Annotated in this window: 46 protein-coding genes, 2 tRNA genes and 1 pseudogene (1 of these 49 running past the window's edge); 13 read left to right on the top strand and 36 right to left on the bottom strand. The window is 71.5% G+C overall.

Annotation, left to right across the window (positions count from 1 at the left end; translation table 11 throughout):
• Positions 1-72: the beginning of a polysaccharide pyruvyl transferase family protein gene (locus tag EAD96_RS15175; RefSeq protein WP_121684731.1), read on the bottom strand. It extends 1254 nt beyond the left edge of the window; only the first 72 of its 1326 coding nucleotides appear in the window; it begins with the start codon at positions 70-72; its stop codon lies beyond the left edge, outside the window.
• A 324-nt stretch (positions 73-396) separates the two neighbouring features.
• Complete coding sequence (locus EAD96_RS15170; protein ID WP_147457884.1) at positions 397-693, bottom strand: hypothetical protein; 297 nt, start codon at positions 691-693, stop codon at positions 397-399.
• A 1404-nt stretch (positions 694-2097) separates the two neighbouring features.
• Here EAD96_RS15170 and EAD96_RS31790 point away from each other — a divergent pair.
• Entirely contained in the window at positions 2098-2226 is a 129-nt protein-coding gene (locus EAD96_RS31790) for a hypothetical protein (protein WP_255498986.1), read from the top strand.
• A 124-nt stretch (positions 2227-2350) separates the two neighbouring features.
• Here EAD96_RS31790 and EAD96_RS15165 read toward each other — a convergent pair whose 3' ends face one another.
• Together EAD96_RS15165 and EAD96_RS15160 are read right to left on the bottom strand one after the other, a co-directional pair.
• Positions 2351-2917 carry a hypothetical protein gene (locus tag EAD96_RS15165; protein WP_147457883.1) on the bottom strand — a complete coding sequence of 189 codons (567 nt, stop codon included), beginning with the start codon at positions 2915-2917 and terminating at the stop codon, positions 2351-2353.
• Positions 2918-3028: 111 nt separating this feature from the next.
• Positions 3029-3487 (bottom strand): hypothetical protein, encoded by a 459-nt coding sequence (locus tag EAD96_RS15160; protein ID WP_121684728.1) that lies wholly within the window; start codon positions 3485-3487, stop codon positions 3029-3031.
• 149 nt (positions 3488-3636) lie between these two features.
• Between EAD96_RS15160 and EAD96_RS15155 the strand changes: the two genes are divergently transcribed.
• The 4 genes from EAD96_RS15155 to EAD96_RS15140 all read left to right on the top strand — a co-directional run bounded on the left by EAD96_RS15155 (position 3637) and on the right by EAD96_RS15140 (position 7293).
• Positions 3637-4752 (top strand): acyltransferase, encoded by a 1116-nt coding sequence (locus tag EAD96_RS15155; protein ID WP_121684773.1) that lies wholly within the window; start codon positions 3637-3639, stop codon positions 4750-4752.
• 35 nt (positions 4753-4787) lie between these two features.
• Positions 4788-5357, top strand: a complete 570-nt coding sequence (locus tag EAD96_RS15150) for an RNA polymerase sigma factor (protein WP_233585788.1) — start codon at positions 4788-4790, stop codon at positions 5355-5357.
• On the top strand, positions 5354-6136 hold the full coding sequence (locus tag EAD96_RS30860) for a hypothetical protein (RefSeq protein ID WP_147457882.1): 783 nt from the start codon (positions 5354-5356) through the stop codon (positions 6134-6136). Before EAD96_RS15150 ends, EAD96_RS30860 begins: the two co-directional genes overlap by 4 nt.
• Before the next feature lie 347 nt (positions 6137-6483).
• Positions 6484-7293 (top strand): DUF5984 family protein, encoded by an 810-nt coding sequence (locus tag EAD96_RS15140; protein WP_121684725.1) that lies wholly within the window; start codon positions 6484-6486, stop codon positions 7291-7293.
• A 288-nt stretch (positions 7294-7581) separates the two neighbouring features.
• Here the strand turns inward: EAD96_RS15140 and EAD96_RS15135 are convergent, their stop codons facing one another.
• Complete coding sequence (locus EAD96_RS15135; protein ID WP_121684772.1) at positions 7582-8292, bottom strand: siderophore-interacting protein; 711 nt, start codon at positions 8290-8292, stop codon at positions 7582-7584.
• A 242-nt stretch (positions 8293-8534) separates the two neighbouring features.
• Here EAD96_RS15135 and EAD96_RS15130 point away from each other — a divergent pair, with 242 nt between their 5' ends.
• Positions 8535-9092, top strand: a complete 558-nt coding sequence (locus EAD96_RS15130; RefSeq protein ID WP_121684724.1) for a GNAT family N-acetyltransferase — start codon at positions 8535-8537, stop codon at positions 9090-9092.
• Between the two features lie 169 nt (positions 9093-9261).
• Here EAD96_RS15130 and EAD96_RS15125 read toward each other — a convergent pair whose 3' ends face one another.
• The 6 genes and pseudogenes from EAD96_RS15125 to EAD96_RS15100 all read right to left on the bottom strand — a co-directional run bounded on the left by EAD96_RS15125 (position 9262) and on the right by EAD96_RS15100 (position 16305).
• Positions 9262-10491 carry a serine protease gene (locus EAD96_RS15125; RefSeq protein ID WP_121684723.1) on the bottom strand — a complete coding sequence of 410 codons (1230 nt, stop codon included), beginning with the start codon at positions 10489-10491 and terminating at the stop codon, positions 9262-9264.
• Between the two features lie 441 nt (positions 10492-10932).
• The gene (locus EAD96_RS31550; protein ID WP_233585798.1) at positions 10933-11430 is read right to left on the bottom strand and encodes an HAD domain-containing protein; all 498 of its coding nucleotides are present in this window, start codon (positions 11428-11430) and stop codon (positions 10933-10935) included.
• Between the two features lie 359 nt (positions 11431-11789).
• A complete protein-coding gene (locus EAD96_RS15115) occupies positions 11790-13163 on the bottom strand; it encodes a DUF4303 domain-containing protein (protein WP_121684721.1) in 1374 nt (457 codons plus the stop codon).
• A 296-nt stretch (positions 13164-13459) separates the two neighbouring features.
• Complete coding sequence (locus tag EAD96_RS15110) at positions 13460-14497, bottom strand: DUF808 domain-containing protein (RefSeq protein ID WP_121684720.1); 1038 nt, start codon at positions 14495-14497, stop codon at positions 13460-13462.
• 207 nt (positions 14498-14704) lie between these two features.
• A pseudogene (locus tag EAD96_RS31545) lies at positions 14705-14915 on the bottom strand (transposase); the annotation flags it as partial.
• Between the two features lie 331 nt (positions 14916-15246).
• Positions 15247-16305 carry a Glu/Leu/Phe/Val dehydrogenase dimerization domain-containing protein gene (locus EAD96_RS15100; protein ID WP_121684718.1) on the bottom strand — a complete coding sequence of 353 codons (1059 nt, stop codon included), beginning with the start codon at positions 16303-16305 and terminating at the stop codon, positions 15247-15249.
• Between the two features lie 108 nt (positions 16306-16413).
• On the opposite strand from EAD96_RS15100, the gene EAD96_RS15095 reads away from it, so the two are divergent.
• Positions 16414-16872 carry an Lrp/AsnC family transcriptional regulator gene (locus EAD96_RS15095; RefSeq protein WP_121684717.1) on the top strand — a complete coding sequence of 153 codons (459 nt, stop codon included), beginning with the start codon at positions 16414-16416 and terminating at the stop codon, positions 16870-16872.
• A gap of 322 nt (positions 16873-17194) precedes the next feature.
• On the opposite strand, the gene EAD96_RS31005 is transcribed toward EAD96_RS15095, so the two are convergent.
• Positions 17195-17285: transfer RNA gene (locus EAD96_RS31005), tRNA-Pro, on the bottom strand.
• Between the two features lie 295 nt (positions 17286-17580).
• On the opposite strand from EAD96_RS31005, the gene EAD96_RS15090 reads away from it, so the two are divergent.
• Positions 17581-18423: an aldo/keto reductase gene (locus EAD96_RS15090; RefSeq protein WP_121684716.1), complete on the top strand. Its 843-nt coding sequence runs from the start codon at positions 17581-17583 to the stop codon at positions 18421-18423.
• Positions 18424-18639: 216 nt separating this feature from the next.
• On the opposite strand, the gene EAD96_RS15085 is transcribed toward EAD96_RS15090, so the two are convergent.
• The gene (locus tag EAD96_RS15085) at positions 18640-19650 is read right to left on the bottom strand and encodes a mechanosensitive ion channel family protein (protein ID WP_233585786.1); all 1011 of its coding nucleotides are present in this window, start codon (positions 19648-19650) and stop codon (positions 18640-18642) included.
• A gap of 241 nt (positions 19651-19891) precedes the next feature.
• On the bottom strand, positions 19892-20551 hold the full coding sequence (locus EAD96_RS15080; protein WP_233585783.1) for a DUF1345 domain-containing protein: 660 nt from the start codon (positions 20549-20551) through the stop codon (positions 19892-19894).
• 796 nt (positions 20552-21347) lie between these two features.
• Between EAD96_RS15080 and EAD96_RS15075 the strand changes: the two genes are divergently transcribed.
• On the top strand, positions 21348-22136 hold the full coding sequence (locus EAD96_RS15075) for an SAM-dependent methyltransferase (RefSeq protein WP_121684715.1): 789 nt from the start codon (positions 21348-21350) through the stop codon (positions 22134-22136).
• A gap of 277 nt (positions 22137-22413) precedes the next feature.
• Here the strand turns inward: EAD96_RS15075 and EAD96_RS15070 are convergent, their stop codons facing one another.
• On the bottom strand, positions 22414-25362 hold the full coding sequence (locus EAD96_RS15070) for a hypothetical protein (RefSeq protein WP_121684714.1): 2949 nt from the start codon (positions 25360-25362) through the stop codon (positions 22414-22416).
• 329 nt (positions 25363-25691) lie between these two features.
• Between EAD96_RS15070 and EAD96_RS15065 the strand changes: the two genes are divergently transcribed.
• Both EAD96_RS15065 and EAD96_RS15060 read left to right on the top strand, forming a co-directional pair.
• Entirely contained in the window at positions 25692-28691 is a 3000-nt protein-coding gene (locus tag EAD96_RS15065) for a BTAD domain-containing putative transcriptional regulator (RefSeq protein ID WP_121684769.1), read from the top strand.
• Between the two features lie 6 nt (positions 28692-28697).
• Positions 28698-28898 (top strand): hypothetical protein, encoded by a 201-nt coding sequence (locus EAD96_RS15060; RefSeq protein ID WP_121684713.1) that lies wholly within the window; start codon positions 28698-28700, stop codon positions 28896-28898.
• A gap of 155 nt (positions 28899-29053) precedes the next feature.
• Here the strand turns inward: EAD96_RS15060 and EAD96_RS15055 are convergent, their stop codons facing one another.
• From EAD96_RS15055 to ald, 11 genes are all read right to left on the bottom strand, one after another.
• Positions 29054-29584, bottom strand: a complete 531-nt coding sequence (locus tag EAD96_RS15055; protein ID WP_121684712.1) for a pyridoxamine 5'-phosphate oxidase family protein — start codon at positions 29582-29584, stop codon at positions 29054-29056.
• Positions 29585-30126: 542 nt separating this feature from the next.
• Positions 30127-30636: a hypothetical protein gene (locus tag EAD96_RS15050; RefSeq protein ID WP_121684711.1), complete on the bottom strand. Its 510-nt coding sequence runs from the start codon at positions 30634-30636 to the stop codon at positions 30127-30129.
• A 232-nt stretch (positions 30637-30868) separates the two neighbouring features.
• Positions 30869-30942: transfer RNA gene (locus EAD96_RS15045), tRNA-Pro, on the bottom strand.
• 139 nt (positions 30943-31081) lie between these two features.
• Positions 31082-32491, bottom strand: a complete 1410-nt coding sequence (gene der, locus EAD96_RS15040) for a ribosome biogenesis GTPase Der (RefSeq protein ID WP_120570441.1) — start codon at positions 32489-32491, stop codon at positions 31082-31084.
• Positions 32492-32549: 58 nt separating this feature from the next.
• Positions 32550-33230, bottom strand: a complete 681-nt coding sequence (cmk, locus tag EAD96_RS15035) for a (d)CMP kinase (protein WP_121684710.1) — start codon at positions 33228-33230, stop codon at positions 32550-32552.
• Positions 33231-33401: 171 nt separating this feature from the next.
• A complete protein-coding gene (locus EAD96_RS15030) occupies positions 33402-34172 on the bottom strand; it encodes a pseudouridine synthase (RefSeq protein ID WP_030274358.1) in 771 nt (256 codons plus the stop codon).
• Entirely contained in the window at positions 34159-35130 is a 972-nt protein-coding gene (gene scpB, locus EAD96_RS15025) for an SMC-Scp complex subunit ScpB (protein WP_121684709.1), read from the bottom strand. Before scpB ends, EAD96_RS15030 begins: the two co-directional genes overlap by 14 nt.
• A gap of 4 nt (positions 35131-35134) precedes the next feature.
• Positions 35135-36214: a ScpA family protein gene (locus tag EAD96_RS15020; protein WP_121684708.1), complete on the bottom strand. Its 1080-nt coding sequence runs from the start codon at positions 36212-36214 to the stop codon at positions 35135-35137.
• A 41-nt stretch (positions 36215-36255) separates the two neighbouring features.
• Positions 36256-37179, bottom strand: a complete 924-nt coding sequence (locus EAD96_RS15015; RefSeq protein WP_013285595.1) for a ParA family protein — start codon at positions 37177-37179, stop codon at positions 36256-36258.
• A gap of 194 nt (positions 37180-37373) precedes the next feature.
• Positions 37374-38345: a site-specific tyrosine recombinase XerD gene (locus EAD96_RS15010; protein WP_121684707.1), complete on the bottom strand. Its 972-nt coding sequence runs from the start codon at positions 38343-38345 to the stop codon at positions 37374-37376.
• Between the two features lie 11 nt (positions 38346-38356).
• A complete protein-coding gene (gene ald / locus EAD96_RS15005; protein WP_018788824.1) occupies positions 38357-39472 on the bottom strand; it encodes an alanine dehydrogenase in 1116 nt (371 codons plus the stop codon).
• Between the two features lie 288 nt (positions 39473-39760).
• On the opposite strand from ald, the gene EAD96_RS15000 reads away from it, so the two are divergent.
• Positions 39761-40012, top strand: a complete 252-nt coding sequence (locus tag EAD96_RS15000) for a TM2 domain-containing protein (protein ID WP_030274369.1) — start codon at positions 39761-39763, stop codon at positions 40010-40012.
• A 65-nt stretch (positions 40013-40077) separates the two neighbouring features.
• Here EAD96_RS15000 and EAD96_RS14995 read toward each other — a convergent pair whose 3' ends face one another.
• The 9 genes from EAD96_RS14995 to recN form a co-directional block, all read right to left on the bottom strand.
• Complete coding sequence (locus EAD96_RS14995; RefSeq protein WP_121684706.1) at positions 40078-40683, bottom strand: NUDIX hydrolase; 606 nt, start codon at positions 40681-40683, stop codon at positions 40078-40080.
• Positions 40684-40717: 34 nt separating this feature from the next.
• Positions 40718-42448 (bottom strand): CTP synthase, encoded by a 1731-nt coding sequence (locus tag EAD96_RS14990; protein WP_120570446.1) that lies wholly within the window; start codon positions 42446-42448, stop codon positions 40718-40720.
• 283 nt (positions 42449-42731) lie between these two features.
• A complete protein-coding gene (locus tag EAD96_RS14985) occupies positions 42732-45179 on the bottom strand; it encodes a hypothetical protein (protein WP_121684705.1) in 2448 nt (815 codons plus the stop codon).
• Positions 45179-46312, bottom strand: coding sequence for a glycosyltransferase family 4 protein (locus EAD96_RS14980; protein ID WP_121684704.1), 1134 nt, complete (start codon positions 46310-46312; stop codon positions 45179-45181). Before EAD96_RS14980 ends, EAD96_RS14985 begins: the two co-directional genes overlap by 1 nt.
• Positions 46309-48006, bottom strand: coding sequence for a murein biosynthesis integral membrane protein MurJ (gene murJ, locus EAD96_RS14975; protein WP_121684703.1), 1698 nt, complete (start codon positions 48004-48006; stop codon positions 46309-46311). Before murJ ends, EAD96_RS14980 begins: the two co-directional genes overlap by 4 nt.
• 1 nt (position 48007) lies before the next feature.
• Entirely contained in the window at positions 48008-48871 is an 864-nt protein-coding gene (locus EAD96_RS14970) for a hypothetical protein (protein ID WP_121684702.1), read from the bottom strand.
• A gap of 60 nt (positions 48872-48931) precedes the next feature.
• Entirely contained in the window at positions 48932-49873 is a 942-nt protein-coding gene (locus tag EAD96_RS14965) for a copper transporter (protein ID WP_013285585.1), read from the bottom strand.
• A gap of 27 nt (positions 49874-49900) precedes the next feature.
• Positions 49901-51079 carry a putative cytokinetic ring protein SteA gene (gene steA / locus EAD96_RS14960; protein ID WP_120573844.1) on the bottom strand — a complete coding sequence of 393 codons (1179 nt, stop codon included), beginning with the start codon at positions 51077-51079 and terminating at the stop codon, positions 49901-49903.
• A gap of 118 nt (positions 51080-51197) precedes the next feature.
• Positions 51198-52955 carry a DNA repair protein RecN gene (gene recN, locus EAD96_RS14955; protein WP_121684701.1) on the bottom strand — a complete coding sequence of 586 codons (1758 nt, stop codon included), beginning with the start codon at positions 52953-52955 and terminating at the stop codon, positions 51198-51200.
• A gap of 79 nt (positions 52956-53034) precedes the next feature.
• On the opposite strand from recN, the gene EAD96_RS14950 reads away from it, so the two are divergent.
• On the top strand, positions 53035-54009 hold the full coding sequence (locus tag EAD96_RS14950) for a helix-turn-helix domain-containing protein (RefSeq protein ID WP_120570452.1): 975 nt from the start codon (positions 53035-53037) through the stop codon (positions 54007-54009).
• A gap of 46 nt (positions 54010-54055) precedes the next feature.
• On the opposite strand, the gene EAD96_RS14945 is transcribed toward EAD96_RS14950, so the two are convergent.
• Positions 54056-57671, bottom strand: a 3616-nt coding sequence (locus EAD96_RS14945) for a S8 family serine peptidase (RefSeq protein ID WP_121684700.1), incomplete at its 5' end; no start/stop codon positions are given.

The following is a 57671-nucleotide window of genomic DNA, read 5'->3' as shown; positions in this document are numbered from 1 at the left end:
CTCGTAGGTCTCCTCGGCGGTGACGACGTCGAACGGGCCCTTGCGGGCTCGCAGCAGGATCCGCTGGTGCATCCGGGGTGTCCACCCTTCATCCCGGACGCCACGGCGCCCGGCGAGGCCGAATCGGCGCGACCGGCCGAACACGGCCCCGTTCCGTGCAGAAGCCGAAATCCTACCGTCTCCCCGTCGGTCCGGATCTCACTGCCGTGCTGAGCGCGTCCCAGCGGTCGGCGGAGCGTCTGGGCGAGCGAGCCGTGGCGTTCGATCTTGACGTCGACCGTCACCGACACCGACAACATCACCGAGCCGGTGCAAGCCCCAGACGTGTCCGGCGTCCCCGAACGGCTCGGCAGCGACCCGAGGCGATGCCATCCCTGAGCCTCGCTTCGACCCTCGCTACGGGCCCGTCTGACTTGTCGCCGTTGCGACCCAGAGCACGAACACGATCGTCACGACCACCCCGGCGACTGCGACCAGCCCGGTCGCCAGGGCGGCACGAGGCGAGTTGCGCCGGCGCAGTTCGAAGGCCGTGGTGAGGGTGAACAGCAACGCGAGCATCTCGAACGCGGCGAGCCAGAGGAGTCCGACGAAGCTCAGCAGGCCCTCGACCATGTCGCGGCCGAGAAAGACAATCCGGCCGCCGTACGCCGCGCCGCACCAACACAACGTCGCCAGGCCCGCCAACACGTACACCACTCGATAGGAAACGGGGGCAGCGCGGCCGCCACCCGGCATCGGATGGGGTGTCCCGGCGGAATCGCGGGGCGGGATCCATGGCCGAGGCGTACGAGAGGGGGGCATGAACGGACGCTAGCTACGTAGGTGCGCCACGGGAATCGGTCGATAGGACCCGCTGCGACCGCGTGCGGGACTCGAACTTGCGACCGAGGGATCATGAGATCAGGACGGGCGACTCGGCGAGCTGCCTGGACGGGCTTCCGACAGCGGAAACGCCTCTCGGCATCTCACCGCTCCCCCGTCGTCCGTCGGCCTCTTGCGGACCAGATGCGAATTGCTCGCCTGGGCCCGGGTGGGCCCTACGCATACCCTCGACAGTGTGGAACCAGATCCTCAGGACACGCAGCCATCTGCGTCTCGCTGGAGCGTTCGTCGCCGGTGCCCGGAATGCCGTGGGGCTGCGCGGCTTCCAGGCATGGTGAAGACCAGCGGCATGGGTAAGGGAATGGGAAGCGTTTTCGGGCCCTGCCCCACCTGCGATGGTGTTGGCTACCTGGTCGAGGACGACCTGGCGGACTGACAGCTTGGGGCTCGTCGTGCCATCGAAACCCCGCCTGGTCACCTTCGACTCCAAGCACGAACTCGGGGACCTGGCGGCCGTCGGGACAGGTGATCGTGACTGCGGCGCGGATCGCCTCGTACGCCTAGTCGATCGGCTCCGGATCGCCGGAGTCAACCGCACGGTTCCGTTCATCAAAGAGCGGTCGCAACTGCTCGAACGCTGGCTGAGGCCTGAACCTGCCCCGGCGCCAGGGCATTCGTGCTCCTCGACCTCGCCGAGTGGTTCACCGCCGGCACCGTAGACCCGCCAGACTTCGTCGGAGTCGCCACCTGCTGCCACAGGGAGGACCCTGACCGGGGCAGGGTGCCTTGGGATTAGAAGAAGGTCGCGGATGACTGGTCAAGCCGTCACGCGCCTGTTCAGCCCGTCCGTGGTTGTCGGGCATCGTCGGCCACTGCCGCTGTCCTCGGCGCAACGAAGACTGTAGCGGCACCAGCAGGCCGCCCCTGTGGTTCAAGCCTCCATCGCGGCCGTTCTCTTCTATCCGCTGTGCCTGCTCGTTTTTGTACGGGGTGATCAGTCTCGCTGTGCAATCGACTTCTGTGCGACGCTTGATCGGGCAGCATCCCCGGCGCCTACAGCTCGCTCTGCTCGTCGCGTTAGGGCTCGCGACCGGCTTCGCAGCGACGGGGGTCCAGGTGGAAAGCGCCCTACCGGACGAACGACCTGGTCCCCGTCCGGGGAGGGCGGTAGCCCTTGTGGCGCGCGGCGCGGTGATCTTCGGCGGCATCTCTGAGGGTCGGGGTTCGGGGCCCAGGCCGAGGTCTTAGGTCAACTCGCTCCGGCATACTCCGGGCATGAACCAGGACGACCCGCTGAGCGATCGGCTGCAAGTGGGTGCGCATATCGCCGTGCTCATGGCAGTGCTCCTGGTGCCGCTAATGTGCTGTGGCGGGTTGTTCGCGAACTGGTTGTGGAACAACTGACCGCCCTTGGCCGACTGGCGCGGCCCGCTCTACGGGCCGCGTTGATCTGATAGACACGGGATCGAGCCGTGCCCCCTGTGCGGCGTTGGGATGCGACCATGCTGCGCCCCCTCAGCGTCCACGGTCAGTCCTCCTCGCCGCTTGGGCCGAAAGCCTCCGCGATCATCTCCCCGTACTCGATGTCGGTTGCGCCGCGCCACTCGCCGGTCGTCGGGTCCTGTACCAGCCATGGCTGGTACAGCGTGCCCTCGACCCACTTCGAGAACCAGTCAACGATCGTCATGTGCTGCGGGAATGCGCAAGACACGCCGTCCGGGGCCGGGTTCGGGTCGTAGCCCCAAATCTGGCCGTCAGCGAGGTTGAGTTCACTGCTGATGCCGCAGCCCCAGTCGCACAAAATGAGGACGCCGCCCTTGAGTCCGGTCAGCGCGTCCAGGCCGCCAGTTCGATGTCCGTCCCTGAGGCCGAGAAGACCGTAACCGGGGCCGAAGCCGCCGTTACCGACCTCCAGATAGAGCCGGCGCAGCAGCGACGGCAGTGATCGTCCGGCCAGTTGCTCGGCCTGCGCGACTGCGGCAGGCGGCGCGGGTCGGAGCGGCCCTACCCGGCCGGCTGGCACCTCGTCGATGTACCCGCCGGCGGCGATACGTCGGACCACCGCATCGAACACGCGGTCCTCTCTTGTCGACATGGCCCGCAGCGTAGCCGCACGGTGTGCCATTCATCCGTCGGCTCGTCGGCAGGGCTCAAGCACCACACCGAAGGCGGCAGATCCCGCAGATCCGGACGCCCCAGACGATCGTCACCCGAATTGGAAGCCGAACGGCATGAGGAACGGAAAGTAGGCAGTCCAGATCGCTGTCGGCTGGCCGTTGCGCATCGGCAGATCGAGTAGATTCTGAGTAGTGAAAATGACTGTCGCAGCCGTCGACAGCGCGAGTACACCCGCAACGGCAGCCAGCCCGATCACGGCGCGGCGGTGTGCCAGACGCAGGACAGTTCGGGCAAGCAACCACCCTGAGGCCGCCCCGAGTAACCAGCCAGCAACGGTAAGGATCTTCACGGGTACGGGCGTGAAGCGCCACACCCATACCTCGATCGAGTCGCCGCGTGGCTCGGTGCAGGGGCCGCTCGGGCTGAACTCCCATTCCATGACCAGGTCACCGGTCCGTCCGCGTTGCCGGCGGTAGAACGCCTCGAACGCGCTCCGGTCGCCGCCTGCGGTCAGGGCCAGGAGTTCGGCGTCGTCCTGGGCGCTCATGCCTCTCTGTCGCAGCGGGACCGCGTTCTGGTTCGCGACACTGGTCAGGCTTCGTCAGAGGATGGTGACGGTGATCACCTGTAGCACTCGGCGCGGTGCTGCACATGTCTGTCCTGGATGCAGTCGTGTATCCAGGACAGGAGCAGAGCATGACGACCGCGTTGCTCGACCGCGCGCCGACGCCGCCGCCCGTCAGCAGCCCTCCCGGGCGGGCGCCACGGTTGTACGCGCTGGACGGGTTGCGGCTGATCTGTGCTCTTGCGGTGGCCGGATACCACTTCGGCGACTCGTGGAGGTTGGACGGGGTGCGCCCGCCGGCATACTTCCTGCCGGACGCGGCACCGGTGCTGATCTATGGCTTCCTCGGAGTCGAGACGTTCTTTCTGATCAGCGGATTCGTGATCCTCATGAGCGGCTGGGGGCGCACCGTTCGCGAGTTCGCTGTCTCCCGCGCCGCACGACTCTATCCGGCGTTCTGGGCATGCGTGCTGACGACGACAGCCGTAACGGCAGTGTTGCCGATCAGCGGCGGGCTGCCCTTCCCACCTCCGCCGGACGGGTGGGACGTGCTGGTCAACCTGACCATGTTGGCGGAGCCCCTCAACACGCCGCTTGTCGACACCGTGTACTGGACGCTCTGGATCGAGCTCCGGTTCTATCTGATCGCGGCGTGCATTCTTGCGGCCAAGCTGACCGACCGGGGAGCAAAAATATTCGCTGCCGTGTGGCTGGCCGTCGCCGTGGTCATGCCCGTTTTCCGGGGTGCCGCCCTGGACGAGGCCGTGATGTCCGATTTCGCGCCGTACTTCATCGCCGGGATTACCCTGTTCCTGCTTCGCCGCAACCGATCCGATCGATGGCTGTGGGTGCTGTTGCTCGCCACGTGGCTGGTCAGCCTGCAGCGCGTGCACGAGCGGACCCTGGAGTTGAAGCCCGGCTTCGAGGTGCCCGTCTGGCCGGCACCGGTACTGCTCACCGGGGTGTACCTTCTGATGCTCATCATCGCGCTCGGCTACACCGACCGGGTAAAGATGCTCTGGCTGGCCACCGCGGGTGCACTCAGTTACCCCTTCTACCTTTTGCACCCGCGCATCGGATACAGCGTGATCCGCAACGTGTACGAGGAAACCATGCTCCCCGCGTCGATACTGATCGGCGGCACCGTGCTCGGGCTGCTGGCGGCAGCCTGGCTTGTCCATCGCTTCGTCGAGCGCCCACTCGCACCCTTGGTTCGCGGCTTGGTATTGGACCGGCGACGACAATGACCACCAGACGAAACGCGCCGAACACGAGGAAGAGTGTGGATCCGACGACCGCGGATGCCGAATCCGCCTTCCGCGAGCTGTTCGAGGCCGCGTATGACGATCTGCTGCTCTTCGTCGAACGCCGTGCACACCTTGCCGTCGCCGAAGACGTGGTCGCCGAGACGTTCTTGATAGCGTGGCGCCGCTTGGACGAAGTACCGAAACCACCCGGCGAGGCCCGCGCCTGGCTGTTCACCGTCGCCCGCAATGTTCTGCACAATCGGCAGCGCAGCGACCAGCGGCAGCGGAGCCTCGCGCTTCGCGTCCTACGGGAACCCGATGCTCCGAGCAGCGCCGAGGCCGACCTCGCGGCTACCCGCATCGACCTGATGAATGCTTGGCAGCGCCTGTCATCCGCCGATCAGGAAGTACTGACGCTGACCGCGATCGAAGACCTCACCGGGCCCCAGGCAGCACAAGTCCTGGGCATCTCCCGGCCCGCGTTCAGTCTGCGCCTGCTGCGTGCCCGCCGCCGCCTACGTCAGCATCTTGGTCAGCGGCCGAACAGCGAACCCACAAGCATCCCCGCACCGGCCGGCCCTTCACGACGCGGAGGCTCCGCATGACCCACGACGATGTCCTGGACCAGACAATCCGCGCTGCCGCGGTCCCGGTGCCCGCACGCGTCGGGCAGGAACCCGCGCGAGAATTGCTCGAGCGGATCGTCGCCACTGATCGGCGACCACGCCCGGCACCAGCGCGCACACCGCACCGTCGGCCTCGCCTGGCGATCGCCGGCGCGGCCGGAGCGCTCGCCGCCGCTGTCGCCTTCACCCTGACACTTGTCAACGCTGGTCCCGCGTTTGCGTCGTGGACGCCCGAGCCGAGTCCGATCTCGGATGCCGAGGCACGCGACCTCGCCGCCAAATGCCTGCCTGCCCAGGACGCGAGCGTCGCAAGGGTGGTCATCGGTGAAAAACGCGGCGAGTACGCATACGTGAACGCCGTGTCGCCGGCTGGAAGCCAGACGTGCTTCCGCGACCGCAACGGAGACGTGACGAACACCAGCATCCTTACCGTGTTGACCAGCACCGAGCGGCTCGGCGCCGGGGGTGTCGAGCTGTACTCGTGGGGTCAACTCCGCACCGACGAAGGCTACGTCCGGATCATGGCGGGACACGTCGGCTCACAGGTGACGAGTGTGGAGATCAACTTGCGGACCAAGGATGGCCATTCGTCACGGACGGCGCGGGCAACCGTTCGCGACGGTTACTTCGGCGCCTGGTACCCCGAGGGCCTCGACGAGTCGAGCAGCAACACCACCACACTGACCGTCCGCCTCGCAGACGGCAGCGCGGTGAACCTGTCCGCCCGCGAACTGTACGAACAACCGAAGCTGGACTGAGAGGGTGGTTCGGCGGGCCCCGCCCGCCGGGAGGCCGGCTGGCGGCATGCCCTCGCACCGTCGCCGGTCAGCGGCCCTGCAGGCGCTGGACGTTGTCGCCGAAGGTCCCAGCCAAGGAGGTGCGGTGACCTCGACGATGCCGATCCGCCTGCCCGGCCGACGTACCGCTCCTCTGCCTCGAAACCCAGCTCTGTCGAAATCCCCGCCGGAGGTATCGGTTCCGGCCCGCGGCGAGTCTGCAACTATCGGCTGGCGCGCCGGCCGATGCCGACGCTTGCGCCGCCAGCAGGCCGAGCCGCCTTGGTAAAGAGAGCAAGCGATTCGGCAGTCAACGGGATACTGCCTCAATGATCAGGTTCCGGTTCGAGCTGTACCCACTGGACGAGATATCGCCGTGGGGCAGTGACCAGCCGAAGCTCCACTGGTTCGGGCTCACCGAGGGCTGGTACTGGCTCGAAGCAGGCGGGCAGGAGCTGCTGCGCCGCAGCCGGGAAGCTCACCCGCATCCCTACATCGACTACTACCTGGCCCGGCTCTGGGAAGACGTCATTGTCCTTACACCCGAGGTGCTGGAGCCGGTGCCCGACGACCTGCAGCCATTCATTGCCTCCCACCCCGGGCAGTGGGCGTGTGACCCGCTCGAGTTCGTGGCCGAACCGGGTGAGGAACGGACCGACGACGGGAACGCGGACGCGCCCGACCATCCAGTCGTCACGGCCGCGATCTGGCACGGCGAGCACCATCTGGACTTCGGTTACCTGCGCAATCCTCCCAAGCTCCGGTTCTGGCGTACCATCCGCGGCGATCACGACGAGGTCACCGTTGATTGGCGGCATGAGGACGACGGCGAGATCGGTTTCACCGCCGACCCCTCAGTCCGGATCAGCGTCCCGACCACCGCATACGTTGAGGCCGTGCACACCCTCAACCGCGAGCTGCTGAACACCATGGGGCAGCGGGTCGAGGAGCTGGAGCGCCGCGGCGGGATACCTGGCGTGGACCTTGACCTCGTCCATCTGAGGCGGGAACACGAGAACCGACGGCAGTGGCTTGCCAAGAACCTCGACCGCTCCCCGAGGACCGACTGGTACGTCGTCCGCGAAGGTGCCCGCCTGCTGCTCGGTGACTTTCAACGGGGCGATGCCCCGACGGGCTAGCCGTCCTGCGAGCACCTGACCGGGACAGCATCCGCTTATCGGCCATGACAGGACGTTGCGTGGGCGGCCATCCTGTCGCCCCTAGCTTGCTGGATTCGGTCGCACATCAGCTCCACTGCGGCACGGACCGCCATCTCGGCGGTACGGAGGCGTTCCGGCTCCGCATCTCTGATCTCCGCGGTCATCCGAACCTCGCCGGCGATCACGTTCGGCACATCCCGACCGTGATGAAGCCGATGCCGAGATACTGCGTGACGTAGAGCGCGGTGAGCGTCCCGAGGCGGCCCATCAGGCGGCACGCCAGTACGCGAGCGCAGTGAGCTGGTGCTTGCCGACACCGAGCGTGCGCCGTAGGTGCCGGGTGATGCCGCGAGTGCTGGCCGCCTCACAGGCCACCCAGTAGTGCGCGGTCCCGACGGCGGGCAGCGCTGTGCAGACGGTGTCGACCAGGTGCCGGCCGTCGTCGCGGCGGCGCACCCACGTCACGTCGTGGTGGGCGCGGGCGCGCAGGGTCAGCGCCTTCTCGCCCTCGTGGGCGTACTCGAGCCAGACCGTCGCCGGGATGTCCGCGCCGGCGTCGAGGAGGCTGTTGACCGCCGGCAGCGAGGCCGCGTCGCCGACCAGGTAGAGGTGTTCGGGCACCGGGTCGGGCAGCGCGAACGCACTGCCCTGCACGGTCGCGTCGATGGTGTCGCCCACCCGCGCGGTGGTCGCCCAGCGGGCGGCGCAGCCCTCATGCACGGCGAACTCGAGTGTGAATCGCCCGGTGGCCGGGTCAGGATCGACGAGCGTGTAGGCCCGTTGGTGGGCCCGTCCGTCGTTGTCGAACCAGAGCCGGATCCACATCGTCGGGTGCGTGCCGCAGGCCGCCAGCAGCCCGCCGTCATCAAGGAGCAGGCGCTGGTAGTGCCCATCGACCGACTCGGTGCCCAGCACGGTGAGCCGGAAGTCCCGGCCCCCCATGGCCTTGAGCACCAGGCCCTCCCAGTTCCGTTTCACGAGCCCCTCCATGTAAGGTCCACCTTAGTTAGGTGAGGGTACCCTAAGTTGACCATTTGAGGGAACTGCCACTCCAGGGTGGCGGGTGATCCTCGCCGATACGGCTGCGAGGGCTGAACACCAGCAGCGTCCAGGGCGTCTCCGGCGCCTGCTGGCGCCCAGCAGTGTCTGGCCGACTGGGCCGTCGGCGACCTGATCCCGCTCTGCCCACCCTCGCCCGAACCCCGAAGGAGGACACGATCGTGATCTACCAGGAACAGATTCCCGACCTCGGCGACCTGACGCTGGAGCCGGTGCGCCCCGACCAGCACGCCGTACTGCTGCACGGCTGGGTCACCCTGCCCCGCAACGCGTTCTGGGGAATGGGTGGACACAACCTCGACGACGTGCGCGAGATCTACACCTTCCTCGACGGGCTGGACACCCATCACGCGTACCTGGTCCTGCTCGACGGCGAACCGGTCGGGCTGTTCCAGACCTACCAGCCCGAGGCGGACCCGGTCGGTGAACGCTACCCGGTCCAGCCCGGCGACGTCGGGATGCACCTGCTCCTCAACCCGCCGCGGCGCTACGCCCGCGGCCTCACCACCGCCGTAGGCCCGGCCCTGGCCCGCTTCCTCCTGCGAGATCCCGCCGCGCAGCGCATCGTGGTCGAGCCGGACGTGCGCAACGAGGCCGCGCTGCGACGGCTACGAACCGAGGGCTTCACATTCGCCTCCGAGATCGACATGCCGGACAAGCGGGCACAGCTGGCGTTCCTGACCCGCCAGCGGTTCGAGGCGAACCACCAGCGGGCCTGATCCAGGCGCCCCGAGCGGCTCACCTGCACCACGGCGGGATGTCTGGCAGCCGGGGAGCCCACACCGCCGCGCCCGACGACCGGTCGGGCCCGGACAGCCAGCCGCCCTCGCGCGACGCGCCGGTGGCCCGCCCGCAGGGTACGGTCGGCGAGCCACCGGTAAGCGCCCGTCAGCCGTTGTCGATCAGGCCGGCGATCTCGTTGTAGATCAGGTGTGCCTTCGCCCCCTGGTTGGACGGGCACCCACCGAGGTGGTGCAGGGCGATGACGCGGTGGTTGGCGTCGAGTACCGGGGAGCCCGAGTTGCCGCCCGAGGTATCGCAGCTGTAACTGATGTTCCAGGCGTTGTAGTTCGCGTTGCGCACCGTGCAGACGCCGCCGTTCTGCGTGTCCTCGTAGATCGACAGCCGCTTCGGGCTGCCATCACCGTGCCCGGGCACGTACATCCGCGTACCGGTGCTGGTCGCGGTCGTCCTCAGGTAGAGCGTGCCGAACCCCTGGATCGCGGCGAAATTGTTCACCGAGTAGAGCGCGTAGTCCAATTCACCCGAGCCACCGCTGCTCACCCGGTAGAGGGTCGCACCGCTCACCTTCGTGCCCGGGCCGGGGTTGCTGCCACCACAGGTGGCGCACTGGTAGTCGAACTGCGCCTCGCTGGCGCTGACCGCGGACTGGGTCGAGAAGCAGTGCTTGTTGGTCAGCATCCGGTTGGTGTTCCCGACTCGCCAGGTGGTGCACAGTCCGCCGCCACCGATGAGCAACCGTGCCACCGCCCGCCCACGGGCGTACTCGGTGGGGTGGGTGCTCTGGTAGCAGACCACGTCCCGGCGGGCGTCGGTGCTACAGACCGACGTGGTCGAGAAGTTGTGCTGGGCGATCTCGGCCTGGTCGTACCCTCGCCAGAACCGGTCGATGTCGACGACCGCGCGAGCGGGCCGCGCGCTGTGCAGCGTCACCACGGCGGTGTCCCCTGTCACGGACATCGCCCAGAAGCCCGGCCCGCCGTCGGTGGTGTAGTCCGAGCCGGTCGCCCGGTCGAGGCTCCGGTCGTACCGGTAGGTCTCCCGGCCATCCGGGCTGGACACCGTGACATAGTCCCCATCGTTCAGCCGCAGGGCGCTGAAGTGGACCTTGACGTACGTGGCGCCGGGATGCCGGATGAGCTGACGCGCACCCGCCCGGTCGGCGGTGCGGGTGGTGTCGAGTGTGCGCAGTTCACCCACAGTGGTGACGCCTTCGGCGGAGAACTGTGCCGCCTCCGGCGCCCGGACCGACGCCGGAGCCACCGGCCGGGTCGGATCCGCCCCGGAGGCGGACGCCGGCAGCATGCTCACCCCGAGCGCCCACACGCCGAGCACCACCGCCGCGTATCGCGGACCGCGCCGCAACATGTCTCTCATCCGCACTCCTTTCCGAGGAACGGCGAACGCCGTCCCGATGGGCTCCCTCGCACGAACCTTTATAGAAGGATATCGATTGAGGGCGAGATGCGGTACCGACGGCCGGCCCGGCATCGACCCCGGAGCGCCGCACGGGTCCGTCCGGATGCCGACCGGAACCCGCGGACAACACGCCCGGCAGCGCACCCGCAACCCGTACGTGCTCCGCGGCCTCATCTACTCCGCGGCCCGCAACCGCCGCATGCAGGGCCAGCACAACCACGGCGACGCCTACTACCGCTGCCGCTTCCGCAGGAGTACGCCCTCACCAACAGGTTCCCGACCTGTCAAGCCAGCGCCGAGCAACGCGCCTCAACTGATTCCGGTCGCACGCATCTGCCGCCGATCGTTACTCAGCGACCGACTGGAGCCTGGGGTTGCTGGCACACCCCCTAGAGCGTCCTAGGACGTGGTCTCCTCGTACATGCATGCGGGGCCGTCTTTCATCAGCCATCCTGCGATGGTGTTGTAGTCCGCATCGGTGAGGCCATGGCGTGGGTTGACACGATGCAGGAGCGCGGGAGAGCTGTGGTTCGCGGCCACCCAGGACCGGTCGGCGTCGGTGATCTCGTCGTCGACCCAGACGAACCGGCGTCCCGCGGCCCATTCGACGAGGTGGCGAGTCTTCCAGTGCAGCCGACCGTCGTCGTCATCTTCGTCCGGCCAGTCGACGATGGGCAGCTGAGGCAGGCCGAGCCGCGGCGCGAGTACCTCGTTCGCTTCGGCCATCCAGGTCGTGGCCCAGACCAGGTCGCACGGCAACGCGGCCAGGCGACGGCCGTGTTCAGGGCTGAGTCCGGCCAGCAACGGGTTGGGTTCGTCGTCCATCTGCCACGCGCCGCCGGCGAACGGCAGGAGTGTTCCGTCCACGTCCAGGAACAACAGCGGACGCGTACCGATCCCGTGTGCGGCGAGGCGGCGTACGCTCGCCTCACCGAAGTCCTCATCCGGCCAGATCTGGTCCGCGGCCCAGTCCAGCCACTGGTGCGGCGGCTCGTCGGCCTGGAAGTACGCGATTCGCGCCGCCTGGTCCATGGGGGCGGACTCCCACCAGTGCCACCAGAGCATCAGGTGCCATTCGCCGTCGCCCATGCGCCAGCCGATGCTGTACCTCTCGATCTCCGGGTGCGCTCGCCATGGCGGTAGGACCCGGCTGTGAGTGTCAAGCTGTTCGCGCACCGCGGCGTCGAGAAGCCTGCGGGTCCGTTCGTCCACCAATTAACGCTCCTTCGAGGTCCGGCAGCTCAACCCCTACGCGGTCACGCGGGTCGCCCGTTCTGTTCCCGTAGCCAGTAGGCGGCGGTTTCGCGGACGTCTTCGTTTGGGTCGTTGAGCGCCTCGCTGATCACGTTCGCGTGCCGGTAGGACTCCTTGCGCCAGCCACGCAGGGAGAGGATCGCCAGCCGTCGCACGGTGGCGTCCGGGTCCTGGCTGACCGTCTGTCCGAGTAGCGGAAGGACCCGCCTCGCGACGGCGGCACCGAGACGCCGTTCGCCGAGCACGCACACCGCGTGCCGGCGGATGACGACGTGCGGCGAGGCCAGTCCGCGGATCGCTTCGTCGGCCTCGTCGACGGTGATGTCGCAGTACCCCCGCCTTGGCTTGAGCTCCTCGGCCAGCGCCGGCACATACGCCGGCCGGCGCTCGATGACGTCCTGCAAGGGCCGGTAGTCCAACCGCCGTGCGATGACCGCCTGGTTGCGGAAGCTGGTGTACGGGGCGGCGACGGCGGTGATCACAACCTCCTGCGGAAGACGGTGGATCTGGTCGAGCACGAGATCGAGGCGGCCCAGCCGCGCCAGCGCACGGCCCGCCCACGACTGGTCCGGTCCTTCCCGCTCGGTCAGCGCCTCGTGCAGTGCCCGCAGGACGCCGTCGTCGGGTTGGCCGATGTCGGCCAGCAGCTTGGCGGCCCGCCACGCCCGGTCCTTGGCAGAGAGCAGGGGGATCAAGGCGGGAAACGCGGCCGGCCCGAAATCACGCAGCGCCACTTGGGCGTCCTCGCCGCTGATCGGGCCGTCAAACGCGTCCAGCCGGGCGACGTAGTACGCGGCGCGTTCGGCCTCCGGTAGTGCGGCGACCCGGGCCATCACGACCGCCCGCTGGTCGTACTCAGGGATGTGCCGGCTCACCTCACGTTCGGTGAGGACGCGTTTGATCAGCGTCTCGTGGTACTCGTCGTCGAGCAGCAGCACCACGAAGTCCCGGTCGGTGAAGCCGCTGGTGCGAAGTGCGACCCTGGCTCGCTTACACACGCGCACGAGCATCGACAGGTACCGGCGGAACGTCGCCTCCCACTGCCGGGGCGTCCCTCGGCAGGCCTCCGCGGTCAGCTGCCGTGCCCAATCCCGGGTCAGGTCCTCGGCGAGCCACTCGTCGTCGTAGTGGTCCCAGTCGGCGGCGTTCCACCGCACATCCGTCTGCTCCTCGGCGGGAAGCCGCGCCAACGCTTCGACACTGTTCATCGCGAGGCTGGGCAGGCTGATCTGGCCATCGGTCTCGCGGTGGATCCGGTCCAACGCCGCGGCGTAGAACCGCTCGTCAGGATGTTCGGCGATGGTCGACCGGACGGCTTGCACCAGGCCGTCTACCAGCACGCGCTCGAAGCTCGCCCAGTCCAAGCCCACCGCCACCCCGCTATCCTGCCCGACACGGCCGCTCCCCTCCCCGATGGCTGCCCCGCCAATCCCGTCCGGCCCGAGAACCGCCCGGGCCGAACCCGATATTGCTGGTCTTGGTGGCTGCGGGGACGCGGACGAGGGCGCGGCCTTTGTGTCGGTAGGTCGCGATGGCGACGGCGACACCAATACCGCGCCAAAACGGCCCACTACCAGCGAAGACTCCGACTCCGCCAGGTGCGGCTGGAGTACTGAGCGCGGTTCAGCACCAGAACGCCTGACCCCGTGGTCGAGTGGCGATGATTTTGCGGTCAACCGCGCGGCGCTCGGTCCGCAGGAGCGTCGCGACGCTGAGCTGCACGGCTCGGCGGAGCGGGGATGATGCCGTCAGTACGAGTCGTGGCCGCCGCAGTCGCAGCCGCAGGCTTGGACTTGCGGCGGTGGAGCGTGAGAGTCATGACCAGCACGACCAGCGCTCCGACGATCAGCCCGAGGATCGCGCTGGCCACCGTGTTGACGAGCCAGCCGACGAGCCCGCCGAGAACACCCGTGGCGTCGTGGGCGGCGACCTCCACGTGGTGCACGGCCTCGTACAGGAAGTGCAGGTTCAGCTCGTTCGTGCCCAGCAGCAGGATGTGCCCGCCCACCCACAGCATCGCCGCGGTGCCGACTACCGTCAGCACGGTGAGGACTACCGGCATCGCCCTCACCAGACCGCGGCCGAACGTGGCGACGGCGCCGGAACGTTGCGACAGGCGCAGCCCGGCGTCGTCCATCTTCACGATCAGGGCCACCACGCCGTACACCAGGACGGTTATGACGACGGCGACGACAGCCAGGATCGCCAGGCGGGACCAGAACGCCTCATCGATCACCTCGTTGAGGGTGATGACCATGATCTCCGCCGAGAGGATCAGGTCGGTTCGTACCGCCCCGGAGACCAGTGTCGTCTCGTCCTGCAACTTCTCCTCGCCCGCGCCGTGGGCATCGTGATGGGCGATCTTGGCCCACACCTTTTCCGCGCCTTCGTAACAGAGGTAGGCGCCGCCGAGCATGAGGATCGGAGTGAGCAGCCAGGGCACGAACTGACTGAGCAGCAGCACCGCCGGCAGGATGATGAAGAACTTGTTGCGCAGCGACCCCAGGGCAATGCGCTTGATGATCGGCAACTCACGCTCGGCCGCCAGGCCCCGCACGTACTGCGGCGTGACGGCAGCATCGTCGACGACGACGCCCGCAGCCTTGGCGCCGGCCTTCGCGGCGGCCGCCCCGATGTCATCGATCGACGCGGCAGCGGCTCGGGCCAGCACCGCCACGTCATCCAGCAGGGCTACGAGTCCACCGGCCAAGGGAGGGGTCCTTCCAGGGTTGCGCGGAGTTCGAACCGGCCCATTCTCGCTCAGGTCCCCGTGCGCGGCACGCCACCGCCCGGTCGTATATCGGGTGAGAGCTCGCGGTGAGCGGCTATCGCGCTCAGCCGACGCCCCGCCACCACCGCGCCCGGGTCATCACCTGGTGCCAGCTCAGGCCGAACCCGTCCGCCGCAGTCACCGTCAGCCAAGGTCGGCGTAGATGCGTTTCGGTCGCTGTCTGGGTCGGCCGCGGATGCCTCTGATCGGCGGGATCTTGTCGACCAGGGGCAGTAGTGGGCAACGTCGTGGAGGTTGCCGCCGGGCAGGGACGCGGCGGGTGGGATGCCGCCCCGTCGGTGATGACGTGGTGTTTCGAGCCTGGCTTGCGGCGGGCGACCGGGCTCGGGCCTGTTTTGGCCGCCCTCGGCAGACAGCGACCGAAGCGACAATCCAACTGCTGAGCAGCCTCGCGGCCTGGCGACACGGCTCCTTGAACGTGATGCGCGCGCTAGCTCGGCAAGAACGAGCTCCCAGCTCCATCTCCGCCTCTAGCTGGTGGAGCGCTCGCTCTGCACTGCCCTCATCTGCCGCCGTCGCGTGTTGGTAGCGCCTGGCATTGTGCGCTGTCATGCCGAGAACGGTGCACCTGATCATGACGGGAAGGGCCTTCGGCCGGGTATCGGTGGTGCGGCTGCGTCGAGAACGGTGGCGGTTGGCCGTTGTCTTGCGGTCGGGTGGCGGCAGTGTCAGCGGCGGCCGTGTTCGATGCGGTGGCGGGCGCGGGAGCGGGCGGCGGCGGCCGGGGTCGAGCCGGTGGCGCGGGCTGTGCGCAGGATGTCGGCGAGGGTGTCGGCGATGCCGTGGACCCGGGCGGTGGCCTGGGCGGAGGTTTCCTGGTGCAGTTCGACGGCAGTGGCGTGGATGATGCCGCCTGCGCTGACGATGATGTCCGGTGCCCAGAGGATGTCGTGCTGGTGCAGCAAGTCGGCGGTGGCCGGGATGTCGAGTTGGTTGTTGGCCGGGCCGGCGATCGCGGCGCAGCGCAGTGTCGGCACTGTGTACGGGGTGAGCAGACCGCCGAGGGCGGCGGGGACGAGGACGTCCACCTCGGCGGTCAGGCAGTCCTGCGGGCTGGTCCAGGCGGCACCCGCCGTGTCGGCGAGCATTCGTCTACCCTCGTCGATGTCGGCGGCCACCAGGGTCGCGCCGGCGTCGGCGAGCATGCGCAGTACGTGGCCGCCGACGCGGCCGAGGCCGAGCACGGCGAAGCTGCGCGCGGACAGGTCGGCTGACCCGAATCGCTCGGCGCACAGGGCATGCAGCGCGGCGAGGACGCCGACGGCGGTGTGTCCGGAGGAGTCGCCGCTGCCACCGGCGTGCACCGGTTGGCAGAACGCATGCGGGGTCCGCTCGGCGATCGTGACCATGTCGTCCGGTCCGGTTCCCACGTCGGGTCCGGTGGCATAGGCGCCGTCCAGCCCGGCGATCGCGTCGCCCGCGTCATGCAGCACCGCCCGACGGGCGGCCGCGTCGAGTGTCCTGCCCGGGGGCAGGGCGACGACGGTCTTGCCGCCGCCGTTGGGCAGCCCGGCCAGCGCGCATTTGTCCGACATCGCGGCCGACAGCCGCAGCGCGTCGGTGAGCCCGTCACGCCAGTGCGGGTAGTGCACGATCCGGCAGCCGCCGATGGCCTGACCGAGCGCGGTGGAGTGCACCGCGACAACGATCGGCAGGCCGGATCGTACGCCCTGCCTGATGACGACGTGTTCGTGCACGGACTCGGTGTCGAGGTGGGTCGCGACCATGATGGCTCCTGTCGTGCGCTCGCCGGAACGGGATCGACAGTAGGCAGGTGGCCGGCGCCGACCAGCTCAAAGCGAACATCGTTCGGAGAAGATGACAAGATCCCGGTCGTGGACGAACTTGATACGGCGATCATCGAGCACCTGCAGACACATGCGCGGCAGACCAACCGCGAACTGGCCCGCGCGGTCGGCATCGCGCCGTCCACCTGCCTGGAACGCGTGCGCGCACTGCGGGACCGCGGCGTGATCACCGGCTATCACGCCGAGATCAGCCTGGCCGCCCTCAACCGCGGCGTACAAGCATTGCTGCACGTGCAGGTCCGGCCCCTGAGCCGCACCGTCATCGACGGCTTCAAGAAATATGCGATGGAGCTGCCCGAGGTGCTGTCGGTGTACGTCGTGGCCGGCGGCGACGACTTCCTCGTCCACGTCGCCGTCCCCAGCGTCGACAGCCTGCACTCCTTCCTCATGGACAAGTTCAGCGGACGCCGCGAGATCGTCGGGTTCCGCAGCTCCGTCATCTACCAACACGCCCGAAAACAGGTCATCGAACCACTCGACCCATAACGCACGGCCACGGAGTCGGGGACAGTGCGCACATCTACCGCCGACCAGGCGCGGCGCGGTCGCCAGGACCGCTTGATCAGGTGCGCGTTCATGCCGCTGACACTGCGCGGCGATCGCGATGCGGCGGGCGGCTCCGGCCGAGGGGCAGGCCGCGGCGGCAACACCTACGTTCAGCCGGAAGCCGACCACTCGTGGACCGGTCGCGGTAGCCGCCGAGAATGTGGCCACCTGCACCACGCGGGCCCGGTATCCCCATGCGTCTACCGGCGGCAGCGGCATCCCGGGCAGCATCCCGCCCACAATCAGCAGTGGATGGCAGTCGAGGCCGTGGCCGGATCCGAACCGGCGTACGCGGTTTTGCAGACCGCTCCCTGACCTCCCCGGCGGCCCTCGACTGCGTGTACTCCACGTCCTCTACCCCGCCGGCGGCGAGGCATGCGACTCGCTTGCCGGTCAGTCGCTGCCGGCTCTGCGCCATCTTGCGGGCCTCCCTTCGCGGTGCCGCCCGGTCGGCGGCGCATCGCTCGGTCGCGGCCGCCTTCCCGGTGTCGGCACCGTAGAACAGGGCGACGCACGCGTTCGAGGGCAGACAGTCCGGACATGCGCTCGCCGCCGCGCCGAGAATGGTCCTGCCTCGAGAGTGCTTGCTGTCCCAGCGGGAAGGCACTCGACAACCCACTGGTACCCAGGCTCGGGAAAGGTCACGACATGACCCTCGCCGCCGACGCGATCGAACTGCCGTCCGGCCAGACGATGCCCGTGCTCGGCCAGGGCACGTGGTACCTGGGTGAGCGCCCCGCGAGGCGACGGGATGAGCTGGCCGCCCCACGCGCCGGGCTCGACCTGGACATGACCATGATCGACACTGCCGAGATGTACGGTGACGGTGCTTCCGAGGAGCTCGTCGGCGAGGCGATCGTCGGACGACGCGCTGACGTGTTTCTGGTCGACAAGGTGCTGCCATCCAATGCGAGCCGACGAGAAACCGTGCGGGCCTGCCGGCGCAGCCTGCAACGGCTCGGCGTCGACCACATCGACCTCTATCTGCTGCATTGGCGCGGCGCGCATCCGCTCGCCGAGACCATCGAGGCTTTCGGCGAACTCGTCGAGGCCGGTGACATCGGGCAGTGGGGCGTGAGCAACTTCGACCTTTCTGACATGCAGGACCTCCTGGAGGCGGGCGGGGGCGCCTGCGCGACCAACCAGGTTCTGTACAACCTCACCCGCCGCGGTCCGGAATTCGATCTGCTGCCGTGGCTACGCGAGCACCAGATCCCGGTGATGGCGTACTCGCCGATCGAGCAGGGCAGGCTGCTCGGGCACCCCCAGGTCGCGGAGGTCGCCGCACGGCACGAGGCCACCGCTGCTCAGGTCGCGCTGGCCTGGCTGCTGCGGCAGGGGGCGATAGCGGCCATCCCCCGGTCGTCCAACCCCGAACACACACGGGAGAACGCGGAAGCGCGCGACCTGGATCTGGCTGAGGAGGATGTGGCGGCACTCGACGCGGCGTTCCCGCCGCCGGCCGGCCCGCAACCGCTGGAGATGTTGTAGCGTCCGGACGATTCGGCGGTGGAGCGGGGCCACGGCGCAGATCCAGCGCGAGCGCCCATCGTTCCATCGCCGTCGAGAGCTGACGGAACAGCACACATGGAGGGCCTGCTTCTGCTCAGGGACTGGCGGAGGTTCGAGCGCGCGGTGGGGCACCCAGGCGGCCGACCGGTACCCGGCCGGAGAACTGAGAAGCAGGCTCGGGACCTCGACGGCGGCTCAGGGGTGGAACTCGGCGCGGGTGCGGGGCAGCCACTCGGGGTGGTGGTCGCGCAGGTACCGAATGAGCCCCTCACGCACGTCGCAGCGAAGGTCCCACGCGCTCGGTCCGTCGGCCGCCGATGCCTGGACCTGCACGACGACGGTCTGGGGCGTCGCATCCACCATCTGCAGCACCCACTGGTGTCGATCCCACAGCGGTGACGATTCGATGATCCGCCTCGTCTCGGCGCGGAGGTCGTCCAGGTCGGCGGTGTGATCGACGTGGAGCCGAGTCTCGCCCACCACCCGCGTCTCGTGCCGGGTCCAGTTCTGGAAGGGGTGCTCGGTGAACCAGGTGGTGGGCAGGATGAGCATCCGGTCGTCCCAGAGCCGGATGACCACGTTCGTCAGCTTCACCTCCTCGACGCGGCCCCACTGCCCGTCGACCACGATCACGTCCCCCACGTGAAGTCCGTCGGCGAACGCGACCTGGATGCCGGCGAAGGCATTGCCGAGCGCGGTGCGTGCGGACAGCCCGAGCAGCGCGCCCACGACACCCGCCGAGGTGAGCACGGACAACCCGATTGTGCGCAGCGGAGGGAACGTGATCAGGACCAGGCCGATCGCCACGACCGTCACCACGACCGAGGTGAGGCGCCGTACCGGTCGGATCTGGGTGCGGGCGCGGCGGGCCCGGCGGTCGGCCCGTGTCTCGCCCGGCAGCCGGCTGAACGCGGCCCTCTCGGCGATGTGCAGGGCGCGAAGCACCAGCCACGTCACGGCCGCGACCAACAGCACCACGACGACGCGCTGGACGACACGAGGCCCCGAACCTGGGAACGCGCGGATCCCGGCATACAGCGCCGCGAGAAGCAGCACTGCGACGGCAGGGCGTCGGGACGCGCGATACAGCGGCGCAAGCAGCCAACGGTAACTATGAACAGCAGCGCGACGCCGGAACAGCACGCGGACCAGCAGGCCCGCCGCGACAACCACGGCCACCGCGACCACCGCGACCACCGGGACCATCCTCGTGGTCATCAACCAGCTTTCCTGCTACCGGCGACCCTCGCCGAAGCACTCCCATCCGTCACGCTCGCGGTCAGGCGGCGCGCCCAAGCGGTCGGAGCCTCGATCCGATCGCCGCCGTTCGCCCCTCCTGGTGCGGCCCGCGCGGATGTCCGCCGCGCGTCGCGGCATGGACGAAGCACGGGTCGATTTCGCCCACTCGGCTCCGTCGCCGCAGCGCGCGAAGGACATCCCCCGTGCGTCACGACTGGCCCAGGTTGGTTACCAGGTTGACGGCGACGGCCAGGATGCCGGTTCCGAAGGTGTACGAGAGCAGCGCGTGTCCGAGCGCCACCCGGCGCATGCGATTGCTGGTCGGTTCGTTCTCTCCCGGCGCGTAGGACATGCCAACGGTGAAGGCGGCGTATGCGAAGTCGGCGTACGCCGGAGGATCGTCCTGCTTGAAGTCCATGCCACGGCCGTCGTCGCAGTAGTACATCCGGGCGTACTTGAACGCGAAGACTGTGTTCACCAGCGTCCACGCCAGCACCACCGCAACGACGCTGAGGATCACCAGCGTGACAGCCACCACGTCCTGCCGGTCGGAGGCGCGGACGAGCGCCTCGGCCACGGCGGCGAGACTGACAACAGACGCGATCAGGATCGCCGTGTCGGTGGATCGGGAGCGCTGCTCCGCCTCGGCAAGCTGCTCGGTACGCTGCGGGCTCGCCGGCCAGCAGGACCGCCACACCCACACTAGGATTGTGCCCGCCGCGATTGTCCAGATCACCAGCGGCGTCAATTCCGGCGCCCCAGTCAGTGCGGTGACCGTCCCGGCGACAACACCGACGACCAGCGACCACAGGACACGCCTGACCGACAGCAGACGCCCCTGATCCCGCCCTCCCGATCCCTGCTCCATCCGTCGAGCGTTCCGGCTGGGCCGGATGGGGCACGGAAAATCTGGAGCTATCACCGGATTGGGCGTGAATCTCCGGAATCGCGGAGGCTCCGAGGACCGAGTTGTGTAGTGGTCGTCCCTGAGCCTCACAGGGCTGGTACCGGGCGTCGGCGGCAACTGCCCGTTCAGCCGCTGACCGTCATGCTCGAAGAGGGCGACATCCTTCACGAGCCGTCGCGCGAAAGCATGGGCTCCCAGGCACCGGGTATCCCCGGGTATGGGAAGCCAACAGCGCAACAAGCATGACAGCGGTGGCGAGTCGGCGAGGGGCCGCCGGCACCCGGGCAGCGGAGCACGGGGCCGGCAGGGGTCCACCGTGGAGCACTCCCCGAATCAGCGGCACGAGCGCACCGCGACCGGATCAGCCGGCACCGAGCGCGACCACAGCCGGTCGAAGGTGGCCCGGGAGGGGCGGGTCAACCGCCAAGGTACGGCCTGACGCTTCTCGACCAGGCCTACACCCCCACGCCCACCGCGGTCGCCGGGACGTGCCTGCGGAACCACAATCACCGAGTACGACGCCAATCTCGCCCGCTACCGGGCGGTACTCGACGCTGGCGTCGACCCGCCCGTCGTCGCCGGTCGGATCGCCGAAAGCCCGGGCAGAACGTCAGCGCGCCGATTGGCACCGGCACACGCCATTCCAAGAGAAGACCGACACCCGTGCCCGCTACAGCGAAGAGCAGATCGCGCCTACACCTCCCGCGCCGATCGCGCCGGGCAGCGCGGAACAGGCGTATCGGCTGACACTTGTGTCATGGACCTCACCCCGGATCTCGACACGCCCAGCCCTGCGCGGGTCTACGACTACTTCCTCGGCGGGTCGCACAACTTCGCCGCGGACCGTGCGCTGGCGGCCCGCATGGAGAAGGCCATGCCCGACATCGGGCACATCATGCGGGCCAACCGCGCGTTCCTGCGTCGCGCGGTCCGCGCGCTCGTCGACGCAGGCATCCGGCAGTTCCTCGACCTCGGCTCCGGCATCCCTACGGCGGGCAACGTGCACGAGGTCGCCGGCCAGCTCGCCCCGGACACCGTTGTCGCGTACGTCGACATCGACCCCGTGGCGTTCAACCACAGCCGACGCCTCCTCGTCGACGACCCGCGGACCGTGGTGCTGCACGCTGACCTGACCCAGCCGGACGCTGTGCTCGGCGACCCGACGCTACGCGACGTGCTCGACTTCGAACGGCCGGTCGCGGTGCTGCTGGTCGGCGTGCTGCACCAGCTCACGACCGACCCGGCGCCGATCATCGCCCACTACCGCGACCGGCTCGCCCCGGGCAGCTACCTCGCCCTGTCGCACGCCTCCTCCGACGAGCGTGCCGACGCGCTGGCCCTACGCGACACCTACAACCAGGGGTACGCCAACACCGCCCGGATGACCCTGCGCAGCAGGCCAGAGATCGAACGGCTCTTCACCGGCTACACGCTCGTTGCGCCGGGGCTGGTGCAGCTGCCCGAGTGGCGGCCCGACTGGCCGGTGGACCCGGACGAGGACCCGCGCCGCTTCGCCACATACTGCGGGGTGGGCCGGCTCGGCTGACCAGCTGCGTCGCCGGCCGCGGTCGGCCCGCCCCTCGACGGTGACCAGACCTGGTTCGAGACCGGCGGTGCCGGCGGGCGCCAGGTCGCCGGCGATGAGCAGGTACGGGTGGCCGGGGTCCGGCATCGGCGGCCCCAGGCACGCCGCGACGTGGGGGTCCCGCAGGTCGTCGAGGTCGCTGACCCCACGTCGCGGCCGCGCTCTTGCAGGCACACCGGTACCGGTGATGCCCGATGGTTCCGCCGGGCGTGTCCGACGCCCGGCGGAACCGCAGTAGCTATCCGAGGACGAATCGGAAGAAGCGGGGGCGGTAGATGCCCGGATCGCGGTAGTGGTCCGCGTCCGGAGAGACGCGGGTGTCCATGCTGTTGACGTTGTAGGAGGCGATGAAGGTGTCACCGGAGCTGAGCGCGGGGTGCACGTGGGCGTTGTAGGAGATGACGTCGGGGTTCCAGTAGCTGCCGTAGGGGCCGGGTTCCGGCATGCGGTAGACCGGGGTCTTCTGGGTGAAGGGGCCGAACGGTGAGCAGGACGTCCAGGCGTTGATCTGTCCGCTGAACGCCTCGGTGCTGTCCTGGCTGAGGAGGAGGAACTGTCCGCCCCAGGGGGTGACGCTGTACTCGTTGGCGATGCCGGTCAGCAGGTTGCGGGAGTTCTGCTCGCGGAGCGTCCAGCCCCACGGCGTGTGGTACTGCCAGGTGCCGTTGGCGAGGTCGCTGCCGTACACCCGCGCGATGCGCATCTGCTTGTTGATCGGGGAGTCGTCGACGCCGTAGACGTAGGTGTAGCCGTCGCCGCTGCGGCTGGCCGGCAGCAGCCCCGAGCCCCAGGCGACCCCGCTGGCTGAGGGCAACTCCCGGACGCTGACCGGGGTCCGCAGGTTGGACAGGGCGAAGTTGGCGACGACGTTGCGGTTGAACCGCCAGTCCCAGGCGCCGGAGCCGAAACGCTCGTACTCCTGGTACACCACCTGAAGTTGTCCGCCCGAGAGGTGGCCGTCACCGACCCAGTACCACTTTCCGGGCCCGGACGGCGGCATCAACGCCCGCGGCGCCCCGGCGGTGCCGCCCTGGTAGGTGGTGAGGCTGGCGCCGTTCTGCACGACGAAGGTGTTGTTGACCAGGGGGGCGCTCACCGGGCGGGTGCCGTCGCTGTTGAGCGGGCCCATCCAGGTGTCGGAGAACAGCCAGACGATCCGGCCGTCGGGCAGCTTCACCGAGTACGTGGAGTCGCCGCCGGTCCAGCCGTCCGGCGTGCTGGCGGCGTATCTGTTGAACGCGCCCTCCGGCTCGACCGTGGTCTCGACGCTGCGCACCGAGAGCGGGCGCAGCGCGCACGAGCGGGCGGTGAGTGGCAGCACGCTCTCCACGTTCGTGGTGAACGTCTTCGGGCTGCTGTCCGCGTCGGCGGAGTGGATGTCCAGTTCGGTCCAGGTGGTCACCAGGGTGGCAACCATGGGGTACGCGAAGTCCGGCACCGTGATCAGTCCACCCGCGTCGGGATGGCGCACGGTGTGGATGCTCGGGTACTTCGCCAGCGTGCCGGTGCTTCCCGTCGGCGACCAGACGACGACGGCTGATCTGCGGTTGGTGTCCCTGGTGGTGTCCACCATCAGTGTCGAGCAGTATCCGCAGCTCGCGTCGCCGGAGTTCTTGACCGCGCGGAAGTCGTGGTAGACAGCACCGCCCTTACGCAGGATGTCCTGGTACTCCGCCTGGGTGCCGGCGGGCGTCGAGTGACTCTTGCGGGCCGGTCTGGCGCCCCCGAGGGTGTCGCCGCTCGTCCCGCTCGCGCCGGTGAGGTTGCTGCGCCACAGGCTCGCGTCGGAGTCGGAGTAGCCGTAGATGCGCCAGGCGTCCACGGTCGGGGCGGGCGCGGCGTTCGCCTTGGCCAGTCGATAGTTGGCGATGTGGTAGTTGAGGAGCATGTCCGCGAAGTTCAGGCCGTAGCCCTCAGCGGTGTGCCGGATCGCCTCGATCGGCAGATGGTCGTGGTCCCGGATGCTCTCCCACGTGCGTCGCACGAAGGAGGCGTCGACCTGCTCGGTGAGGTAGGTCGGCAGCAGGAACGCGCCATACTGGGGACCGCCGCCCAGACCGCCCCAGGAGTTGAGTGCCGCCCCGGGCTTGCTGAGCACGTCGTAGACGTTGCGGGCGTACAGCTTCTCCTCGCCGGGGATGGGCACGTACGGCGCCCGGGCGTAGGTCTGGCGGGTCGCCCACTCCGCGGTGGCCTCCATCCACCAGTTCATCGAGCCGAACTCCTTGCCGCCCACGAAGAGGGCCAGGTAGTCCAGGCCGACGTCGGACCGATCCCAGTACTGGTACTGCATGACGTGGAACAGCTCATGCCGCGGCAGGTAGTCCCAGTCGTCCTGCCCGTTGGGCACCAGCATGGTCGCCTGCTGGTTCAAGCCGAACGGCAGGACGAACGGCGCGTCGATCGGCAGGCCGGCCCCGCCGACGAGCGGGATCTCATCGACGCCGTAGACCAGCACCCAGGGCTTGCCGTCCCGCACGGGCAGCGGGTAGCCCATCTCGCGATACTCGTCGACGGCGATCGAGAGCGCGTTCAGCAGATGCTGCACCGCCTTCGCCCGGCCGTTCGGGTTGGCGTCCGCCGGGATGCCCGGCCTGCCTCCGCCGGCGATGTTGTAGAGGACGAGGAATTCGCCGGCCGACGCCCGGCAGCGATAGGTGACCCCGAGGTAGTCGTACGGTTCGGCGGCGCAGTCGTCGTAGCCGGCGGCCGTGGCGGCGCCGGCGGGCACCGCGACATCTGGCGCGATCGTCCGCGCCGCCTCCGGATCGGCGCTCGCCGCCAACATCGACAGGTATGTCAGATATCGCTGCGGGTCGTGGATGGCCCCGGTCGGTCGAAGGTGCGCCGGCACCGACCGGGGCGAGCGCACCGCGCCCAGGCCGTACCGCACCGCGTCGTCGCGGGAGAGCTTCCCCCGGTGGTACGCCGAGAGCACGCGTTCCCCGGGGCCGAAGTCGGGCGGGGCGGCCGTCCTGCCGGTGGTGGTGCTGAGCGGCGCCTCCTTGAACGGCGTCGGTTGCGGGACCGGCGGGGTGGCGACTCGCGGCTCGGTCTGCGGCGGCGCGACGGCTCCCACGGCGGCTGGCGCCGCGACCGAATCGGGTGCCGCCTGCGCGGCGCCACTGGTCAACACGGCCGCCGCCAGCACAACTGTCGCGCTGAGCAGGGCCAGGGGGTCTCTCATCGCACTCCCTCTATTCGATGACCGGCCGGCGCCGGTGCCGGCCGGTGGACGGCGCGTCCGGCCGGTGGATCGTTGTGCTCGGCCAGCAGGCGTCGCACCCCGGCGATGCGTCGCTCATCGCCCCCCCCGGATGAGCGCACCGGACTCTGCGCACCCTTCGTCGTTCGCAGCCACCCCGTGCTGGCCGCGCCGCGAAGCGCACGCTCGTACCGCCCGCTCACCGTCAGCGGGCTCGACCATAATCAGGGCCGGCGCATGCAGCGATCTTGCAAAATGCTTGCAGAGGAGTCGCGCCGGCCCGCACACGCAGCGACGGCAGGGAAGTGCACATGGAGTTTCGGGTCCTCGGGCCGGTGGAGATCTGGTCCGAGGGTGTCCGCGTCGCCATCGGAGGACGACAGCCCCGGTTGCTCCTGGCGGCGCTCGTCCTGGAGGCCAATCGACCGGTACCTGCGGACCGGCTCATCGACCTGATCTGGGCGCAGGCGCCCCCACCCAGCGCACGAGCGACGGTGCAGGCCATGGTCTCGCGCCTACGGGCCACCTTCCGGCAGATCGATGCATCCGCGCAGCTGCTGAGCGAGCGCGGCGCCTACCGGCTGCACACCGATCCGGCGACAGTCGACGCGCACCGCTTCTCCGCCCTCGTCCAGCAGGCCGCAGGCGCTTCCGACGATCTCACCACCGTGGAGTTGCTGGACCAGGCGTTGGACCTGTGGCGAGGTGAGCCACTGCTCGACGTCGTCGACGATTCCGGACGCCAACTGCTCTGTTCGGGTCTCATCGAGGCCCGTTGGACGGCTGCGGAGGACCGGGCGGACGCGCTGCTGCGGCTGGGTCGCACCAGGAGAGTGGTGCGCGAGGTGTCCGACCAGGTGGCCGGACAGCCTTACCGGCATCGCCTCGTCGGTCAGCTCATGACAGCCCTGTACCTCGAGGGCCAGGCCGATCGAGCATCGGAGGTCTACCGCAATCTCCGCACCCGGCTGAACGACGATCTCGGCCTGGAACCGTCAGGCGAGCTCAGCCGCCTGCACCGGCTCATCCTCAGGGGTGATCCGGTGCTGCCGGCGGAACGCGACGACGCGCTGTCGAGCGTCCCGCACCGACCGGAAGAGCTGCCACAGGACGTACCGGGTTTCATCGGTAGAACTGACGAGATGACCCGTCTCGACCAGCTGTCGGGCGGATCCAGCGCCACGACGGTCTGGGTTCTCAGCGGAATCCCCGGAGTCGGAAAGACGGCGCTGGCGGTGCGCTGGGCGCATCGGGTACGTGACGCCTTCCCCGACGGTCAGATGTTCATCGACCTGCGCGGCTTCGACGTCGAGCGCCCACCCGTCACGCCGTCCGCCGCGCTCGGACAGCTACTTGGTGGGCTCGGTGTCGACCCCCGCGTCGTTCCGGACGATCAGGACGGCCGGGTCTCGCTGTTCCGCTCGACGACGACCGGCCGCAGGATTCTGCTGGTGCTGGACAACGCTCGTGACGCTGACCAGGTGATACCGCTGATCCCGCCCAGCGGCACCGTTCTCATCACCAGCCGTCGCCGGCTCGGTGAGCTGGTCGTCCGGGCCGGCGCCCGATCTCTGCTGCTGGGCGTGCTCAGCCCGACGGACTCCGTACGGCTGCTGGCGGCGATCCTCGGAGACGAGGCCGTCCGGGTCGAGGCCGACGCCGCGGCCCGCCTCGCCCACCTCTGCGGGCACCTGCCACTGGCACTGCGGATAGCGGCAGCGAACCTACAGACGAGCGGCCATCCCCACATCGCCGGACTGGCCGAGGAACTCGACGAGGGCGGTCCTCTCACCAGCCTGACCGTCGACGGTGCCGACGAGGGCGCGGTCACGAAGGCCTTCGCGATGTCGTATCGGGCCCTGCCCACCGCTCAGCAACGAATGTTCCGTCACATCGGGCTGGTCCCCGGTGGCAGCTTTACCGCCCACGTCGCCGCTGCGATCGAGGGGGTCGCGCCCCCCGTCGCGACGAGAACACTCCGCGCCCTCGCGTCCGCACACCTGATCGAGCATCAGGGAGGCGACAGATACCGGTTTCACGACCTGCTCCGCCAGTACGCCGTGGACCGGCTCGTCACGGAGGACGACGACACCACCCGTCACGACGCCCGGCAGCGTCTGCTTGAGCACTATCGCAGCAGGGCCGACGCCGCCGGACGTCAACTCATCCCCCACTTCCTCAGGCTCCCCGGGCCGGCCCCGCAACAATCGTTTCCCGATGCCGACGAGGCATCGGCGTGGCTGGACGCAGAAGCAGCCAATGTCATCGCGGCGATCAACCACGCCGCCGACCACGGGCATGCACGCTTTGTCTGGCAGCTCACCGACGCCCTACGCGCCTGGTTCCACCAGCGTGGACGCCGCGCCGAGTGGCTGTCCGCAGCCACCGGAGGGCTGGCCGCCGCGGAGGCCGCGAACGACCTGACAGCCCAGGCCAGCATGCACCTGAGCATCGCCCTCGCCCACGTCACCGCCGGCCGATACGAGGAAGCCCGCCAGCACCTCCTCGACGGCCTCCGCATCAACGCCCATGACCGGTGGCCGGAGGGACGCACGGCCCTGTTGAACAATCTCAGCGCGGTGCACCAGCGCCTCGGCAACCCCCGAGCCGCAATCGACTGCGCCCGACAATCCCTGGAGCTCAACCGGCAATACCGCAACGACGGCGGCGAGGCCATGTCCCTCGCCAACCTCGGCTTCGCACACTGGCAGCTCGGCGCGCTGTCACAGGCGGACCAGCACATCCGGGACGCACTGGCCTGCGCGGAACGGAGCGGCTCACGATACAACGAAGCGGTACTTCTGGTTGACCTCGCGGGCATCCGCCGCGACCGTGGAGACCGGGAAGCCGCCGAGGAGTTGTACGACCGGGCGCTGGTCGCCAACCGCGATCTGGGCTATCAGTACGGCGAGGCGACGGCGCTCAGCGGACGTGCGTTGTTGTGGTCGATGACGGACCGCGCACCAGGTGCCTGCGCCGACGCGCGACGTGCAGTGGCGCTGACGCAGGAGATCGGCGACGCCGGCACCGAGGCGTGGGCACGCGAGGCGTACGGCCGCGTGCTGCTGGCCGCTGAACGGCCGGCAGAGGCAGCCCAGGAACACCGCCTGGCGCTCGACCTGGCCCGGCAGACCCGGTTCGTGTGGTGCGAGGCGAGTGCGCTGGTGGGGCTGGCGGCGGTGTGCCTGGCCACCGAGCAGCCCGACGTCGCTCGCGAGCACGCCAAGGCCGCGCTACGCATCGCGAACGAAGCCGGTTACCGCCTGATCGAGTCGCGCACGCTTGGACTGTTGAAGACGCTCGACGACTGAATTGTCGTGACCGGGCCCGACGACTACCCGCGCAAAGACCTGACCGTCACGTACTTGCCGGACGCCGCCAACCAACGGCATCAGCACGGGCACCGGGACTGGGACTACTCGCACTACGTCGGTACGGCCGGTGGCGACATCCACTGTGTCACCAACGTCCAGCGCGACCTGGGCGGCACCACGCCCTGGTGGCGTCCCGCTCGATGAATCCACCTAGGTGGCCGGCAGTGTGGGACGTACCGTCGCCGCTGCCGGCCGTCTTGGTCGCCCGCAGGGATGTCCGACCACCACGAGTGGCGGAAACCGGATGTCGTGTCGCCGCTGTCATCCGGCTGCCGTGATCGGCAGGACAGGCCCTGGGCTCAGGGCTGGGACGCCAGGGTGAGCTTTGCGATGTCTGGGGCATAGACGGCCATCCAGTGCGGATGCAGCCGGTAGTAGACCACGTCGTTGTCCCAGTCGAAGAGGTCGTCGCCGTAGAAGTCCTTCAAGTACGCGAGCACGTCCGGCCAGTCCGTGGCCTGGTCGCCGTTGCGGGGGTTGAGGATCTCCACCTTGCCGTGCGTGAAGACGCCGAGATCCTCACCGCGCATATGTGCGGCGCTGACGGCGGGCCGCGCCGCGAGGTGACGCGCCTTGGCGGCGTCGGGTGCCGTGCCGAAGTACCACTTGCCTCGCAGGAAGTGCCCGTCGACACCGCTGATCCGCGGCTCACCCTTCGCCGTCACGCTGGACAGAGCGAGGGTGCACATGCCGGTGAGGACCTGGGTGAGCTGCTCCGCGTTCAGTGTGCGCGCGGTGTTGATGATCGAGCGGAGGTGGGCGGTGGAGCCGGCAAGGGAGGCGTCAAGGAGGGCTTGGAGCTTTTCGAGATCTTCTGGGGTTTCGCGCATGGAAGTTCTTGTCTCTCCGCATCTGTCTGCGCCGTGGTCCGCGCCTCTCACCGGTGCCGACCGACGAACCCATGCTCCACCTAAAACCTGACACCTTGCGTCATATTTCTTCAACGAGCTGCGGACGCCAGCGGGCCGCACGGCAGTCGGCGGGACGTGAATAACTCCCGGCTGGCGACCAGGGTTTTCACCCCGGCTGACGGCCTCTTTTCGTGCTGTCGGGAAGGCCGGATTCACACCGACGACCCCTTGACGCCCAGGACGATTTGCCACACGTCCACGCACGTCACACGCTATCCCCAAGATCAGGCGGTGCGGTCGACGTCGTGTCGCGCACCATTGCGCAGGCTGTGTGGTCCCCACTTGGTCCCCAGGACGCTGACACGCTCGACGATCACAACACACGGTTTAAAGGGCAGTGCAGACCGAAGGTTCCGACCGGGCCTGACCAGGCAAGACAGATGGGCTCACCGGGTCAGACGGGCAGACCATTGCACGTACTCTGCACCGGCAGGCGGTCGCGACCTTGACCGCTACACCTCCTAGAAAGTGCGCCACTCTTCTGAGGGAACGTAGTCCCACGTGACCTCTGCCCGTTCCTTGAGGAAGACGGGTCGGCTGAGAACGATGTCGCCAGCTCGCTGAGCTCGGATGATCAAGCCGAGGTCCGCCAACTCCGGGTCCGCAGCGTGCGTATAACGCAGCTCTCGTTCACACCTATCCGCTTGACCCCATGCCCACTGTTCTACTTCGGACGGCACGCGACCGACCAGCGCCACGCCATCGAGCGTGACCTGTGGTCCATTGAGTGCGTCAACGGCAATGCAGTACAGCATCCTGTCCGTGTAGTAGGCACTGACGCCTGCATCGGTGAACGTCTCATACGACTCTCCACGACACGAACCGCAGCCCCTGCCGGCTGGCTCACCACCGCCGAGCGCCGCAGCCACCTTGTCGGAACTCATCCCGAACCGGAGCGGTCCCACGCTGGCCATCGGGACGAAGCTCCAGTGATCGCGCTCCTCATCACCCTTGACATCCCAGACGCCCATAGCCCGTCTCCCTGTTGACCCGTGCCGCCTCTGCGGCAGGCTAACGGTTTGACGGCGACCGCTAGTAGACGGTAGGCCGGCTGCCTGGCGTCGTACGGCTTCCCGCACCCGGGTAGCCACCCGAAACTTCACCAGCGGTCAAGGAGCGCTGACGGGCGGCGCACTTGACCGGCGTGGTCCCCAGAACGCGGAAAGGGCCGACCCGATGTCCGGATCAGCCCTCTGACCTGCGTCGGGACGGCCGGATTCGAACCGACGACCCCTTGACCCCCAGTCAAGTGCGCTACCAAGCTGCGCCACGTCCCGATGCCCCCGCCAGGTCTCCCCCGCGGCAGCCGGTACAGCTTAGCGCAGGATCTTCGCACCGTGCGCAGAGGCCCCTACCGCGCCGCGCGCCACACCCCCTAGAGCGTCCTAGGGGGGTGGCGTGCAGCGAAGAGCCCTGTCAGCCGTGCGCCTTACCCCGGCCGCCGGGGCCCAGCTTCTTGCGCGGGCGTACCGAGATCTCGATCGGGCTGCCCTCGTAGCCGAACTCCTCGCGGAGCTTGCGCTCGACGAAGCGCTGGTAGCCGGCGTCCAGCGGACCGGTGGTGAACAGCACGAACCGCGGCGGCGCCGCCCCGGCCTGGGTGGCGAACAGGATGCGTGGCGCGCGTCCGCCGCGTACCGGGTGCGGGGTGGCCTGGACCAGCGCGGTGAGCCACTGGTTGAGCTGCGCGGTCGGGATGCGCGTCTCCCAGCTCGCCAGGGCCTTGCGCAGCGCGGGCGCGAGCTTGTCGACGGCGCGGCCGGTCTTCGCGGACAGGTTCAGCCGGATCGCCCAGGGGATGCGCCGCAGCTCCCGGTCGATCTCCTTGTCCAGGTAGTAGCGGCGGTCGCCGTCGACGAGGTCCCACTTGTTGAACGCGATGACCAGCGCCCGGCCGGACTCGACGACCATGGTGAGGATCCGCTGGTCCTGCTCGCTGATCACCTCGCTGGAGTCGATCAGCACCACGGCGACCTCGGCCGCCTCGATGGCCGAGGCGGTTCGCAGGCTGGCGTAGTACTCGGTGCCGCTGGCCTTGCCGACCCGCTTGCGCAGGCCGGCGGTGTCGACCAGCTGCCACGTCTCGCCGCCGATCTCGACCAGGCTGTCGACCGGGTCGACTGTGGTGCCGGCGACCGAGTCGACGACCGCCCGCTCCTCGCCGGAGAAGCGGTTGAGCAGGCTGGACTTGCCGACGTTGGGACGGCCGACCAGCGCTACCCGGCGGGGGCCGCGCGGCCGGTTCTCCACGATCTTCGGCGCCTCGGGCAGCGCGTCCAGGATGGCGTCGAGCAGGTCGCCGGAGCCGCGGCCGTGCAGTGCCGACACCGGGAACGGTTCACCGAGGCCGAGCGACCACAGCGCGGTCGCCTCCATCTCGATGTTGGTGTTGTCGGCCTTGTTGGCCACCAGGATCACCGGCTTGGCGCTGCGGCGCAGCATCTTCACCGCGGCCTCGTCCACGTCGGTCGACCCGACCATGGCGTCCACCACGAACAGGACCACGTCGGCGGTGCCCACCGCGATCTCGGCCTGGGCGGCGATGGCCGCGGCCCGGTCCTTGGCGTCGGGCTCCCAGCCGCCGGTGTCCACCACTGTGAACGACCGGCCGTTCCACTGCGCGTCGTAGGGCACGCGGTCCCGGGTCACGCCGGGGATGTCCTCCACGACCGCCTGGCGGCGGCCGATGATGCGGTTGACCAGCGTGGACTTGCCGACGTTGGGGCGGCCGACCACTGCCACGACGGGCTGCGGGCCGGTCGGCTCACCGGAGTCGGCCTCCGGCTCGCGCAACTCCACCCAGCCACCGAAGTCATTGTCACTCATGCCGAGCCGCCCTTCGTTCGCGACTGCGGGGCTCGCACAACCCGCTCACTCCTCGCGCTCACGCGACGCCCCGCTCCGTGAGCATCTCGCGCAAGCGAGCCACGACCTCGTCGATGCCCAGCTCGGTGGTGTCCAGCACCACCGCGTCGGGGGCCTGCTGGAGCGGGTTGACCTTGCGGGTCGAGTCGAGCCGGTCCCGGCGGGCCAGGTCCGCGGCGGTCGCCGCGACGTCGGCCGCGTCCTCGGCGCTGCGCCGCTTCGCGCGCGCCGCCTCGGAGGCGGTCAGGTACACCTTCAGGTCCGCGTCCGGCGCGACCACCGAGCCGATGTCCCGGCCTTCGACCACGATCCGGCCCGCGTCGGCGATCACCCGCCGCTGCCGGTCCACCAGCAGCTCGCGTACGGCGGCGACGGCGGCGACAGCGGACACCGCCTTGGTCACCTCGACGCCGCGGATGGCGGTGGACACGTCGGTGCCGTCGACGGTCACGGCGTACCCCTGGGGGTCGGTGCCGATGCGGAGGTCGGCCTCGGCGGCGACCTTGGCCACCGACTCGGTGTCGGTGAGTTCCACGCCGGAGCGCAGGACCGCCCAGGTCAGCGCCCGGTACATGGCGCCGGTGTCGAGGTAGCGGGCGCCGAGGCCCGTGGCCAGTCGCCGCGACACGGTGGACTTCCCCGAACCGGACGGCCCGTCCACAGCGACCACGCATCGCCCGGCCGGTACGTTTTCCTCCACCGTTGTCCTCCTCAGCCCGTACCTCGCGGGTCGCCCGGTTTGTCGGGCGCCGTTGAGCGGATGTTCCGTCTTGAATCATGCCCGCGCCGCGCGGGCGTCCCACCGGGCCGGCGTGTGCCGGCCCGCGGACCGCGTCGAAGCCTACCGGGAGCCGTACCCCGATCGTCGGGGTCAGTCACCCACGGCCTTGAACAGGGCGGCGACCTCCGCGTTGGTCAGCCGCCGCATCCGCCCGGTGCGCAGGTCGCCGAGCTTGATCGGACCGATCGAGGTACGGATCAGGCGGCTCACCGGGTGTCCCACCTCGGCCATCAGGCGCCGGACGATGTGCTTGCGCCCTTCGTGCAGGGTCAGCTCCACCTGGGCGGTTTTGCCCAGCGTGTCGACCAGCTTGAACCCGTCGACCTTCACCGGCCCGTCCTCCAGCTCGACGCCGGCGGTCAGCCGCTTGCTCAGGTTGCGCGGGATCGGCCCGGCGACCTCGGCGAGGTAGGTCTTGAGTACCTCGTACGACGGGTGCATGAGCTTGTGGGCGAGGGTGCCGTCGTTGGTGAGCAGGAGCAGGCCCTCGCTGTCGGCGTCCAGCCGCCCGACGTGGTAGACCCGCTGCTCCAGCCGCGCGCCGATGAAGTCGGCGAGCTCGGTGCGGCCCTTCTCGTCGGCCATGGTGGTGACGACGCCGCGCGGCTTGTTCATCGCCACGTAGACCAGGCGGACGTCGGCCTGCAGCCGCTCCCCGTCGACGACAATCACGTCGCGGGCCGGGTCGGCCTTGTCGCCGAGCTGCGCCACCCGCCCGTTCACTGTCACCCGGCGCCGGAAGATCAGGTCCTCGCAGGCGCGCCGGGAACCCACCCCCGCGGCGGCGAGCACCTTCTGCAGGCGCTCGGCGCCCTCGTACACGGGGGCGTCGGGCTTCGGGGCACGGTCATCGCGTCGCATCGGCAAGCTCTTCTACGTCGTCGGGGAGGAACGGGGCGAGCGGCGGCAGGTCGTCCACCGAGTTCAGCCCCAGCTTCTCCAGGAACATGGTGGTGGTCCGGTAGAGGTAGGCACCGCTGTCCGCCTCGGTGCCGCACTCCTCGACCAGGCCGCGACCCACCAGGGTACGGAGCACCCCGTCGCAGTTGACACCCCGGATGGCCGAGATGCGCGAACGGGTCACCGGCTGCCGGTAGGCGACCACGGCGAGGGTCTCCAGCGCGGCCTGGGTCAGCCGCACGGACTGCCCGTCCAGTACGAACCGTTCCACGTACGTCGCGTATTCCGGCCGGGTGTAGAGACGCCAGCCACCCGCGGCCCGGCGCAGGTCGAACCCGTGCCCTGCGGCGGTGTACCCGGCGGCGATCTCGTCGAGCATCGCGCCGACCCGCTCGGGGGCCTGTTCGAGGATCTCGGCCAGGACCAGCTCGCTGACCGGCTGGTCCACCACGAGCAGGATCGCCTCCAGGGCGCCGCGCAGCTCCGCGTCGTCCAGGACGGGTGCGGGCACCGGTTCCGGCGCGGCCCGCCGCCGTCCCCGCTTAGCGGGTACGCCCTCAGCACCCGCTCCCCCGCTCGCCCGCTGTTCCGCGTCCTCCGTCACGCTCTCCGCCGAGATCTTGGTACGGTCCCGCCCTCCAAGGGGCGTCCCCGTACCAAGATCCCCCTGAACCGTGGCGATCTTGGAAGGAATGGGCCCCTCTGAGGGCCCTTCGCTTCCAAGATCCGCCGAGGAATCCGGTGTCGCGTCGAGATCTGCTTCCCGGGAATCGGTGATGTCCGGGATGTCGGGGTCCGGGTGCTCGGCCGGTGCGTCGGAATCGTCCGGGGCGGGCCGGGGCGGGGCGGGGCGCTCCCACGGTGGCACCCATGCGGCGGCCTGGTCGGCCAGGGAGTCGCGGCGTTCCTCGTCGCTCATCCGTTCACTCCTGCGTCGGTGCGTGTTCGTCCGCCGCCTCGGCGGGCACGGCGGCGTCGGATGCGGCATCTGCGGCGACGTCGCCCGGCACGGCGGCGGATCCGGCGGCGTCGCTCACCCCGGCGCCGACGTCGGCCGGAGCAGCCGCGGCGTCGGCCGGTGCGGCGGGGACGGACGTGGTCGTGGGTTCGGGGCTGCCGGCGTACTCGTCGACAGTCAGCTCCGCCTCGCCGTCGACCGGGCCGGTCCAGCGGACGGTCAGTTCCTCCAGCGCCTGCTCCTGCACGAACGCGACGAGGCCCTGCCGGTACAGCTCCAGCAGCGCCAGGAACCGGGCCACCACCTCGAGCGTCATCTCGCAGTCGGCGCAGAGCAGCGAGAACGTGGCGACCCCGGCGCGGCGCAGCCGGTCGGCGATGATGCCGGCGTGTTCCCGGACGCTGACCCGGACCATGTGCACGTGCGCGATGGAGACCTCGGGCACCGGTTTCGGGCTCATCGCCCTGACCGCGAGCTTGCGCAGCCGCTCCGGACCGATGCCGAGCACCAGGTCGGGCAGCGCCTCGGCGTACCGCGGTTCGAGGGTGACCGCCCGCGGGTAGCGCCGGCCGCCGACCGCCTCCAGCTCGGCGATGTGCGCCGCGGCCTCCTTGTACGCCTTGTACTGCAACAGCCGGGCGAACAGCAGGTCCCGCGCCTCCAGCAGCGCCAGGTCCTCCTCGTCCTCGACCTCGGCCGAGGGCAGCAGCCGGGCCGCCTTCAGGTCGAGCAGGGTGGCGGCGACGAGCAGGAACTCGCTCGTCTCGTCCAGGTCCCACTGGTCGCCCATGGCGCGCAGGTACGCGATGAACTCGTCGGTGACCTTGTGCAGCGCGACCTCGGTGACGTCCAGCTTGTGCTTGCTGATCAGCTGGAGCAGCAGGTCGAACGGGCCGGTGAAGTTGTCCAGCCGGACCGTGAAGCCACTCGTCTGCTCGGCGGTGCCCGGGTCGGCGGGCACCACACCGTCGACCTCGGCGGCCAGCTCCGCGGCGACGGCGGGGTCACCGGTGCCGTGCGGCGGGTCGAGGGGCGGTGCGGTCACCGGGAAACCGTAGACGACGCGGCGGGCGGCCGGCGTGCGACCTACCGGTCCGCCTGGGCGGCGATGACCTCCCGGGCGAGCTGCCGGTAGTTGCGCGCGCCCGAGGAGGCCGGGTCGAGGGTGGTGATCGGGGCACCGGCCACCGTGGACTCGGGGAACTTCACCGTCTTGGTGATGACGGTCTGGTAGACCTTGTCGCCGAACGCCTCGACCACGCGCTGCAGCACCTGACGGCAGTGGGTGGTGCGGCTGTCGTACATGGTGGCGAGGATGCCTTCGAGTTCCAGGTCGAAGTTGAGCCGCTCGCGCACCTTGTCGATGGTGTCCAGCAGCAGCGCGACACCGCGCAGGCTGAAGAACTCGCACTCCAGCGGGATGAGCACGCCGTGCGCGACGGTGAGCGCGTTGATCGCCAGCAGGCCCAGCGAGGGCTGGCAGTCGATCAGGATGAAGTCGTACTCCTTGCGGATGGTGCGCAGCACCCGCGCCAGGGCCATCTCCCGGGCGACCTCGTTGACCAGCTGGATCTCGGCGGCGGAGAGGTCGATGTTCGCCGGTAGCAGGTGCAGCCCGGCCACGTCGGTCTTGATCAGGACGTCCTCGGCGGTGACGTCGTCCTGCATCAGCAGGTTGTAGACCGACAGGTCCAGGTTGTGCGGGTTGACGCCCAGCCCGACGGAGAGGGCGCCCTGCGGGTCGAAGTCGACGAGCAGCACCTTGCGGCCGTACTCGGCCAGTGCCGCGCCCAGATTGATGGTCGTCGTGGTCTTGCCGACGCCGCCCTTCTGGTTGGCCATCGCGATGATCCGCGCCGGGCCGTGCCGGTCGGTCGGCATGGGTTCGGGGATCGGCTTGCGCATGGTGTACGCGGCCGGGTCGGCGGGGCCGAGATCGGCACCGAGCGTCGCCTGCTGCTCACGGAGCTCCGACGTCCAGGTCTCGGCACGGTCACCGTTTCCTGCCATGTCCTCGTTGCCCCCTCCCGACGACCACCCGGCGTCGGAGCCGTCCGACGTCCCTCGCGGCGCCGCTGCGCACCCCCGGTCCGTCGTACCTGGAGGCCCGCGCCGATGCCGACTGTACGCCACCGGCCAGCAGCACGTTCGGTAGCGGGTCGGCGTGTCGGCCGCCCGCCGGCCGGGTCTCCCGACGCCGGCGCTCAGCGAGCCCGGGGATGGGCTGTCGCGTACACCTCGCGCAGCCGTTCCACTGTCACCAATGTGTAGACCTGGGTGGTGGTCACCGAGGCGTGGCCGAGCAGTTCCTGCACCACTCGCACGTCCGCGCCGCCGTCGAGCAGGTGGGTGGCGTACGAGTGGCGCAGCGTGTGCGGCGAGACCGCGTCGGGTCCGTCGACCGGCAGGCCGGCGCGGGCGGCGGCGCTGCGCAGCACGGTCCAGGCGCCCTGCCGGGTGAGCGGGCCGCCGCGGGCGTTGACGAACACCGCGTGGGTGCCGCGCCCGGCGGCGAGCAGCGCCGGGCGGCCCCGCACCAGCCAGGCGCGCAGCGCGTCGGCCGCGTACCCGCCGACCGGGACCAGCCGGGTCCGGCCGCCCTTGCCGCGCAGCAGCACGGTTCCGGCGTCCAGGTCGAGGTCGTCGACGGCGGCACCGACCGCCTCGGAGATGCGCGCGCCGGTGCCGTACAGGAATTCCAGCAGCGCCCGGTCGCGCACCGCGCGGGCGGCGGCGTCGCCGGTGGCGCCGGGCGGGCCGGCGGCCTCCAGCAGCCGCAGGACCGCGTCGACGGGCAGCGCGCGGGGCAGCCGGCGCGGCGGCGCGGGCGGGCGGACGTCGCGGCTGGGGTCGGCGCCGGCCAGCCCTTCGCGCAGCGCGAAGCGGTGCAGGCCGCGGACCGCGCTGGCCGCGCGGGCGGCCGAGGAGACGGCGAGCGGCGGGTGGTCGTCGTCGCCCGCGCGCAGCCGGGCCAGGTGGGCCTCGACCTGCGCGGGCCCGGCGGCCGCCAGGTCGTCCACCCCGGCCGCGGCCAGCGTGGCGAGGTAGCGGTCGAGGTCCCGGCGGTACGAGGCGAGCGTGTTCGCGGACAGCCCGCGTTCGACGGTGAGGTGGTCCAGGTAGGTCCGGACCGCACGGCGCAGGGCCGGCGCGGGTTCCGCGCCGGCCGCGCGCACAGCGGTCTCGGTCAGCTCAGCACCTCGTCCAGCGGCAGCACGTCCATGCCGTGCGCCTCGGCGACCGGGCCGTAGACGACCTTGCCGGCGTGGGTGTTCAGGCCCAGCGCCAGCGCCGGGTCGTTGCGCAGCGCCTGCTGCCAGCCCTGGTTGGCCAGTTCGAGGGCGTACGGCAGGGTGACGTTGGTCAGCGCGTAGGTGCTGGTGTTCGGCACCGCGCCGGGCATGTTCGCCACGCAGTAGAAGATCGAGTCGTGGACCTTGTAGACCGGGTCGGCGTGCGTGGTCGGGCGCGAGTCCTCGAAGCAGCCGCCCTGGTCGATGGCGATGTCGACGAGGACGCTGCCCGGCTTCATCCGGGAGACCAGCTCGTTGGAGATGAGCTTCGGGGCCTTCGCGCCGGGCACCAGCACCGCGCCGATGACCAGGTCCGCGTCGAGCACGGCCCGCTCGATCTCGTACGCGTTGGAGGCGACGGTCTGCAGGTGGCCCCGGTAGATGGCGTCGGCGGAGCGGAGCCGGGCCACGTTCTTGTCCAGCAGCAGCACCTCGGACTGCAGGCCGAGCGCGATGGCGGCGGCGTTCAGGCCGGACACGCCCGCGCCGATGACCACGGTCTTGGCCGCGTACACGCCGGAGACGCCGCCGGGCAGCACGCCCCGCCCGCCGCCGGTGCGCATCATGTAGAAGGCGCCCACCTGCGGGGCGAGCCGGCCGGCCACCTCGGACATCGGGGCGAGCAGCGGCAGCGACCGGTCGGGCAGCTCGACCGTCTCGTACGCGATGCCGGTGACCTTCCGGTCGACCAGCGCGTCGGTGCACTCGCGGGACGCGGCCAGGTGCAGGTACGTGAACAGCACCTGCCCCTCGCGCATCCGGTGGTACTCCTCGGCGATCGGCTCCTTGACCTTGAGCACCAGCTCGGCGGTGTCCCACACCTCGTCGGCGGTGGCCAGGATCTTCGCGCCCGCGGCGGCGAACTCGTCGTCGGTGATGCTGGAACCGACTCCGGCGCCTGCCTCCACGAAGACCTCGTGGCCGTGGCGGGTGAACTCGTTGACTCCGGCGGGCGTGATCGCCACCCGGTACTCGTGGTTCTTGACCTCGCGGGGGATTCCGACCTTCACGATGCAGACACCTTCCTCCGGGGCGGCTCACCCCCGACTGCGTGGCCGCGCCGGCTCCGTTGCCGGCGCGGTCCTCCTGTCCCGCCGGCGGCAGTCTAGGCCCGTGGGAAGCCCACGGACGGCGACACTGTGACATCCGGTGCCCGCTGGTCCTGACGGTGTGTCAGGCATGCCTCGGACTGCCCGGTGGAGACGCCATCCGCCGAGAGGACAAACTTCGATGACATCTTCCCACCGGCTGGGTGGCGAGGCCGACAGGACGTGAACCGATCACTATTGTGTCCGCTCATGACCACTCCTTATCAGCAGTACCCGCAGGGCGTCTCGGACAAGAGCAAGGTCGTCGCGGGTGTTCTCCAGATCCTGCTCGGCGGCTTCGGCATCGGCCGGTTCTACATGGGCGACACCAAGACCGGTGTCATCCAGCTCATCGTCACGCTCGTGACGTGCGGCTTCGGCGCGATCTGGGGCCTCGTCGACGGCATCCTGATCCTCGTCAACGGCGGTGTCGACGGGCAGGGACGCCCGCTGCGCGACTGACTTGCGGCAAACGGAAGGGGCCGCCCGGCGCACTGCGCGCCGGGCGGCCCCTCGTCGTCTGCGGATCAGCGCGGCAGCGGCGCCTCCGGGCGGCGCAGCTCGGTGAAGCCGGTGTCGCGGGCGCGGGCGGCGGCGAGCAGCCCGGCCACGCAGGACGCGTTGGTGATCTCGCCGGCCAGCACCATCCGCACCGCCTCGTCCAGGTCCACCCGGACCACCTGGAGGTCGGCCTCCTCGTCGTGCCGGTCGTGCCGCTGGTCGGCCGGCACGTCGGCCAGGTCGCGGGCCAGGAAGACCCGCACCACCTCGTCGGCGAACCCGGGCGAGCTGTGCAGGTCGACGAGCACCTCGACGCGGCCCGCGGTCAGGTCCGCCTCCTCGGCCAGCTCCCGCAGCGCGGCGGCGGCCAGGTCCTCGCCGCCGACGTCCATCAGCCCGGCGGGCAGCTCCCACAGGTGCCGGCCGACCGGGTGCCGGTACTGGCGGATCAGCACCACCTGACCGGCGTCGTCGAGCGCCACCACCGCGACCGCGCCGACGTGCCGCACGTAGTCGCGGGTCGCGCTGCCACCGCCGGGCATGGTGACGTCGTCGCTGACCACGGAGAAGATCCGGCCGGACCAGATCTCCCGGCGGCCGGTCACCTCGTACCGGTGCTCCACGCCGCTCACGCCGCCTCCCCGCACGCTCGCGCGGACCGGCCGCTCACTTCGCGGACGCCTTCGCGCCACCGCCGCGGGCGGCCTTCTTCGACGCGCCGTCCAGGTCCACCGGCAGCTGGTCGGCCTGCGAGTACGCCACTGCGGCGCCGACGAACGCGGCGAACAGCGGGTGCGGACGGGTGGGCCGGCTCTTGAGCTCCGGGTGCGCCTGGGTGGCCACGAAGAAGGGGTGCAGGTTGCGGTCCAGCTCGACGAACTCCACGAGCCGGCCGTCCGGCGAGGTGCCGGAGATGGTCAGCCCGGCCTTGGTGAGCTGGTCGCGGTAGGCGTTGTTCACCTCGTACCGGTGCCGGTGCCGCTCGCTGACCTCGGTGCTGCCGTACGCCTCGGCGACGATCGAGCCCTCGGCCAGCTTCGCCGGGTACGCACCGAGCCGCATGGTGCCGCCCAGGTCACCGCGACCGGCGACGATGTCCTCCTGGTCGGCCATGGTGGCGATGACCGGGTGCACCGCCTCCTCGTCGAATTCGAGGGAGTTCGCCCCGTCGAGGTTGGCCAGGTGGCGGGCCACCTCGATGGTCATGCACTGCAGGCCGAGGCAGAGGCCCAGCAGCGGGATGCCGTTCTCCCGCGCGTACCGGGCGGTGCCGACCTTGCCCTCGATGCCGCGGACGCCGAAGCCGCCGGGGATCACGATGCCGTCGACGCCGGACAGCGCGGCGGCGGCACCCGCCGGGGTCACGCAGTCGTCGCTGGGCACCCACTTGAGCTGCACCCGGGCGCGGTGGCCGAACCCGGCCGCCCGGATCGCCTCGCTCACCGACAGGTACGCGTCGGGCAGGTCGACGTACTTGCCGACGAGCGCGACGGTGATCGTGTGCCGGGGCTGGTGCACCCGCTCCAGCAGGTCGTCCCAGCGGGTCCAGTCCACGTCGCGGAACGACAGGCCGAGCCGGCGCACCACGTACGCGTCGAGGCCCTCCCGGTGCAGCACCTTCGGGATGTCGTAGATGCTCGGCGCGTCCGGCGCGGCGGTGACCGCCTCCCGGTCGACGTCGCAGTACAGCGACAGCTTCTCCTTGACCTTGTCCGGGATCTCCCGGTCGCAGCGCAGCACCAGCGCGTCGGGCTGGATGCCGATGCTGCGCAGCTGCGCCACCGAGTGCTGGGTCGGCTTGGTCTTCAGCTCGCCCGACGGCGCCAGGTACGGCACCAGCGACACGTGCAGGTAGAAGCAGTTGTCCCGGCCCAGGTCGTGGCGGATCTGCCGGATCGACTCCAGGAACGGCAGCGACTCGATGTCGCCGACCGTGCCGCCGACCTCGGTGATCACCACGTCGGGCACCTGGCCGTCGGCGTCCGGGTCGGCCATGCCGCGGATCCGGGCCTTGATCTCGTTGGTGATGTGCGGGATGACCTGAACCGTGTCGCCGAGGTACTCCCCGCGCCGCTCCTTGGCGATCACCGCCGAGTAGATCTGGCCGGTGGTGACGTTCGCCTTGCCGGAGAGGTCCCGGTCGAGGAACCGCTCGTAGTGGCCGACGTCGAGGTCGGTCTCGGCGCCGTCCTCGGTGACGAAGACCTCGCCGTGCTGGAACGGGTTCATCGTGCCGGGGTCGACGTTCAGGTACGGGTCGAGCTTCTGCATCACCACGCGCAGTCCGCGCGCGGTCAGCAGACTGCCGAGGCTGGAGGCGGTGAGGCCCTTACCCAGCGAGGAGGCGACGCCCCCGGTGACGAAAATGTGCCTGGTCGTCCGTGCTGTTGGGGCCAAGGCCTGCTCCCGTGTCGTCCGTAGCGGTCGTGCGAACCGCCGTGCCGATCAGCAGAGTGATCACGCGATCCACGGGATTCCACGGTAACACCATCCGGACCGTGAGCCGGCGTCGCACCCGCTGTCGACGCACGTGAGGCCGGATCCGGCCCTCCCCCGGCCCGGATCCGGGCCCTTGATCGACACCAGCTCGCCGATGTGGTGCCTTCCACCGGGCCTCGACCCCGCCACCTCCCCGGACCGGCGGGGCGGCAGACCTGGCGGGCCGCGCGGGCGGCCCGGGTCAACCGGCGGGGATCTCCGAGGACGCCGGGGTCGGCTGTGCGGGCACCTGCGCCCCACGGGGCGCGCCAGCGGCGCGCGGCCCGTCCGGCGCCTCCGGGCCAGCGGAGTCCTGCCCGTCCGGTCCGGCCGGCTCCCCGGCCTCCCCTTGGTCGCCGGCGTCGTCCCCGACCCCACCGTCCCCGGCCGCACCGTCGCCGGCCGAGCCTTCGGCAGGCGACCGACCACCACCCGCACCGTCGCCACCCGCCCGGTCAGCGGCCGGGCCGTCGCCGGCCGCGCCGCCCCTGGAGGAGCCGTCCGGCCCGCCCGGTGGGACCGCGCCCGTCTCGCCCCCGCCACGGCCGCTGTCGGGCACCGTGCGGTCGGTGGAGTGGTCGAGCACCCGCAGCGCCGCCAGGGCCGCCATCGGCACCACGAGGGCCGCCGCCGCGCCCGCCACGTCCAGCGCCGACCCGCCGAGGACGCCGCCCAGCCCGACGGCCACGCCGGTGCCGGCCATCGCCGCCCGGATCGCCGGGTAGATGCCGAACAGCCGCATCAGCCCACCCCACGGCTGGAGCAGCGCGAGCCAGACCAGCGCGGCCCCGGCCAGGGCCAGCACGGTGAGCGGGCTGTTCACCAGCGTCTGGATGTTTGAGCTGCTGGACCGGTGCACGGTGAGCCCGCCGGTGCCGTCGCCCACAGCGGCCAGGAACCGGCCCAGGCTGCCCCGCTCGTCCGCCGGACGGCCCAGGTCGACCAGGGCGAACCCGACGGTGACCGCCAGCGCGGCCATGGTCGCCCAGGCCAGCCGGCTCACCGTCAGCCAGCCGCCGCTGCAGATCGCCGCCGCGACGCTCACCCCGGCGGTGAGCGCGATCGCGCCGATCGAGTCGGCGCCCAGGTACGGGCTGCCCACCACCACCACGGCGAGCCCGCCCACGGTCACCATCACCATCGGCCGCCAGCCCTTGCGGAACCGCTGGGCGAGCCAGCCGCCGCACAGCAGCGCCCCGGCGATGAACACGCCCAGCCCGACGGTGCCGAGCCCGGCGTACCGGCCGCCCTCCAGCGCCGAGTAGCCGACCACGCCGTTGAGCTGCAACCGGGAACCGGTGAGCACGTCCACGCCGACCACGAGCGTGGCCAGGCCGGCGACCGCACCGAGCGGACCGAGCGTGCGCTCGTGCCCGGGACTGAACCGGACCGCGGCGGTGCCGCCGACGATCAGAAGCGCGGTCACCGAGGCGTACCAGAGGCCGGCGTGGTCCCCGCGCCACCAGGGCACGGCGTCCGCGAGCAGCGCCGCGGGCACCGCCAGCGCGGCGGCGATCAGCAGCAACTCCACCACCGCGACGATCCGCCGGGACACCGGTTCCGGCCCGTGCGGTCCGGCGAGCCGGCGGGCGCGGCGCAGCAGCGGCAGCACCGCCACCGCGAGGGCGATCTGGGCGGCGGCGAGCAGCGTGAAGAACCAGCCGGCGACGCGGCGCTGGGCGGCTGCCTCCCGGTCCGCGTCGGCCGGCGCCTCGATCGCGGCCCGCAGGTCGTCCGGCCGGTCGTCGACCGTCACCGCGGGCCGGCCGAGGAACGCCCGTTCCGGCATCGGCTTGTCGAGCACGGCGAGCACCGTCGGGGCCAGGTCGATCAGTTGCAGGTAGCCGGACCGGGCGGTGCTGGGCGAGGTCAGCCAGCCGCCCTCCCAGCCGGGACCGTCGGCGATGGCGACGTGCAGCCGGGACGGGGAGTCGGTGTCGGACACGCCGGCGACGAGCACCAGCGAGCGCGGCGGCCGGGCGGCAAGCACCCGGGCCAGCCGGGCGTCGGCCTGCCGCGCCTGGGCGGCCCGTACGGCCGGATCGTCGTCGTCGACGGTGCCGACGTCGACGATGCTCAGCACGCAGGAGCCGAGCAGTTCCGCCGGGTTCTCGGGGAGCGAGGGGGCGTACCTGTCGACCCGGCCGAACGGGCGGGCCGCGGCCACGGCGGCGCCCGGCCCGACCGCCACCGAGCAGCGCACCGACTCGGCCAGCGCGCCCGGCGTCGCGCCCCAGGACAGCTGCTCCTGGTTGTGCACGACCGCGCTGCCCTGGTCGGGCAGGTTCGCGCCGATGCCGTCGGGCCGCTCGATCGTCACCCCGGCGGCCGGGCAGCCACCGCCCGGGCGGGCGCCGGGCCAGGCGGCGAAGTTCCCCGCGCCGAGCGTGAGCCAGCCGTCCACCGGGCAGGTGGGGCGGTGCGCGGAGCGTACCGAGAGCGACCCGATCGCGCCCTGCTCGGCCATCCGCCACAGCGTCGGCGTGTTCTCCGGGTCGACGTCGTCCCACCGCAGGCCCGCCGCGCCGACGAGCACCACGAAGTCGGCGTTCGGCCGGGTCGCGCCGTCGTCCGGGCGGGCGGACAGCGCGGTGATGCCCAGCGCCACCACGACCAGGGTCAGCAGCACCGGGGTGAGTCTGCGCAGCATCAGCGGTTCCCGGTCGAGAGCTGGGGTGTCAGCTCGGCGTAGAGGCCGGCGAGCGCGGCCACGGTGTCCGCCTCGGTGGGCCAGGTCGCGGCCCGCGCCAGGCCGCGCCGGCCCAGGTCGGCCCGGCGTACGGGATCGTCGAGCAGGTCGCGCACGGCCGCGTCGACGGCGTCCACGTCGCCGGGCGGCACCAGCACGGCAGCGTCGCCGACCAGGTCCGGCAGCCCGCCGACGGCGGTCGCGACGAGCGGTACGCCGGCCCGCAGCGCCTCCTGCGCGAACAGCTGGCGGGCCTCCCAGTCGCTCGTCACCACCGCGAGGTCGGCGGCGCCCAGCAGGTCCGCCACGTCGGCGCGGTGCCCGAGCAGCGTCACCGGCGCGCGGGCGGCCGAGATCCGGGCGGCCAGCGGCAGGTACGCCGGACCGCTGCCGGCGATCACCACGAGCGGGGCGGGAGTACGGGTGCGCCAGCGGGCGGCGGCGTCGATCAGCACGTCGTACCGCTTCTGCGGGTGCAGCCGGCCCACCGAGAGGATCAGCGGCCGGTCGGCGGCGACGCCGAACTCGGCGCGTACCGCCGTGCGGCGGCGGCGCGGCGCGGGCAGCGTCGGCGCGGCGACCGGGGCCAGGCGGGCGTCGGTGGCGCCGAGCGCGGCGGCGCGGTCGACCAGGTCGGCGGAGGCGCCCAGGGCGACCCGCACGGACCGGGCGACGACCCGTTCGACCAGCCGGGACACGGTGCCGCGCAGGCCACCGGCGAGGACCGCGTTGTGCCAGGTGACGACCAGCGGCGCGGCGGGGCGGGCGAGTGCGGCGACCAGGCCGGCGCGCAGCCCGTGCGCGTGCACCACGTCGGCGGGCGTGTCCGCGAGCGCCCGGCGCAGCGCGGTGACCGCGCGCGCGTCGCCCGGGGTGGGACTGGCCGGGATCTCCACCGGCGTGAACCGGGCCCCGGCGCCGGTGAAGTCGAACTGTTCCTCGGTCGCGGACGGGCCGCAGACCAGTACGGACGCGCCGGCCTCGGTCAGTCCTCGGGTGATCGAGCGGACGTGCTGCCCGACCCCGCCGGTGCTGGAGGCGAGCACCAGAGCCACCGACCCGGGCCAGCGCGGTGCCGGCGAGGCGTCCGTCATGAGGAAACGGTCTCCCTTCCGTCACCCCGCTCGCCGGGGTGCTGCTGCGCCGGCGAGCCGTCGTCCCCGCCGGCCGGGCGTCGCCGGCGCAGCCGGCGGGTCACGGTCGCGAGCAGCGGCCGCAGGTCGCGGGCGTCGGTCAGCCAGGCGACGGCGAGGAACAGGACACCGACCACGACCCCGGACAGCATGCCCTGCGCGAGGGCCCACTGTGTCGTCGGGGTGCCGTCGCCGAGCCCGGCGAGTCCCGCCGCGACGGCCGCCCCGCCCGCTCCGGCGACCACTGCGGCGAGCAGCCCGGCGGCCCCGGCCCGGCCGATCCCGGCCAGCGCGTCGCCGCCGGCGGCCCGCCGGACCGCGGCGATCAGCAGCACGCCGAGCAGCAGCATGCCGGCCGAGGACGCCAGCGTCACCGCGAGCACCCGGTCGGCCAGCGGCGCCACCTGGGCGGCCAGGACGGCCAGCACGGGCACGCTCAGCCAGCCGACGGCGGTGGCGACGGTGGCCGCCCGGGTCTCGCCCCGCGCGTACAGCGCGCGGGTGAGGACCGCGAACAGGCCGTAGCCGACCAGGCCGGGCGCGAAACCGGCGATCCCGGCCGCGGCGGTGCGCGCGTCGAGGGGGTCGGAGAAGAAGAAGTGCCCGACCGGGATGGCGGTGCCGACGAGCGCTGCGGCGCCGAGCAGGCTGAGCAGCACGACCCCGCGTACCGCCGGGGCCAGGGTCTCCCGGTAGGCGCGCTCGTCGCCGGTGGCCCGGGCCGCGACGAGCGTCGGGTACGCGGCCACCGCGAGCGGCACCGCCAGCACCGCCCAGGGCAGGAAGTAGACGGTCTGGGCGAGGTTGTAGACGCTGACGTCGGCGGTGCGGCCGTAGGTGACCTGGTTGAGCGCGACCACCAGGGCGATCTGCTGGGCGGCCACCGTCACCGCCCCGGCGACCACCAGACCGCCCACCCGGGCCCGGGCGTCGGCCGGGAACCGGTAGCCCGGCCGGACCCGCAGCCGCAGCCGGCGCACCGGGATCAGCAGCGACAGCGAGAGCACCACCACGCCGAGCGTGGTGCCGGCCGACAGCAGCAGCTCACCGCCGCGCCCGGCCTCCCCGATCGTCGCCAGCCGCCCTTCGGCGGCGGTGAAGCCCAGGTAGACGCCGATGACCGTGACGCTCGACAGCAGCGGCGCGATCACCGGCCAGGCGAAGCGGCGGTGCGCCTGGAGCACACCGGTCAGCACGATCCCCACGCCGTACAGCGGCAACTGCGGCGCGAAGACCCGCAGCATCCGCGCGCCGGACGCCTGCTGGGCCTCGCTGAGACCGTTTCCGATCAGGCCCGGCAGCGGGTCGGCGAACACCGCCAGCAGCACCGCCAGCGGAACCAGCAGGCTCAGCGTCCAGGTCAGCAGCGCGCCGGTCGTGGCGGCCACCGCGCGCCGGTCACCCGCCTCGACGGCGCCGGCCAGCAGCGGTACGACGAGACTGGCGAGCGCCCCGCCGGCGACGATCTCGAAGATGAAGTTCGGGACGTAGTTGGCCACCAGGTAGGCGCCGCCGAGATCGGTGGGGCCCAGCATCCAGGTGAACACCGCGGTCCGGCCGAAGCCGGCGAGCCGGCTGAGCACGGTGAGGACGGCGATGAGGGCGGCCGCCCCGGCGACCCGGCCGGCGGCGGCGAGAGGAGCCGGTTTCGTCACGTCAGTCCGGGAGCCGGCCCAGCTCGTCGAGGTGCCGCAGCCCCGGCGTCCGTGCGATGACCTGGGTGAAGCTGACCTTCTCGCTGGCGGCGGTGAGCGCGGCGAGCACGGCCAGCACGCCCGCCCGGCCGAGCGGCCCGGTACGCGCGGCCAGACTCACCCCGAGCAGCGCGCCGAGCGCGTTGGCGCCGCTGTCGCCCACCATCACCCGCTCGCCGAGGTCGTCACCGACCAGCGCGGCCGACGCGCCGACCGCGCCCGCGGCGACGCCGCCGTACGGGCCGGTGGTCAGCGGCGCGCCGAGCAGCATGCCGGACTTCAACGCCCGGCCGGGCCGCAGGTCGAGCAGGTTGACCAGGTTCGCCGTGCCGGCCACCACGCCGGCGCCGAGCAGCACGTCGAGCCCTCGGCCGAACGCCCCGGCGCGCCGGCGGCGCGGGTGCGCGGCGACCCGGCGGTCGGCGGCGAGCAGCGCGGCGGCGCCCAGCCCGGCCACGCCCACCCCGGCGACCTTGACCATCCCGGCGGTGACCTGACCCTCGCGCAGCGCGGCGAGGTGCCCGGCGAACCCCTTGGCGGCCTTCTGTTCGGGGCGCGCGCCGACCACGTCGTCGTAGAGGCCGACAGCGCCCGCGCCGAGCCCGGCGACGAGCGCGGCGGCGCCGGCCGGGGCGCTACCGGCGCCCAGCGCGGCCCCGGTGGCCGCGCCGACGGCCAGGGCCGGACCGGCGGCCAGGGTCACGGTGCGGCCCCGGTAGTTGGTGCGCTCCAGCGCCGGCCCGCCCGGCGACGTGCGCGTCTGGCGCAGCGTGTACCGGGCGGCCAGCACCCCCGCGCCCACTGCGAGCAGCCGACCCAGTCTCACGGGACCTCCTCGATCCGGACTTCGAACGCGACGCGGCACGGACCGGGCGGCCCGGAGCGGTCACCGGGGCAGTGTAGGCACCCGGGCGGCAGCGTTGTCGCCCACGCCGTACTGGCCGGTCTTCTTCTCGGTGAGCTGCTGCGCCAGGGCGAGGCTGGTGACCAGCTGGCCCTGCACGGTGTTGGCGTTGTCGACGGTGGAGATGGTCTGCGAAAGCACCGGGTCGCCGCGCACCACGGAGACGAGGTTGCCGCCGGTCGAGCCCATGCCGGCGACCACGAGCGCGCCGGCCCGGTCGAACTGCTCGGCGATCTTCACCACCGACTCGTCCTTCTTCGCCGAGTCCTTGTCCACGTACGGCTGGCCGGTGACCATCACCACCGCCTCTGCGGCGGTGGAGATCCGGTCCGCCGGAGTGAGGTATCCGGCGGTGGCGTACTGCTCCAGCACGGCGCGCCGGTCGGCGTCGCTGACCGGCGGGCTCCCGGCCGGGCGGTCCACCAGCACGTTGGCCAGCAACGCGCTGGAGGTCTCCACGCCGTGCCCGTTGCCGGGCAGGTTGCCGGTGGGGGCGCTGTTCGGCCGGGCCGCGGTGACCGCCAGTTCCAGCAGGTTGTTGTTGCTGTCCGGGTTGACGAACTTGTCCTGCACGTCGATGCGGCCGGTGACGTCGGCGCCGGCGGTCTGGAGCATCTTCACCACGCCCTCGGCCTGGTCCCGGCCGCTGGGCAGGGTGAGCACCAGCACCCGGCGGCCGGTCAGCTTGCCGGGCAGCACGAGCTGGGCCATCTCGGCGGCGAAGTCCTCCTCGGTCTCCAGCTGCTTCTGCATGCTGTTGACCGACTGGCGCATCAGCGAGTTGTCCTTGCGCAGGCCGTTGACGTTCTCCCGGAGCGAGTCGGCGACCGGCCCGTTGAGGGCGGCTGTGCCGACCACCAGGCCGATCGCCAGCGCCAGGAACACCGCGGTCAGGGACACCACGTGGTAGCGAAAGTTGATCACGCTTGCAGCCTCTTGATCGTCGGGGAGCTAGAAGAGCTGGCCGAGCTGGAACACGAAATTGTCCCACCATTCGGAGACCACGCCCAGATACGCCTTCCCGACGGTGGAGACCGCCACCGCGGAGGCCATCGCGGCCACCGCCGACAGGACCAGCAGCAGCAGCGACGACCCGGAGATGCTCTGCCGGTAGAGCCGGCTGACGCCCTTGGCGTCGACCAGCTTGCCACCGACCTTCAGCCGGGTCAGGAACGTCGACGCCATGCCGCCGCGCCCCTTGTCGAGGAACTCCACCAGGGTGGCGTGCGTGCCGACCGCCACCAGCAGCGAGGCGCCCTTCTCGTCGGCCAGCAGCATGGCCAGGTCCTCGCTGGTGGCCGCCGCCGGGAAGGTGATCGCCGGTACGCCGAGCCCGTTGACCCGGGCCAGGCCCGGCGCCCGCCCGTCCGGGTAGGCGTGCACGATCACCTCGGCGCCGCAGCGCAGCACGTCGTCGGTGACCGAGTCCATGTCCCCGATGATCATGTCCGGGGTGTAGCCCGCCTCGACCAGCGCGTCGGCGCCGCCGTCGACGCCGATCAGCACCGGCTTGAACTCCCGGATGTACGGGCGCAGCACGTCCAGGTCGGCCTTGTAGTCGTAGCCGCGCACCACGATCAGGCAGTGCCGGCCCTGGATCTGGGTCTGGATCTCCGGTACGCCGACGCCGTCGAGCAGCAGGTCGCGTTCCTGCCGCAGGTAGTCCATCGTGTTGGCGGCGAACGCCTCCAACTGCACCGACAGGCCCTCCCGGGCGTCGGCCATCGACTTGGCCACTGTCTCGGCGTCCTGCAACGAGCCGTGCGCGACCGGCTCGTCGCCGGCGAAGACGGTGTTGCCCTCGATGCGGACCCGGTCGCCCTCACGGACCTGTTCGAAGACGCTCTCGCCGAGATCGTCCAGCAGCGGGATGCCGGCCGAGATCAGCACCTCCGGGCCGAGGTTGGGATAGCGCCCGGAGACCGACGGCTTGGCGTTGAGCACCGCCGCCACACCCACCGCGACGAGCGAGTCGGCCGCCACCCGGTCCAGGTCGACGTGGTCGATGACCGCGATGTCGCCGGGTCGCAGGCGCCCGACCAGCCGTTTCGTCCGGCGGTCGAGGCGCGCGGTGCCGACGATCGAGCCCGGCTCCGGGTTCCGGCTCCGGCGCAGTGTGGGTAGACGCATCGTGACCATCCTGGCATGTGAGGCAGGTTTTGCTGTCGCGACATGCCTGAGCAGGGCCGCCTACCCAGGGAAGCACACCGGAACCCGCGGCGGTGTGCTTGCGCTCACAATAGGGACGTCACGGACGTCTTTCCTTGGCCGCCACGGCCAGGAGCTCCTCGGCATGGGCGATACCCAGATCCGAGTCCGGCAAACCGGCGAGCATCCGGGCCAGTTCCCGGGCGCGTTCGGTGTCCTCCACCACGCGCACCCCGCTCGTGGTGACCGCTCCCCCGGTGTCCTTGGCCACCACGAGGTGCCGGTCGGCGAACGCGGCGACCTGCGGCAGGTGCGTGACCACGAGCACCTGGTGGCTGCGGGCCAGCCGGGCCAGCCGGCGGCCGATCTCCACCGCGGCCTGGCCGCCGACACCGGCGTCGACCTCGTCGAACACCAGCGTGGGCGGGCCGCCGGAACCGGCGAAGACCACCTCGATGGCGAGCATCACCCGGGACAGCTCGCCGCCGGAGGCGCCCTTCTGCAACGGCAGCGCCGGAGCGCCCGGGTGCGCCAGCAGCCGCAACTCCACCTCGTCGGCGCCGTCCGCGCCAACGCCGGTCTCGACGCCGTTGACCGGCAGGCTCGGCTCGGACCGGCCCGCCGGGCGCGGCAGCACCGCCACCTCGATGCGGGCGTGCGGCATGGCCAGCCCGGCCAGCTCGACTGTGACCTCCTCGGCGAAGCGGACCGCCGCCTCCCGCCGGGACGCCGAGACCCGGCCGGCGAGGTCGGCCACCTCACCGGCGAGCCGGGTCGCCTCGCGGTCCAGCTCGTCCAGCAGCTCGTCGGAGGTGTCCAGATCGGACAGCCGGGTCCGCGCCCGCTCGGCCCACGCCACCACGCCGTCGACGTCGTCGGCGTACTTGCGGGTCAGCCCGCGCAGCGCGGCCCGCCGCTCGTAGACGGTCTGGAGGCGGGCCGGGTCGGCGTCCAGCGCGGCCAGGTAGGCGGACAGCTCCGCGGCCACGTCGGTGACGAGCGTGGCCGCCTCCTCCAGCCGGGCCGCCAGTTCGCCCAGCGCCGGGTCGGTGCCGGCCTGCGCCTCCAGCGTGCGCCGCGCGGTGCCCAGCAGCGCCGTCGCGTCCGGCGTCTCGTCGGTCGCCTCGACGCCACCGGCCACGCACTGCTGCGCCACCTGCGCGGCGGTGCGCAGCCCCTCGGCGTGCTCCAGCCGCTGCGCCTCGGCCTTCAGCTCGGCGTCCTCCCCCGGCTGCGGGTCGACCCGGGTGATCTCGTCCAGGCCCAGGCGCAGCAGGTCGGCCTCCTGGTTGCGCTCGCGGGCGTTGCGCCGCCGGTCGGCCAGGTCGTCGACGACAGTGCGCCACCGGGCGTACGTCTCGCGCAGCGCGTCGAGCAGCTTCTCGTGCTCGGGACCGGCGAACCGGTCGAGCGAGGCGCGCTGCTCGGCCGGGCGCAGCAGACGGAGCTGGTCGGACTGGCCGTGCACGGCGAGCACCTGCTCACCGACCTCGCCGAGCGTGGACACCGGCATGGCGCGCCCGCCCAGGTGCGCCCGGGACCGGCCCTCGATCGTCACGGTGCGGCTGAGCAGCAGTGAGCCGTCCTCGTCGGGCTCGCCGCCGGCGTCGACGATGCGGGCGTGCACCGACTCGGCCACCCGCCCGCTCAGGCGTAGCCGGCCCTCCACCACGGCGCGGCCCGGCTGGGCGCGCACCCGGCCGGCGTCGGCGCGGCCGCCGAAGAGCAGGCCGAGGCCGGTCACCACCATGGTCTTGCCGGCGCCGGTCTCGCCGGTGATGACGTTCATCCCCGCGGCCAGCGGCAGCGTCGTGTCCTCGATGACGCCCAGTCCGGTGATGCGCAGCTCTTCCAGCACAGCACCCGACAGTAGCCCCGCCCTGTGACAGTTGACCAGCCGGCAGGGCGGGGCGCGGGCACCCGTACAGTTCAGCCCCGTGCTGGAGGAGATCGGCCTGACCCCGGACGAGGAGGAGCTCTACCGCTGCCTGGTCAGGGCGAACACGGCCCGGGTCGGTGAGCTCGCGCAGCGGCTGGGGCGGCCCCGCGCGGAGGTCGTCGCCCGGCTGGACGCCTTGCGGGACAAGGGTCTCGTGCTGCCGACCGGGCCGGGACCGGACGCGCCGCTGCGGCCGCTCGCGCCGGACGTGCCGCTCGGTGAGGCGCTGCTGCGCCGCCAGTCGGCGCTGGAGGAGGCCCGCGCCGCGGTGACCCAGCTCGCCGAGGACTACCGGGCCGGGATGCGCCGCCACGACGCCGCGCACCTGGTCGAGGTGGTCACCGGCGCGCGGGCGCTGCGCGAACGGCTGCGCGAGCTGCAGAACGGCGCGCGCGAGGAGGTGCTCTGGTTCTGCCGGGCGAACCCGCTGGCGATGCCCGGGCCGGAGAACGTCGAGGAGTTCGACGCGCTCGCCCGCGGTGTGCGCTACCGGGCCATCTACGAACGGGCGATGCTGCTGGAGCCGGGCGCGCTGGCCGACGTGGAGCGGGGCGTACACGCCGGGGAGCAGGCCCGCGTGCTGGACCGGCTGCCGGTTCGACTGGCCGTGGTGGACGGTCGTACCGCCGTCTGCCCGCTGGTGCCCGACCGCGACGGCGGCGAGCCGACCGCAGCGGTGATCGGCCGCAGTCAGCTGCTGGACGCGCTGGTCGCGCTCTTCGAGAGCCACTGGCTGATGGCCACGCCGCTCGGCACGCCGGCCGACCGGGCCGCCACCGGCTACCAGCCCGACGGCGACGAGGCGCGGCTGCTGTCGCTGTTCGTGGCCGGGGTGCCGGACAAGTCGATCGCGTCACAGCTCGGCGTGAGCCGCCGTACCGTGCAGCGGCGGCTGGCCGACCTGATGGCCGCCGCCGGCGTCGACACCCGGCCCGGGCTGGCGTTCCAGGCCGCCCGGCGCGGCTGGATCTGACCGGGGCCGGGGCGGGACGGCCCCAGGACCGCCCCGCCCCGGCGTCTCACCGCAGCCCGTACGCGTCGATCACGGTCTGCGTCACGGTGCTGCCGGACCGGTCCCGCGCCGAGACGCGCAGCGACACCGTGCCGCGCCCGGCCGGCACCTCGGCGGTGAACCGGGTGCCGGAGCCGCGTACCGGCGCCGTGCGCCAGGTGCGTCCGCCGTCGAAGGACACCTCGGCGCGTACCGTCGCGCCGGCCGGCGCGGGCAGGCCCGCCGGGTGGCGCAGCGTCAGCCCGACTGCGTGCTTCCGCTTGCCGGGCACCTCACCACGCAGGTCGGCCGGCACCCGGTAGTCCACCTGCAGCAGCGGCAGCGGCCGGGCCGCGTCACCGGCCGGACGGGCCGAGGTGAACTCCCACGCCGTCTCGGTACGGGTCGCCCACCGCCACTGGGCCGACGACCGTGCCGTGGTCACGTCGAGGCGGTAGCGGGCCGGACCGGCGGTTGCAGGCACCGGCGCCCAGCCGTCGGACAGGTCGGCGATCTGCCGCCCGTCCCGGCTGACCCGGCGGGTCACCGTGTCCTGCTCCTCCGAGCGGCTGTCCACGCCGGCGTGACCGTCGGCGTCGACGAACTCGGCCACCCGCAGGTCGAGCGTGTCGGCGGTCCGGCTCGGCGCGGCCGCACCGGCCGGCACCGCGGGGCGCACCAGCGGCGCGTGCCACGACTCGGTGGTCCGGTCGGTGGCCGCGTAGCGCCGGGGCCGGTCGGACAGGCCGCCGGTCAGCGTCCCCATGCTGGAGAACATCAGCCGGTGCAGCACCCGGTGCTGCCACCACGAGTCACCGGAACTGACGTACTCCCGCCGGGTCGTCCCGGTACGCACCATCCGCTGGTCGTCGTTCCAGGAGAACTCCTGCCAGGGCCGCCACCCGAACCGCTGCTCGGTGGCCCAGTCCAGGCCGCCGGTGTCGCCGTAACGCGCGGTCACCTCGGCCGTGTTGGCGGCGGTCACCCGGTGGGTGATCCGCTCCGGCACCCGGCCCCGCGACACCTGGAACACGTCGTAGAGGTACGGGCTGTCCACGGTCAGCGTGAGGTCGATGCGGGCCCGGCCGGTACGCGCCGCCGCGAGCAGCCGCTGCCCGTCGTCGTACGCCACCGCAAGCGCCGGCGCCGGAAGCCGGTCCCCGGTCGGACGCCACACCGTCCACGCGCTCTGGTCCGCCGGCCGGACGATCAGCACCGCCTTCGCGCCGGCCGCCGCCGCGGCTGCCACCTGCTCCTCCTCGGACCGGTCGGCGGACGCGGTGAGCAGCGCAGCCGCGCCCCGCACCCCGGCCAGCTCACCCGGCGCGCCGGTGCCGGCCGCGACCAGGCGCAGCCGTTGCCGCCCCGCCGGAGCCGGCGACTGGCCCATCAGGTTGACGTCCGGCGCTCCGGACACGCCGCTGACGTCGATGTCGACCATCGGCGCGACGAGCTGCCAGCGCGAGGAGAACTCGAACTCGCCGCGGCGTACCTGCCGGGTCGGGGTCACGTTGAGCTGCTGCACGGTGCTGAACGTCATGACGCCGTGGTCGACCTGGCGGCCGTTGCCGAACACCCGGTGCTGGTAGAAGCTCAGGATGGCCCGCTGCTCGGAGGGTTTCGGCGTCTCGATCCGTACCGGTGTGCCGCGCCGCGGGTCGAGCACCACGGTGAGGTCCCGGTCCACTGTCAGCTCCGGGTCGGTGACCAGGGTGAGCTGCTCGTCCAGCGGCGCGCCGTGCTCGATCAGCGCGTGGAGCAGGTAGGGGCCCTCCTCCACCTGGATCTGCCACTCGTCGCCGCCGCCGAGCCAGCCCAGCGCGTCCGACTCGGGGTGTTCGCCGAACAGCGTCACCACCGGCGCCGGTCCGGGCCGACCGGCCAGGTCCAGCGCGCGCAGCGTCACGGTGTGCTGCGGGCCGCTGAGCGTCAGACCGACAGCGGTGCGCACCGTCACGCCGTCCGCGCCGGTGGCCACCAGCCAGCCGCCGTGCGGGCCCCGGTCCAGCCGGGCCGGGTCGGCGCGCAGCGGCACGTCCACGCCGCCGCCGGCCGGCACAGTGACCGTGGCGGCGCCCAGCGTCAGGCCGTCGGTCTCGGCCGCGCCGCTGTCCAGGTTGCGCAGCTCCAGCGCGAGACGCAGCGTCTGCGCGGCAGCGGTGCCGTTGACGTAGCGCACCGTCCGGGTCGCGGCCGGCCCGCCGGTGGTCAGCCGGCCGAAGTCGGCGGTGGCCGTGCCGTACACCCGCTGGCGCAGCGCGCGGGCCACGTCGACCCGCCCGGCGCCCTGCTCGAACACCGTCGCGCCGGTGCTCGGCCGGGTCGTGCTCACCAGCGCGTCCTTGAGCTGCGCGGCGGTCCATCCGGGATGCTCCTGGGCCAGTACGGCGGCGGCACCCGCGACGTGCGGCGTGGCCATCGAGGTACCGGAGGCGCGGGTGTAGGCGTCGTCGACCGGCGTACCCATCGTGGTGCCGGCGGCGCGGGCGGCGACGATGCCGACGCCCGGCGCGGTGATCTCCGGCTTCAGGCCGTTGTCGCCCAGCCGCGGGCCGCGGCTGGAGAAGTCGGCGAGCACGTCGTCGCGGTCGACCGCCCCGACGGTGAGCGCGGCGGTGGCCGCGCCGGGCGAGCCGACGCTGCGCGGCTCGCCGTCGTTGCCGGCGGCGATCACGAACAGCGCGCCGGTGGAGGCGGTGAGGTCGTCGACGGCCTGGCTCATCGGGTCGGTGCCGTCGGTGGGCGCGCCGCCGAGGCTCATGCTGACCACCTTCGCGCCGGAGCGCGCGGCCCACTCCATGCCGGCGATGATGCCGGAGTCGTAGCCGGAGCCGGAGTCGTCGAGCACCTTGCCGACCAGCAGCCGCGCGCCCGGCGCGACGCCCTTGCGCAGCCCCGCCGAGGCCGCGCCGCTGCCGGCGACGGTGGCCGCCACATGGGTGCCGTGGCCGTGGCCGTCCCGGGCGCTGCCGCCGCCGGTGAAGTCGCGCGCCTCGGCGATCCGGCCGGCCAGATCGGGGTGGCCGGCGTCCACGCCGGTGTCGAGCACCGCGACCCGCACCCCGGCGCCGTCGCGGCCGGCCGCCCAGGCGGCGGGCGCGCCGATCTGCGGGACGCTGTGCTCCAGCGCCACCCGGGCCCGCCCGTCGAGCCAGACGCGTTCCACGCCGGCGCCGAGCCGGACGGCTCCGGCGCCCGCGGCGCGGGCCTGCGGCGCCTGCCGCAGGGACGTCCACAGCGCGGCCAGGTCGTCCTTGTCGACGCGCAGCGCGGCGCCGTTGATGCTGGACAGCGGACGGGACTCGGCGGCGACGGCGAGCGGGCGCACGCGCCCGGCGGCCGGCTCCCGGTAGCGCACGATCAGCGGCAGCGCCTTCTGGCCCGCGTCGCCGTAGCCCTGCTCGGCCAGCGCCTGCACGTCGAACAGGTCCGGGTCGAGCACGCCCGCCGACACGTACGGCACGACGTCGGCGGGAAGCACCCGCAGCCCGCCCTCGACCTGCGTGGTCTGAAAGACGATCCGGTCACGGCCCGGCCCGGGGTGGACCGTGGCGGCGATCCGGCCCGGCGCGGCCCGGACCAGCTCGACCTGGTCGCCGGTGATCAGCGTGACGCGGGCGGGCGGCGCGCCCGGGGCGGATGTG

Source organism: Micromonospora sp. BL1 (assembly GCF_003667485.1).
Taxonomy (GTDB): domain Bacteria; phylum Actinomycetota; class Actinomycetes; order Mycobacteriales; family Micromonosporaceae; genus Micromonospora; species Micromonospora tulbaghiae.
The sequence above is the reverse complement of the archived record's forward strand: the minus strand, read 5'-3'. Positions and strand labels throughout refer to the sequence as shown.

What these genes read in the sequence shown, in the direction of transcription:
- EAD96_RS15015 (WP_013285595.1), bottom strand. Translation starts at nt 37,179, where the DNA reads ATGGCAGGAAACGGTGACCGTGCCGAGACCTGGACGTCGGAGCTCCGT.
- EAD96_RS31790 (WP_255498986.1), top strand. Translation starts at nt 2,098, where the DNA reads ATGAACCAGGACGACCCGCTGAGCGATCGGCTGCAAGTGGGTGCGCAT.
- EAD96_RS30860 (WP_147457882.1), top strand. Translation starts at nt 5,354, where the DNA reads ATGACCCACGACGATGTCCTGGACCAGACAATCCGCGCTGCCGCGGTC.
- EAD96_RS15065 (WP_121684769.1), top strand. Translation starts at nt 25,692, where the DNA reads ATGGAGTTTCGGGTCCTCGGGCCGGTGGAGATCTGGTCCGAGGGTGTC.
- EAD96_RS15155 (WP_121684773.1), top strand. Translation starts at nt 3,637, where the DNA reads ATGACGACCGCGTTGCTCGACCGCGCGCCGACGCCGCCGCCCGTCAGC.
- EAD96_RS15055 (WP_121684712.1), bottom strand. Translation starts at nt 29,584, where the DNA reads ATGCGCGAAACCCCAGAAGATCTCGAAAAGCTCCAAGCCCTCCTTGAC.
- steA (WP_120573844.1), bottom strand. Translation starts at nt 51,079, where the DNA reads ATGCGTCTACCCACACTGCGCCGGAGCCGGAACCCGGAGCCGGGCTCG.
- EAD96_RS15070 (WP_121684714.1), bottom strand. Translation starts at nt 25,362, where the DNA reads ATGAGAGACCCCCTGGCCCTGCTCAGCGCGACAGTTGTGCTGGCGGCG.
- scpB (WP_121684709.1), bottom strand. Translation starts at nt 35,130, where the DNA reads ATGAGCGACGAGGAACGCCGCGACTCCCTGGCCGACCAGGCCGCCGCA.
- EAD96_RS15160 (WP_121684728.1), bottom strand. Translation starts at nt 3,487, where the DNA reads ATGAGCGCCCAGGACGACGCCGAACTCCTGGCCCTGACCGCAGGCGGC.
- der (WP_120570441.1), bottom strand. Translation starts at nt 32,491, where the DNA reads ATGAGTGACAATGACTTCGGTGGCTGGGTGGAGTTGCGCGAGCCGGAG.
- EAD96_RS15050 (WP_121684711.1), bottom strand. Translation starts at nt 30,636, where the DNA reads ATGGGCGTCTGGGATGTCAAGGGTGATGAGGAGCGCGATCACTGGAGC.
- EAD96_RS15165 (WP_147457883.1), bottom strand. Translation starts at nt 2,917, where the DNA reads ATGTCGACAAGAGAGGACCGCGTGTTCGATGCGGTGGTCCGACGTATC.
- EAD96_RS14980 (WP_121684704.1), bottom strand. Translation starts at nt 46,312, where the DNA reads ATGACGGACGCCTCGCCGGCACCGCGCTGGCCCGGGTCGGTGGCTCTG.
- EAD96_RS15080 (WP_233585783.1), bottom strand. Translation starts at nt 20,551, where the DNA reads ATGGAGCAGGGATCGGGAGGGCGGGATCAGGGGCGTCTGCTGTCGGTC.
- EAD96_RS15030 (WP_030274358.1), bottom strand. Translation starts at nt 34,172, where the DNA reads ATGCGACGCGATGACCGTGCCCCGAAGCCCGACGCCCCCGTGTACGAG.
- EAD96_RS15100 (WP_121684718.1), bottom strand. Translation starts at nt 16,305, where the DNA reads ATGGTCGCGACCCACCTCGACACCGAGTCCGTGCACGAACACGTCGTC.
- EAD96_RS14985 (WP_121684705.1), bottom strand. Translation starts at nt 45,179, where the DNA reads ATGCTGCGCAGACTCACCCCGGTGCTGCTGACCCTGGTCGTGGTGGCG.
- EAD96_RS15085 (WP_233585786.1), bottom strand. Translation starts at nt 19,650, where the DNA reads ATGGTCCCGGTGGTCGCGGTGGTCGCGGTGGCCGTGGTTGTCGCGGCG.
- EAD96_RS15090 (WP_121684716.1), top strand. Translation starts at nt 17,581, where the DNA reads ATGACCCTCGCCGCCGACGCGATCGAACTGCCGTCCGGCCAGACGATG.
- EAD96_RS15075 (WP_121684715.1), top strand. Translation starts at nt 21,348, where the DNA reads ATGGACCTCACCCCGGATCTCGACACGCCCAGCCCTGCGCGGGTCTAC.
- EAD96_RS15140 (WP_121684725.1), top strand. Translation starts at nt 6,484, where the DNA reads ATGATCAGGTTCCGGTTCGAGCTGTACCCACTGGACGAGATATCGCCG.
- EAD96_RS15000 (WP_030274369.1), top strand. Translation starts at nt 39,761, where the DNA reads ATGACCACTCCTTATCAGCAGTACCCGCAGGGCGTCTCGGACAAGAGC.
- EAD96_RS15125 (WP_121684723.1), bottom strand. Translation starts at nt 10,491, where the DNA reads ATGAGAGACATGTTGCGGCGCGGTCCGCGATACGCGGCGGTGGTGCTC.